Origin of the sequence: Piscibacillus halophilus (assembly GCF_900110685.1) — a bacterium.
Taxonomy (GTDB): domain Bacteria; phylum Bacillota; class Bacilli; order Bacillales; family Alkalibacillaceae; genus Piscibacillus; species Piscibacillus halophilus.
The window spans coordinates 1-57,671 of record NZ_FOES01000009.1; the positions used below are offsets into that span (position 1 = coordinate 1).

At 37.9% G+C, this 57,671-nt stretch carries 53 protein-coding genes and 1 tRNA gene (1 of these 54 running past the window's edge); 9 read left to right on the top strand and 45 right to left on the bottom strand.

Features of this window, described 5'->3' with window-relative positions:
• A partial coding sequence (locus tag BMY57_RS06105; protein ID WP_143063791.1) for a transposase occupies positions 1-298 on the top strand: 298 nt, incomplete at its 5' end.
• 255 nt (positions 299-553) lie between these two features.
• On the opposite strand, the gene eno is transcribed toward BMY57_RS06105, so the two are convergent.
• From eno to BMY57_RS06140, 7 genes are all read right to left on the bottom strand, one after another.
• Positions 554-1,837, bottom strand: coding sequence for a phosphopyruvate hydratase (eno, locus tag BMY57_RS06110; protein WP_091773147.1), 1,284 nt, complete (start codon positions 1,835-1,837; stop codon positions 554-556).
• 69 nt (positions 1,838-1,906) lie between these two features.
• Complete coding sequence (gene gpmI, locus BMY57_RS06115) at positions 1,907-3,445, bottom strand: 2,3-bisphosphoglycerate-independent phosphoglycerate mutase (protein ID WP_091773148.1); 1,539 nt, start codon at positions 3,443-3,445, stop codon at positions 1,907-1,909.
• The gene (gene tpiA, locus BMY57_RS06120) at positions 3,435-4,199 is read right to left on the bottom strand and encodes a triose-phosphate isomerase (RefSeq protein WP_091773149.1); all 765 of its coding nucleotides are present in this window, start codon (positions 4,197-4,199) and stop codon (positions 3,435-3,437) included. Before tpiA ends, gpmI begins: the two co-directional genes overlap by 11 nt.
• A gap of 24 nt (positions 4,200-4,223) precedes the next feature.
• On the bottom strand, positions 4,224-5,405 hold the full coding sequence (locus tag BMY57_RS06125; RefSeq protein WP_091773150.1) for a phosphoglycerate kinase: 1,182 nt from the start codon (positions 5,403-5,405) through the stop codon (positions 4,224-4,226).
• Positions 5,406-5,558: 153 nt separating this feature from the next.
• Positions 5,559-6,566 (bottom strand): type I glyceraldehyde-3-phosphate dehydrogenase, encoded by a 1,008-nt coding sequence (gene gap, locus BMY57_RS06130; protein WP_091773151.1) that lies wholly within the window; start codon positions 6,564-6,566, stop codon positions 5,559-5,561.
• A 20-nt stretch (positions 6,567-6,586) separates the two neighbouring features.
• Complete coding sequence (locus BMY57_RS06135) at positions 6,587-7,612, bottom strand: sugar-binding transcriptional regulator (protein WP_369678850.1); 1,026 nt, start codon at positions 7,610-7,612, stop codon at positions 6,587-6,589.
• Positions 7,613-7,733: 121 nt separating this feature from the next.
• The gene (locus tag BMY57_RS06140; RefSeq protein WP_175615595.1) at positions 7,734-7,982 is read right to left on the bottom strand and encodes a glutaredoxin family protein; all 249 of its coding nucleotides are present in this window, start codon (positions 7,980-7,982) and stop codon (positions 7,734-7,736) included.
• 188 nt (positions 7,983-8,170) lie between these two features.
• On the opposite strand from BMY57_RS06140, the gene BMY57_RS06145 reads away from it, so the two are divergent.
• Entirely contained in the window at positions 8,171-9,397 is a 1,227-nt protein-coding gene (locus BMY57_RS06145; RefSeq protein ID WP_091773154.1) for a mechanosensitive ion channel, read from the top strand.
• Between the two features lie 203 nt (positions 9,398-9,600).
• Positions 9,601-10,350: a hypothetical protein gene (locus BMY57_RS06150; RefSeq protein WP_091773155.1), complete on the top strand. Its 750-nt coding sequence runs from the start codon at positions 9,601-9,603 to the stop codon at positions 10,348-10,350.
• 316 nt (positions 10,351-10,666) lie between these two features.
• On the opposite strand, the gene BMY57_RS06155 is transcribed toward BMY57_RS06150, so the two are convergent.
• From BMY57_RS06155 to BMY57_RS06180, 6 genes are all read right to left on the bottom strand, one after another.
• A complete protein-coding gene (locus BMY57_RS06155; protein WP_091773156.1) occupies positions 10,667-11,209 on the bottom strand; it encodes a cysteine hydrolase family protein in 543 nt (180 codons plus the stop codon).
• A 1-nt stretch (position 11,210) separates the two neighbouring features.
• Positions 11,211-11,957: an NAD(+) synthase gene (gene nadE / locus BMY57_RS06160; protein ID WP_091773157.1), complete on the bottom strand. Its 747-nt coding sequence runs from the start codon at positions 11,955-11,957 to the stop codon at positions 11,211-11,213.
• A 104-nt stretch (positions 11,958-12,061) separates the two neighbouring features.
• Complete coding sequence (locus tag BMY57_RS06165) at positions 12,062-12,973, bottom strand: VOC family protein (RefSeq protein WP_091773158.1); 912 nt, start codon at positions 12,971-12,973, stop codon at positions 12,062-12,064.
• A gap of 21 nt (positions 12,974-12,994) precedes the next feature.
• Positions 12,995-13,510: an SRPBCC domain-containing protein gene (locus tag BMY57_RS06170; RefSeq protein ID WP_091773159.1), complete on the bottom strand. Its 516-nt coding sequence runs from the start codon at positions 13,508-13,510 to the stop codon at positions 12,995-12,997.
• Positions 13,511-13,531: 21 nt separating this feature from the next.
• The gene (locus tag BMY57_RS06175) at positions 13,532-13,858 is read right to left on the bottom strand and encodes an ArsR/SmtB family transcription factor (protein ID WP_091773160.1); all 327 of its coding nucleotides are present in this window, start codon (positions 13,856-13,858) and stop codon (positions 13,532-13,534) included.
• A gap of 405 nt (positions 13,859-14,263) precedes the next feature.
• Positions 14,264-14,335, bottom strand: a tRNA-Arg gene (locus BMY57_RS06180).
• 210 nt (positions 14,336-14,545) lie between these two features.
• Here BMY57_RS06180 and clpP point away from each other — a divergent pair.
• The gene (clpP, locus tag BMY57_RS06185) at positions 14,546-15,130 is read left to right on the top strand and encodes an ATP-dependent Clp endopeptidase proteolytic subunit ClpP (protein ID WP_256205257.1); all 585 of its coding nucleotides are present in this window, start codon (positions 14,546-14,548) and stop codon (positions 15,128-15,130) included.
• 160 nt (positions 15,131-15,290) lie between these two features.
• On the opposite strand, the gene panF is transcribed toward clpP, so the two are convergent.
• Together panF and BMY57_RS06195 are read right to left on the bottom strand one after the other, a co-directional pair.
• Complete coding sequence (gene panF, locus BMY57_RS06190; protein WP_091773162.1) at positions 15,291-16,736, bottom strand: sodium/pantothenate symporter; 1,446 nt, start codon at positions 16,734-16,736, stop codon at positions 15,291-15,293.
• A complete protein-coding gene (locus BMY57_RS06195) occupies positions 16,733-17,005 on the bottom strand; it encodes a YhdT family protein (protein ID WP_091773163.1) in 273 nt (90 codons plus the stop codon). The genes panF and BMY57_RS06195 overlap by 4 nt, the downstream gene beginning before the upstream one ends.
• A 159-nt stretch (positions 17,006-17,164) precedes the next feature.
• On the opposite strand from BMY57_RS06195, the gene BMY57_RS06200 reads away from it, so the two are divergent.
• Positions 17,165-18,043, top strand: a complete 879-nt coding sequence (locus BMY57_RS06200) for an ATP-binding protein (protein ID WP_091773164.1) — start codon at positions 17,165-17,167, stop codon at positions 18,041-18,043.
• 10 nt (positions 18,044-18,053) lie between these two features.
• Entirely contained in the window at positions 18,054-19,961 is a 1,908-nt protein-coding gene (locus tag BMY57_RS06205; RefSeq protein ID WP_091773165.1) for a nitric oxide reductase activation protein NorD, read from the top strand.
• A gap of 170 nt (positions 19,962-20,131) precedes the next feature.
• Here BMY57_RS06205 and BMY57_RS06210 read toward each other — a convergent pair whose 3' ends face one another.
• The 3 genes from BMY57_RS06210 to BMY57_RS06220 are packed head-to-tail and all read right to left on the bottom strand — an operon-like array spanning position 20,132 to position 23,756.
• Positions 20,132-21,586, bottom strand: coding sequence for a sodium/proline symporter (locus BMY57_RS06210; protein WP_091773166.1), 1,455 nt, complete (start codon positions 21,584-21,586; stop codon positions 20,132-20,134).
• 24 nt (positions 21,587-21,610) lie between these two features.
• Positions 21,611-22,576, bottom strand: a complete 966-nt coding sequence (locus BMY57_RS06215; protein WP_091773167.1) for an ornithine cyclodeaminase family protein — start codon at positions 22,574-22,576, stop codon at positions 21,611-21,613.
• Positions 22,577-22,589: 13 nt separating this feature from the next.
• Positions 22,590-23,756: an NAD(P)/FAD-dependent oxidoreductase gene (locus tag BMY57_RS06220; RefSeq protein ID WP_091773168.1), complete on the bottom strand. Its 1,167-nt coding sequence runs from the start codon at positions 23,754-23,756 to the stop codon at positions 22,590-22,592.
• A gap of 166 nt (positions 23,757-23,922) precedes the next feature.
• Here BMY57_RS06220 and BMY57_RS06225 point away from each other — a divergent pair, with 166 nt between their 5' ends.
• The 3 genes from BMY57_RS06225 to BMY57_RS06235 all read left to right on the top strand — a co-directional run bounded on the left by BMY57_RS06225 (position 23,923) and on the right by BMY57_RS06235 (position 28,033).
• Positions 23,923-25,122 carry a sugar diacid recognition domain-containing protein gene (locus BMY57_RS06225; protein ID WP_091773169.1) on the top strand — a complete coding sequence of 400 codons (1,200 nt, stop codon included), beginning with the start codon at positions 23,923-23,925 and terminating at the stop codon, positions 25,120-25,122.
• Positions 25,123-25,358: 236 nt separating this feature from the next.
• Complete coding sequence (locus tag BMY57_RS06230) at positions 25,359-26,573, top strand: acyl-CoA dehydrogenase family protein (protein ID WP_091773170.1); 1,215 nt, start codon at positions 25,359-25,361, stop codon at positions 26,571-26,573.
• A gap of 5 nt (positions 26,574-26,578) precedes the next feature.
• Positions 26,579-28,033 (top strand): NAD-dependent succinate-semialdehyde dehydrogenase, encoded by a 1,455-nt coding sequence (locus BMY57_RS06235; RefSeq protein ID WP_091773171.1) that lies wholly within the window; start codon positions 26,579-26,581, stop codon positions 28,031-28,033.
• 200 nt (positions 28,034-28,233) lie between these two features.
• Here the strand turns inward: BMY57_RS06235 and BMY57_RS06240 are convergent, their stop codons facing one another.
• From BMY57_RS06240 to BMY57_RS06370, 27 genes are all read right to left on the bottom strand, one after another.
• Positions 28,234-28,995 carry an IclR family transcriptional regulator gene (locus BMY57_RS06240; RefSeq protein ID WP_091773172.1) on the bottom strand — a complete coding sequence of 254 codons (762 nt, stop codon included), beginning with the start codon at positions 28,993-28,995 and terminating at the stop codon, positions 28,234-28,236.
• A 59-nt stretch (positions 28,996-29,054) separates the two neighbouring features.
• Entirely contained in the window at positions 29,055-30,227 is a 1,173-nt protein-coding gene (locus BMY57_RS06245) for a saccharopine dehydrogenase family protein (protein ID WP_091773173.1), read from the bottom strand.
• Between the two features lie 27 nt (positions 30,228-30,254).
• Positions 30,255-31,757: an aldehyde dehydrogenase family protein gene (locus BMY57_RS06250; RefSeq protein ID WP_091773174.1), complete on the bottom strand. Its 1,503-nt coding sequence runs from the start codon at positions 31,755-31,757 to the stop codon at positions 30,255-30,257.
• Positions 31,758-31,841: 84 nt separating this feature from the next.
• A complete protein-coding gene (locus tag BMY57_RS06255) occupies positions 31,842-33,011 on the bottom strand; it encodes an LL-diaminopimelate aminotransferase (RefSeq protein WP_091773175.1) in 1,170 nt (389 codons plus the stop codon).
• Between the two features lie 175 nt (positions 33,012-33,186).
• Positions 33,187-33,441, bottom strand: a complete 255-nt coding sequence (locus BMY57_RS06260; protein ID WP_091773176.1) for an HPr family phosphocarrier protein — start codon at positions 33,439-33,441, stop codon at positions 33,187-33,189.
• A 101-nt stretch (positions 33,442-33,542) separates the two neighbouring features.
• Positions 33,543-34,490 (bottom strand): DNA-binding protein WhiA, encoded by a 948-nt coding sequence (gene whiA, locus BMY57_RS06265; RefSeq protein ID WP_091773177.1) that lies wholly within the window; start codon positions 34,488-34,490, stop codon positions 33,543-33,545.
• 47 nt (positions 34,491-34,537) lie between these two features.
• Positions 34,538-35,494 (bottom strand): gluconeogenesis morphogenetic factor MgfK, encoded by a 957-nt coding sequence (gene mgfK / locus BMY57_RS06270; protein ID WP_091773178.1) that lies wholly within the window; start codon positions 35,492-35,494, stop codon positions 34,538-34,540.
• Position 35,495: 1 nt separating this feature from the next.
• Positions 35,496-36,380 (bottom strand): RNase adapter RapZ, encoded by an 885-nt coding sequence (rapZ, locus tag BMY57_RS06275; RefSeq protein WP_091773179.1) that lies wholly within the window; start codon positions 36,378-36,380, stop codon positions 35,496-35,498.
• Between the two features lie 42 nt (positions 36,381-36,422).
• Entirely contained in the window at positions 36,423-36,887 is a 465-nt protein-coding gene (locus BMY57_RS06280) for an 8-oxo-dGTP diphosphatase (RefSeq protein ID WP_091773180.1), read from the bottom strand.
• 274 nt (positions 36,888-37,161) lie between these two features.
• Complete coding sequence (gene trxB, locus BMY57_RS06285; RefSeq protein ID WP_091773181.1) at positions 37,162-38,112, bottom strand: thioredoxin-disulfide reductase; 951 nt, start codon at positions 38,110-38,112, stop codon at positions 37,162-37,164.
• A gap of 87 nt (positions 38,113-38,199) precedes the next feature.
• Positions 38,200-39,177: a tetratricopeptide repeat protein gene (locus tag BMY57_RS06290; RefSeq protein ID WP_091773182.1), complete on the bottom strand. Its 978-nt coding sequence runs from the start codon at positions 39,175-39,177 to the stop codon at positions 38,200-38,202.
• 126 nt (positions 39,178-39,303) lie between these two features.
• Positions 39,304-40,947, bottom strand: coding sequence for a glycerol-3-phosphate dehydrogenase/oxidase (locus BMY57_RS06295; RefSeq protein ID WP_091773217.1), 1,644 nt, complete (start codon positions 40,945-40,947; stop codon positions 39,304-39,306).
• A gap of 24 nt (positions 40,948-40,971) precedes the next feature.
• On the bottom strand, positions 40,972-42,465 hold the full coding sequence (gene glpK / locus BMY57_RS06300) for a glycerol kinase GlpK (RefSeq protein WP_256205258.1): 1,494 nt from the start codon (positions 42,463-42,465) through the stop codon (positions 40,972-40,974).
• A gap of 145 nt (positions 42,466-42,610) precedes the next feature.
• Entirely contained in the window at positions 42,611-43,126 is a 516-nt protein-coding gene (locus BMY57_RS06305) for an acyltransferase (RefSeq protein WP_091773184.1), read from the bottom strand.
• Between the two features lie 6 nt (positions 43,127-43,132).
• Complete coding sequence (gene ppaX, locus BMY57_RS06310) at positions 43,133-43,771, bottom strand: pyrophosphatase PpaX (protein ID WP_091773185.1); 639 nt, start codon at positions 43,769-43,771, stop codon at positions 43,133-43,135.
• Positions 43,746-44,720 (bottom strand): nucleoside recognition domain-containing protein, encoded by a 975-nt coding sequence (locus BMY57_RS06315; RefSeq protein ID WP_091773186.1) that lies wholly within the window; start codon positions 44,718-44,720, stop codon positions 43,746-43,748. The genes ppaX and BMY57_RS06315 overlap by 26 nt, the downstream gene beginning before the upstream one ends.
• A 21-nt stretch (positions 44,721-44,741) precedes the next feature.
• On the bottom strand, positions 44,742-45,617 hold the full coding sequence (gene lgt, locus BMY57_RS06320) for a prolipoprotein diacylglyceryl transferase (protein WP_091773187.1): 876 nt from the start codon (positions 45,615-45,617) through the stop codon (positions 44,742-44,744).
• Between the two features lie 15 nt (positions 45,618-45,632).
• Positions 45,633-46,571: an HPr(Ser) kinase/phosphatase gene (hprK, locus tag BMY57_RS06325; protein ID WP_091773188.1), complete on the bottom strand. Its 939-nt coding sequence runs from the start codon at positions 46,569-46,571 to the stop codon at positions 45,633-45,635.
• Positions 46,572-47,007: 436 nt separating this feature from the next.
• Positions 47,008-47,364 carry a phage holin family protein gene (locus BMY57_RS06330; RefSeq protein ID WP_091773189.1) on the bottom strand — a complete coding sequence of 119 codons (357 nt, stop codon included), beginning with the start codon at positions 47,362-47,364 and terminating at the stop codon, positions 47,008-47,010.
• A 14-nt stretch (positions 47,365-47,378) separates the two neighbouring features.
• Entirely contained in the window at positions 47,379-48,455 is a 1,077-nt protein-coding gene (locus BMY57_RS06335; protein ID WP_091773190.1) for a DUF4097 family beta strand repeat-containing protein, read from the bottom strand.
• Between the two features lie 112 nt (positions 48,456-48,567).
• Positions 48,568-49,257 carry a bacillithiol biosynthesis deacetylase BshB2 gene (gene bshB2, locus BMY57_RS06340; RefSeq protein WP_091773191.1) on the bottom strand — a complete coding sequence of 230 codons (690 nt, stop codon included), beginning with the start codon at positions 49,255-49,257 and terminating at the stop codon, positions 48,568-48,570.
• Positions 49,258-49,268: 11 nt separating this feature from the next.
• Entirely contained in the window at positions 49,269-49,622 is a 354-nt protein-coding gene (locus tag BMY57_RS06345; protein ID WP_091773192.1) for a YojF family protein, read from the bottom strand.
• A 13-nt stretch (positions 49,623-49,635) separates the two neighbouring features.
• Positions 49,636-52,506 (bottom strand): excinuclease ABC subunit UvrA, encoded by a 2,871-nt coding sequence (gene uvrA, locus BMY57_RS06350; protein WP_091773193.1) that lies wholly within the window; start codon positions 52,504-52,506, stop codon positions 49,636-49,638.
• A gap of 4 nt (positions 52,507-52,510) precedes the next feature.
• Positions 52,511-54,481 carry an excinuclease ABC subunit UvrB gene (gene uvrB / locus BMY57_RS06355; protein ID WP_423809570.1) on the bottom strand — a complete coding sequence of 657 codons (1,971 nt, stop codon included), beginning with the start codon at positions 54,479-54,481 and terminating at the stop codon, positions 52,511-52,513.
• Between the two features lie 160 nt (positions 54,482-54,641).
• The gene (locus tag BMY57_RS06360; protein ID WP_091773195.1) at positions 54,642-55,835 is read right to left on the bottom strand and encodes a PDZ domain-containing protein; all 1,194 of its coding nucleotides are present in this window, start codon (positions 55,833-55,835) and stop codon (positions 54,642-54,644) included.
• A 122-nt stretch (positions 55,836-55,957) separates the two neighbouring features.
• Entirely contained in the window at positions 55,958-57,433 is a 1,476-nt protein-coding gene (locus BMY57_RS06365) for a S41 family peptidase (RefSeq protein WP_091773196.1), read from the bottom strand.
• A 205-nt stretch (positions 57,434-57,638) separates the two neighbouring features.
• A protein-coding gene (locus tag BMY57_RS06370; protein ID WP_177176341.1) for a murein hydrolase activator EnvC family protein crosses the window boundary here: on the bottom strand, positions 57,639-57,671 show its end. 1,338 nt of this gene lie beyond the right edge of the window; the window shows 33 of its 1,371 coding nt (coding positions 1,339-1,371); its start codon lies beyond the right edge, outside the window; its stop codon occupies positions 57,639-57,641.

Consider the following 57,671-nt stretch of genomic DNA (forward strand, 5'->3'; position numbering starts at 1 on the left):
GAGGGAGGACTTCAACGTCCTTACCACGTTCCTGAACTACCCTTCCTCTATTCGTCCGATGATTTACACGACAAACATCATCGAGCGCACCATGAAGGAGTTCAAGAAACGTCTGAAAACGATGAACAGCCTTCCCTCCGAAGAAGCCGTGGAGAAGGTGATTTATATGGTTTCAGATGAATGCAACACCAAATGGTCTACGCGCAAACTCCGTGGGTTCAAAGAAGCAAGCCCTGAACTGCACGCCATGTTTGAGGAACGTTATGGATCTCAGACCGAAAGCGAGGAGGGGAAATAACCCTCCACCGGATCACCCTACTTTTTTACACAAACTTATTGACGGTACCCCTCCCTTTTCTATATAGTAATACTAAATAAATATGAAGCTTTTGTCCAATTTATCACCGAATATATGAGACAAAAGCATGAGAGAAATTTGTTAAAACAAGGTAATGATAGGAAATTATTATTGGTCATTGAGTTTTATTAACATATAGAACTTATGTAAAAAAGACTTCCCTTACTTTAGTGAAGGGAAGTCCTTTCACTTACATTATCTTAAATTATAAAAAGCTGTTTTCCCTGCATAAGTTGCAGCTGTTCCTAAGAAATCTTCAATTCTTAATAGCTGATTGTACTTAGCAACACGATCTGTTCTAGATGGTGCACCCGTCTTAATTTGGCCAGCATTTGTTGCAACAGCAATATCGGCAATCGTAGCATCTTCCGTTTCACCTGAGCGGTGGGAAATAACGGCTGTGTAACCAGCTTTTTTAGCCATTTCAATTGCTTGGAATGTTTCAGTTAGTGTACCGATTTGGTTCACTTTGACTAAAATGGAGTTACCGATTCCTTTTTCAATACCTTCAGATAGCTTCTTCGTATTGGTTACGAATAAGTCATCACCCACTAACTGAACACGATCACCAATACGATCTGTTAATAACTTGAAACCGTCCCAATCGTTTTCATCTAAACCATCTTCAATTGAAACAATTGGATATTTATCAACTAATGACTCGTACCAATCAACCATTTCTTCAGCAGTACGTGTGACGCCCTCACCTTTTAGGTTATATTTACCATCATCGTAAATTTCTGATGCAGCGACATCCATTGCTAATTTAACTTCTGTTCCTGATTGGTAACCAGCTTTTTCAATGGCTTCAACAATTGTTTCAAGCGCTTCTTCGTTTGATTTTAGGTTAGGTGCAAATCCACCTTCGTCCCCAACCGCTGTGTTATAGCCTTTTTCTTTAAGAACCTTTTTCAAAGCGTGGAATATTTCTGCTCCTTGACGTAGCGCTTCCTTAAATGTTGGAGCCCCTACAGGCATAATCATAAATTCTTGAATATCTACGTTATTATCCGCATGTTCTCCACCGTTTAAAATGTTCATCATTGGTGTTGGTAATGTTGTCGCGTTAAAACCACCTAAGTACTGATAAAGTGGAAGTTCTAAGTAGTCTGCTGCTGCATGAGCAGCTGCCATTGAGACACCTAAGATTGCATTAGCTCCTAATTTAGCTTTATTCTCAGTACCATCTAATTCAATTAATAGTTGATCAATTAAAACTTGATCTGTCACACTGTAGCCTACTAACTCTGGAGCAATAATGTCGTTAACGTTTTTAACCGCTTCTTCGACACCTTTACCTAAGTAACGTTTTTGATCACCATCGCGTAATTCAACAGCTTCGTACTCACCAGTTGATGCCCCACTTGGTACTAGGGCAGAACCAAAAGCGCCTGATTCTGTTTGAACTTCAACTTCAACTGTCGGATTACCTCTTGAATCTAATACTTCTCTAGCATAAACATCAACAATGAATGGCATGTTTAAAACTCTCCTTTATTCATTTTTAACCCTAAAAGGGTCATGAAATCCTATAAGATTTTCTGATTACTATTTTTTGATTAATGATTGGCCTGTCATCTCATCAGGTTGTGTAATGTTCAACAAATCCAATACAGTTGGTGATAAATCACCTAGTATTCCACCATCTCTTAGTTCTACCCCATTTTTCGTTACAATAACAGGGACTGGATTTGTCGTATGAGCGGTCATCGGACTTCCATCATCATTTAAAACTTGATCGGCATTACCGTGATCCGCAGTAATGACGGTGTGTCCACCTAATTCAGTTATCTTATCAACCACTTTACCTAGACAATCATCGACTGCTTCTACTGCTTTTATAGTCGGTTCAACCTTACCAGAATGACCAACCATATCTGGATTCGCAAAGTTAAGTATGATTAAGTTTGGTGGATTTTGTTCTAACGTTTCTAAAAGAGCATCGGTGACTTCATAAGCACTCATCTCCGGTTTCAAGTCATACGTTGCCACTTTAGGCGAATCAATTAAAATTCGCTTTTCACCATTAAACTCTTGATCAAGTCCCCCACTCATAAAGTAAGTAACATGTGGATATTTTTCCGTCTCAGCAATACGTAATTGTGTCAGACCTTGGTTTGCGACTACCTCTCCGATTGTGTTTTTCGGCATGTTAGGCGGATATGCTACATGCACGTTAAGCTCTTCACTATATTGGGTCATCGTTACCATTTCTAAGTTATTCAGTGGTGTATAGGAATCTTCAAACACATCTAAACGATTGTTTGAAAAAACATCCGTCAATTGTAAGGCACGATCAGGTCTAAAGTTAGCAAAAATAATGGCATCACCATCTTCGACTTTACCAACTGGTTCTCCTGAATCACTTACCATAACAAATGGATCTACGAATTCATCTACGACCTCTTGTTCATATGATTGCTCTACAGTTTGAATCGCATCTTGAGATGTTGGACCTTCTCCTAAGCGAATTGCACGAAAAGCTTTTTCAACACGTTCCCAGCGATTATCACGATCCATTGCATAGTAACGTCCTGAAACGGTTGCAAGTTGACCAACGCCTAACTCATTCATTTTATCTTGAAGTTCTTTTAAATACGTAATGGCTGTTTTAGGACCAACATCACGCCCATCTAAGAATGCATGGACATAAACACGATCAACTTTTTGCTCCTTAGCCATTTCAAGTAACGCAAAAACGTGGTCAATATGACTGTGAACTCCACCATCGGATAATAAACCAAAAATGTGGAGCGCTCCATCATTTGTCTTAGTATGACTTGCGGCGTTTACAAAAGCATCATTATGATGGAACTCACGCTCTTTAATTGATAAATTTATTCTCGTTAAATTTTGATAAACGATTCGGCCAGCACCTATGTTTAAGTGCCCCACCTCAGAGTTACCCATTTGACCTTCTGGTAATCCAACTGCCTCACCAAACGCTTTTAAAGTAGAATGAGGGTATTGATTCCAATATCGGTCAAAATTAGGTGTGTTTGCCTGTCTGACAGCATTTCCATATTCTTCATCGCGAAGGGCAAACCCGTCTAAGATGATTAATACAGCTAGTTGGTTATCGGGCATTCTGACCAGCCTCCACTAACTTTAAGAATGAATCTTCTTTTAAGCTTGCTCCTCCGACTAAAGCACCGTCGATATCAGACTGACTTAAAAGCTCTTCGATGTTATCAGGTTTTACACTTCCACCGTATTGAACTCTAACTTCTTGCGCGACCTCTTCACTGAATTGGTCTTGAACGACTTGACGAATATGTGCACACACTTCATTTGCTTGTTCACTCGTAGCCGTTTTACCCGTTCCAATAGCCCAAATAGGTTCATAGGCAATGACGGCTTGCTTAGCTTGTTCATCCGTTAATCCATCAAGTGCTTGTCTCACTTGACCTTCAACAAAACTCATCGTCTCATTGTTTTCACGTTGATCTAACGATTCACCGACACATACAATCGGTAATAGATTATTTTCAAAAGCTGCTAACGTTTTTTTGTTAACCGTTTCGTCCGTTTCATTAAAATATTGACGACGTTCTGAGTGGCCAATAATAACATAATCAACCAACAAGTCTTCTAACATTTTCGGGCTCACTTCGCCTGTAAATGCGCCACTTTCTTCATAGTGCATATTTTGAGCACCAATTTTAACATGAAACTCTCTTGCTGCTTCTGATAGAAATGGAATATGAACGAATGGTGCACAGACAACTGTATCGACTTCATCGCTAGAAGGTACTTTTTCTCGAATGTCAACGACAAAACGAGCACCATCTGCTACTAGCTTGTTCATTTTCCAGTTACCTGCAATAATTGGTTTCCTCATGATTTCACCTCAAATAGTATAAAATTACTTATCATTTAATGCTGCAACACCAGGAAGAACTTTTCCTTCCATAAATTCAAGTGAGGCTCCTCCGCCTGTTGAGATGTGATCCATCTTTTCTCCGTAACCAAACTTCTCAACAGCTGATGCAGAGTCTCCACCACCGATAACCGTATATCCTTCAGTTTGGGCTAAGGCTTCTGCAACACCTTTTGTCCCATTAGAGAAAGCTTCATATTCAAAGACACCCATTGGTCCGTTCCAAATAATGAGCTTAGAATCTTTAATGATGTCACTATATTTTTTAACTGTGTCTGGACCTGCATCTAACGCTTCCCAATCAGCTGGAATCTGATCAATGGGCACGACTTTTGTATTCGCATCCTTAGAAAAATCATCTGCTACCACAGCATCTACTGGTAAATGGAGTGATACACCTTTTTCTTTCGCTTTTTCCATGAACTCTTTAGCTAAGTCAATTTTATCTTCTTCTAGTAATGACTGACCAACCTCATGTCCTAATGCTTTAATAAAGGTATAAGATAAACCGCCACCAATTAATAGATGGTCGACTTTATCTAATAAATGGTCAATCACACCTATTTTATCTTTAACCTTGGCACCACCAATAATCGCTGTAAATGGACGCTCTGGATTTTCAAGCGCTTGACCGAGTACTTCGAGTTCTTTTTCTAATAGAAAACCTGAAACGGCCTGTAAATGATGCGCCACACCTTCAGTCGATGCGTGAGCACGGTGAGCAGCACCAAATGCGTCATTGACATACACGTCTGCTAAAGATGCTAATTGCTTAGCTAATTCAGCATCATTTTTCTTTTCACCTGGGTGGAAACGAACGTTTTCTAATAAAATGACTTGTCCATTGTCCAAGCTATTGACCTCATTCACAACTTCTTGACTGTAAACATCATCCGCTTTAAGTACAGGTTGACCAAGTAAATTACTTAAGTGCTGTGCAACAGGATCCAATCTTAATTCATCAACGGCTTCACCACCTGGACGCCCTAAATGGCTCGTTAATATAACTCTTGCTCCTTGATCAATTAAGTATTGGATCGTTGGTAAAGCTGCTCGAATACGTGTATCGTCAGAGATTTCCCCATCAGAAATCGGGACATTAAAATCTACACGACATAATACTCGCTTACCTTTCAATTCCACATCTTTTACTGTCATTTTGCGCATGTCAAAACCTCCAAAAAGTTCTTTATGTAACTAATATAGCAAATCGCATCTCTTGTTCCTACTCGATTTCGACAAATCTCTAGAAAATAGGGAGGAACAAGTAAATGTTCCTCCCTATATTTTACCATTGTTTAATAAATCATTCGAATAACCTTAGAGGCCTTGTTTTGCCATGTACGCAGCTAAATCTACACAACGAGTTGAGTAACCTGATTCGTTATCGTACCAAGAAACGACTTTCACCATGTTGTCTTCCATTACTAATGTTGATAGACCATCAACAATTGAAGAAAGCGGATTTCCATTATAATCACTTGATACTAAAGGTAAATCACTATAACCTAAAATACCTTTAAGCTCGTTTTCTGATGCTTCTTTTAATACCTGATTAACTTCTTCGACTGTAACGTTTTGATCAAGCTCAGCAACTAAATCAACAATTGATACATTCGTGGTTGGAACACGCATCGCCATACCAGTTAGTTTTCCTTTTACTTCTGGTAAAACTTTTGCAACGGCTTCAGCTGCACCTGTTGTAGTAGGAATAATGTTTTCAGAAGCTGCACGAGCACGACGGTAATCTTTATGTGGTAAGTCTAAGATTTGTTGGTCATTTGTAATTGAGTGAACCGTCGTCATAATTCCACGTTTCAGACCAAATTTGTCACTTAATACTTTCGCAACTGGTGCTAAGCAGTTTGTTGTACAAGATGCATTTGAGACAATGTGATGAGAATCTTTATCGTATTTGTCATCGTTAACACCTAATACAAGCGTTAAGTCTTCATCAGAGCCAGGCGCTGAGATAATGACTTTTTTCGCACCTGCATCAATATGTTTCTGTGCGTCATCACGCTTACGGAATAAACCAGTTGACTCAACAACGATTTCTACTCCTAGGTCACCCCAAGGTAAGTTCGCTGGGTCACGTTCTGATAAAACTTTTACTTCTTTACCGTTGATCACAATTGAATCGTCTTTTGCTTCAACATCGACATCTAATTCGCCATGAATTGTATCGTATTTTAATAAGTGGGCTAGCATTTTCGCATCTGTTAAATCATTTACTGCGACCACATCTACCTCATCATTTGTTAATGCCGCACGGAATACACGGCGTCCAATACGTCCAAAACCATTAATACCTACTTTTACTGCCATTATGAAAACCTCCTAAAAATTTATAATGATGAATGTGTTAATAAATCTCGCGCAATGGCTTCATCAATGATTAACACATCGGTTGAGCCCCATTTAAAAAAGGCTGATATAGCTTGACTTTTACTTGAACCACCAGCAACCGTCATGATGGTTTTATCTTCTGTCAAAAACTCTTTCGTCATACCGATTGAATTCAACTGGTGTATAGTTTTCCCGTTTTGGTCAAAGTAATAACCAAAAGCTTCGCCAACAGCTGATTGATCTTTTAACAGTTTAATTTGTTCATCATCAGCTTGGCGGCGACGAGCCATTTTTAACGCGTCACCAATCCCATGGATGACGATATCAGCTTGCTGAATTAACGATATAACATCTTTAACAGCTGGTTCTTCCATCATTTTTGAATAAATATCTTTCCCAACTGTATCGGGCACATAAAGCAAGCGATAACTCCCATTCATTTGTTTAGCCATCTGAACACAGATCGAACTAGCTTGATATTCATGCATATCACCAAGTCCACCACGAGCTGGCACAAACAATGGTCGGACCTGGTCGATCGGATTCATATGATGTGCGACAGCTGCCATCGTTGACCCACCAGTGACTGTGACTATTGAATTATCCTGAACACGTTGGCTCAATTCTTGTGCAGCTGCCTGACCTAGTAAAGCTTTTACCTCGTCATCTTCATCTGAATTACCCGGAACGATTTTGACCTTATGAACGGGTAAAACGTTTAGCAATTGAGTTTCTAAATTATCTAAGTCTGAGATTTCGCGCATAATATCTGGATAAGTTTCAACAATCGATCGACCATCTTCACTCACCCACATCCCTTTATTCGTAACCTCAACTAACCCTTGTTCATCTAAGAACTCAATTTCACTTCGCATCTGCCGCTCTGTTTTATTTAACTGTTCGGCTAGTGCCCTCCGACCAATCGGTTCAGACAGGTGAATGGCCTTTAAAATCTCATATCGCTTTTCAATGACTTCTAATAAATCAGGGATTAGTTTTCTTTGAAATTGATGAAGTTTATTCAGATACCATCACCTGCCTTCTTGGTCAAAATATGTCCTTTAGGTAGTCATTTTTTGTCCCGCATAGACCAAAAAAATATCCTAACATCAGAATAGCAAAACTCTATAAGGTTGGCAAACATTTTTAACGGGGTAAGTTTTCCGATAAAAAATCGTCTAATGTTGCCATGTTTAATTCTGCTGCATCAAGCTCCTTATGATTGATTTTAATAACTGGAATCGTTAGAAAATATTTTTCTAACAATTGCTCGTCCTCTTCAATATTATGTTCGATGATTTCAAAATCATACATCAATTGATAAGTATCAAGCATGGCCTTAGCATCATCACATAATTTACAGCTGGTTTTTGTATAAAAATGAACTTGATTCATCATTTTACCGTCCTATCATTTTTTATAATTTATTATAAAATACTTTAATCCAGAAAAACAAAATAAAGTTTAACCTATCTAATTTTACTGGTCCAATAATCTAATTTTTTCGACAAAATGTTTAACGATATGACTTTAGGTTATATAAAACTATGTAAACATAAAAAACTAAAAAAGGAGAGGATAACATGAACGATTTAAGTTCATCATTTCAAAGCATGTTAAGTAATTTAATTCAAGCCATTCCAAATGTCATTGTTGCACTCTTACTCTTATTGTTGGCTTGGGTGGTCGCAGTTATTTCAAAAAATATTGTACAAAAGCTTTTTGTGAAAATAGGGCTTCACAAAGCCTTAAATAAAACTTCATTCGTTAAAGATGAAAGTCACGGAAAAAGTATTCTAGATAGCGCTGGAAAAGTGGTCTACTTTCTAGTCTTCATACTATTTTTACCTGCTATTTTGGATGCTTTAAATATGCATTCTGTCTCCGATCCTATCACAAATATGATGGACAAACTTCTTGGATTTATCCCTAACCTCATTGCCGCTGCGATCATATTGATTATAGGACTCTTTATTGCTAGACTCATCAAAGAGCTTTTCGAAAAATTCTTCCAGAGTTTAAATCTAGATCAATGGTTTAATAAAATCAACCCTAATAACACAGGTGGAACTGAAGCTCAAACCACACTTTCAAATGTGCTAGCTAATATTGTTTACATCATCGTATTAATCCCAATTGTGACCATCGCTTTAGAAGCACTAGCCATTCGAACAATTTCCGAACCAATTCAAGCTGTATTAAGCGATGTCTTAACGATGATTCCTAATATCTTTGTAGCGATTATTTTATTAATTGTAGGCTACTACTTAGGAAGACTATTAGGAAATCTATTAACAAATTTACTACAAGGAACTGGAATCAATAACATTTACCAAACATTAGGTTTAAACGATGATTCCAAACCTTCTATTGACTTAGCCAAGTTACTAGGTACTGTTGCCAAAACACTTATTATCCTATTCTTCACAGTTGAAGCATTAAACGTGTTACAACTTGAAGTATTAAATGCCATTGGAGATGCACTAATCGTCTATCTACCATTCTTATTAAGTGCTCTATTAATTTTAGGTGGTGGATTATTCCTAGCTAATCTACTAAGCAACTGGATTAACCAATACACAAACAGTCCAATCTCAGCACAAATTGTGAAGTACGTCATTATCGTATTTGCTGTCTTCATGACCCTTGATCAACTACAATTTGCAAAAACAATCGTCAATATTGCATTCTTACTTATTCTCGGTGGATTAATGGTCGCATTCGCCATTTCATTTGGAATCGGCGGTAGAGAATTTGCGAAAACACAACTAACTAAGTTAGAAAGTAAATTAAATAGAAAAGATCAGTAAATTAATGAAAAGCTACCTCAAGTGATTGGGGTAGCTTTTTTAGTTTAATATCTATTTTCAAAGGTTTGTTGCATGATTGTAAAAACAACCTTCAGATGAACCTACATAACCCATAGTATGCATATGTTTTAAATAAAGGTTTGTGTGCTGAATAACTAGAAATGAAGTTTCATGTTTTTATTTTTAGAAAAGGAGTTTTTAAAATGACCAAACATACAGATGGTGAAATAAAGAATCATGATTTTTGGTTCCCTGGTCGTTGTGTTGGAGGATTCTCACTCATATTGGGGCCAGTCTTTCTCTTTATTGGACAGCTTCTGCGTATAGATTATGATTTTTTCTTTACGAGTCAGCTTGCTGCTTTTCAGGAAGAACCCACCCGAATGGCCATATTGTATGGCTTTGTTAACGCTGGTCTTATTTGTTTATGGCCAGGCATTCTCACTCTAGTTAGGCTGATTGGAGTAAAGTGTCCTAGGTTGGCTTTATGGGGAGGTATTCTTACCATGTTGGGACTCTTTAGCCGTATGTACCATGCCGGGGTGGATAACCTTTCTTATTGGTTGGTCCAATTCCAGGGCTTGGACATTGCAACCAAAGCAGTAGGTGATTCTTATGCGTATAACTATCAAGGGTTTTATGTCATTTCCACAGTGCTCTTTTCAGTTATGGTAGGATGGTTTGTGCTTGCAGTGGGTGCTTATCGATCAGGCACACTAAATCTATTTTATTCGATTTTATTAGGATTGATGGGGATACATTATTCAGGAGTTCTCAAAGGAACTACGTGGAGTTCAATGGCCATTATAACTGGCCTTTGTATTGCCCTAATACCACTTGGCTTTAAAGTATTGAAAGACGGACCGATGCCTAGTTTACAGACAGTCATAAAGTGGGTTGTCATATTAGCCTTACTTGGCGGGATTTTCTTCTTTATTGGCCAGAATGCGTAATTTATATGCCTCACAAGCTTGGATTAGTCTCTTACATTAATAGAATTTCAGGTCCCCTAGACATAGCATCGGTATTTCAAAACCTAGAAATCTTCCCAGGTATTTGATTTATTATCTATTTTTTAGGTTTTATTCTCTATATCTTGAGGTTTATTATCTATTTTTCAAAGTTTATTATCTAAACTTCAAATTTTATTATCTAATTTCAAAAACTTATTCTCTATTTTCTAAGATTTATTATCTATTTCATATGATTTATTATCTAAAACATAAATAGAAGCTTTTGCGTTTAAATCGCAAAAGCTTCATTCTTATCTTAAGGCAACTGACCCTTAAATTCTGTAATATCACATTGGGTTAATCGATGTATGATATGCAAGGCCGCATTATTATAAAACTGTTCTTCAGATGCCATACAATTTTGAGGAACCCACAATGAATAGCCTTCTAAATAGGCATCCTTAGCTGTAAATAATACACACATATCCCCAGCAATTCCGGTTAAAATTAAATGATCCACATTTAAATCTTCTAATAATAATTTTAGCTGGGTTCCGTAAAACCCTGAATGTTTTGGCTTAAAAATAAAATATTCATCTTTCTCAGGTCTTAACGTCTCAATCCACTCTTTCCCCATTCCTTCGAGACAATAATCAATCAACTGATTGTGGTTTTCTTTCCACATCCCGAAATTATCATTAACATAAATCACAGGAATGTCCTTTTGTTTAGCGGCTCGTATAAGATTTTTAATCGGTTCAATAATTTCAATTGTGTTTTCATATAAATCTTTTGCACCTTCGAAATCCATGCGATTGATCATGTCTATAATTAATAATGCGGTGTTTTTCCTATTCATATTAATCTTCCTTTTTAAAAGGGGCAGGTCCAGGAGCCATTTGGCGTTTATGGCCAGTTTGTTGATGTAAGGCTTGAATCGTGTTTAAAGATTCTTGTGGAATATCTTCACCACGCAAATGGGCATCAATGTGTGCATAAGTTACCCCCATCTCGCCTTCATCAGTTTGACCTTCCCATAAATCAGGGCTAGGCTTCTTAGTTAATATGGCATTGGGAACGCCCAAGTATTCAGCCATTCTATATACTTCTGTTTTAGTTAAATTTCTTAACGGTTCAATATCCGAAGCGCCATCACCGTGTTTTGTAAAATACCCAGTATAAATTTCCGCTTTATTCCCTGTTCCAACGACTAAATAACCAAAGTTCTGCGCAATCGCGTATAATGTACTCATTCGAATCCTAGCCATTAAATTAGCTCGTACGATTTGGTCAGTCTCCTTATTCCACCGATCTCCTAGACTTTGTTCAATCACATTCATTTGTTCATTAAATGTATTCGTTAATTCTATCCCATAATAAGGAAGTTCTAATTTCTTAACTAAATTCAAGGCATCTGGTTGGTCTTCTAGACTTTTCTGAATCGGCATGATCACACCCAGTGAATTGTCTGGAAAAGCTTTTTTCATTAAGCTAGCGGCTAACGCCGAATCTATTCCACCGCTGACACCTACGATCACTCCGTTAGCTTCAGCCTCATTTACGTAATCTCTCATCCAATCCACGAGATAATTGACACGTTCTTCCACAGACAGTCCCTCCTTTTTGGTCTTTATATTCATATACCTTTGAGAGGGAATTTAAAACATAGTAAAAAAAGCACCACCAAAATTGGTGGTGCTTTACCTTGCTCTTATGACTCTTGATACACTTCTTTCAATTTGTCTATATCAAATTTTTTCATCTGAAGAAAAGTTTTTGTTAAGCGTTCCTTTTGTTCACCTTCTGCCTTGGACAACATTTCGCCCATCACCGTTGGCCATACTTGCCAAGAGACCCCATATGGATCTTTAAGCCATCCACATTGTTCAGCTGATGGATCTGAGCTAAGTTTATCCCAATAGTAATCAATCTCTTCCTGAGTTTCACATTTTACTAAAAGCGAAATGGCTTCATTAAACTTAAAATCATGTTCTTGTGCGCTGTCCATTCCCACAAACCATTGATTTTCTAGCATATAATCGGTAAACATAATCGTTCCCTCTTCATCAGGCTCCATACCTTTAGGATAGCGATAAAGCATTCCCCTCTTTGAGCCATTAAACACTGAAAGATAATAGTCGCTAGCTTCTTCTGCTTTTCCAGCCAAATCTTGAACAAACATCATGGATGGTATGATAATAGGCCGTTCTTCTCCTTCAGGATTAGTCAAAATTAATTGCCACGATAGTCCGTATTTATCCTGAATCCATCCATAAAGTTTACTAAAAGGATATTCTTGTAGTTCCATAAGTGGAGTTCCACCTTCAGCGAGCTGTTCCCAAAGCGTCTTTAAGTTTTCCCTCGCATTTGCATCTTTAGATGGGTCAAAATTAACCATAAACGAAATTAAAGGGTTAAATTTAAAATTTGGTCCACCGTTGATCGCCATAAAAGAAAACCCTGCTAGGCTAAATGACACAATGTCACTATCTCCAGATGGTGTATCGTTTACAGTTGAGAGATTAGTAATCTCCGAATCAGGAAAAATACTCGTATAGAACTCAGCTGCTTCCTTTGCTTGATAATCAAACCATAAATGTGGAACAATTTTTTGATTGGACATTAGCCACGCCCTCCTAAAACATTATTTAACTTTCGTAAGATGTTCTTCAAGGCGATCCCAAGTTTGGGCGATACCTTCAAGCATACCCATATCTATGACCGTATTAAGCGCTTCTGCAGATGCATACTCAACGCGATTAACAAGTTGCGTTTCGTCACCTAAATCAATAAATTCAACTACAATTTCTGATGCTGGCATTTCCTCATTAATATTTCCATCCGCATCCGCAAAATAATCTGTATATGCAATCATTTCTGGCTCTATGATGTCCTTGTAAATGGCTTTACCGCAAGATTCCATGCCGTAGTATTCACCTTGGTTTTGATCAACACACTTCATACAATAACTCCACGTCCCACCTGGTCGAAAATCAATCTCGCAAAACGGTAATTCCCAGCCCACAGGTCCCCACCAATGCTTAAGGTGTTCAGGCTCTTTAAACATTTTAAATACAAGATTACGAGGTGCATTAAAAGTACGCTCGAGAATTAATACTCGATCACCGTCTACTCTTGAACTTACATCTTGAATTGACATTATAACGCCTCCATAAATAATTTAATTCAAGGGTTTTTTCCCTTGTAATACATCTAGATAATCATCCAATCGATCCATACGTGCTTCCCACATCTTGCGGTAAGAGTCAAGCCAGCGATCTATTTCCTGAAACGATTCTGCTTTTAATTTATAAATTCGACGATTAGCCTCAGGCTGAACCTCAACAAGCCCCGCTTCATTTAATACTTTAAGATGCTTTGAAGTTTGAGGTTGATTGAGCTCAAGTTTTTCTGCGATTTCTCCTACTGATTGAGGTTGTGTTAACAGTAAATCAATAATGTCTAATCGATTAGAATCTGCTAGTGCACTAAATGTTTGTTCATTCATGTTGATCAGCTCCTACCCAATGTTTTAACATCCGACTTTTCAACGTTCACTCACCACTATATTGGCCACCTCCAAATCATTGGATACTAAAGTGAGTTCTAGTTGTTAATTTAATTATTCCATAATAGGAATATTCTTGTCAAGGAATATTTATATTTTTTACACAATCTTCAGATGATTTTCTTCTAATATCCGATCAAACACTTAATTATTAAGGTACGAGGGCACCTAAAATAAAAATCTAAACTAGTTAGTAAAAGCCGTACACTCTTCTACTTACACAGTTTAGATTACACTTAAATACATTATGTCTTTATGAATTGCATAGTACAAAAAATAACCTCAATTCCTTTACTTATAAGGGATTGAGGTTATTAAATCACTGATCAAGCAAATTTTTTAAAACGCCCTCGGAGGGAATCGAACCCCCATCGTGAGAACCGGAATCTCATGTGTTATCCGTTACACCACGAGGGCATAATCATAGTTAAAATGCATTTGTAATTATACTTCTAGTTCCGATATAATTCAAGCATACTTTTTCGTAAAATAAAATATGGTACGTTTATTTCCTATTTTATATGGGAAGATTGTTGGTGTATGTCTTCGGATTTATTTTGTTTGACCTTTATTGACCAAAAGGGTAAGATAAAAGTGTAGAAATTATTGAGCTTGAAAAAGGAGGAAATGAGAATGAATTTGATTCCTACAGTTATTGAACAAACTAACCGCGGTGAACGTGCTTATGATATTTACTCTCGCTTACTGAAGGACCGCATTATCATGCTTGGAGGTCCAGTCGATGACAACATTGCGAACTCAATCGTTGCTCAAATGTTATTCTTAGCAGCTGAAGATCCAGACAAGGATATTTCGTTATACATTAACTCTCCTGGTGGTTCCATCACAGCTGGTATGGCCATCTATGATACGATGCAATTTATTAAGCCTCACGTATCTACAATCTGTGTCGGTATGGCTGCTTCAATGGGTGCCTTCTTACTAGCAGCAGGTGAACCTGGAAAGCGTTATGGTCTACCAAACAGTGAAGTCATGATTCACCAACCATTAGGTGGTACACAAGGTCAGGCTTCTGACATCCAAATTCATGCAAAGCGTATTGTTGAAATGCGTGAAAAGATTAACCAAATTCTTTCTGAACGTACAGGTCAGCCATATGAAGTGATTGAACGCGATACAGATCGTGACAACTTCATGTCTGCAGAAAAAGCAAAAGAATATGGTTTAATTGATGAAGTAATGAAAAAATAAGGATAAGACCCGCGAGCGATCGCGGGTCTTTTTTACATACAATGTCTCATAAATTTATTTCAAAGTCCCATAAATTTTAATTTTTAATCGTTTTCGACAAAATTTTGTCCCATAATTTCAGAGAAACGTCCCATAAAGTAGGAATCGTGTCTCATAAAATTCACGTACCCAACTCAACTTTTCTTTTAAAGAGCAAACTCATTACGACAAACACGATTAAGGAGAAAAAGACGGGTAATGTGACGGTATGAACGCCTAATAGATTCCCAAAGGCTTCATTGTAAAAATGAATGCCAATATAGGAGACAATCCCCGTTACCATAGAAGCAATCGCTCCGTATTTGTTCCCATCCTGCCAATAAAGACCCAAAACGACTGGCCAGATAAATGCCGCTTCAAGTCCACCAAATGCAAATAAGTTTAAGAAAATAATAAAGTCGGGTGGCTGAATGGCTAATAGAAAAACAATGATACCAATGACAGCTGTTACGCTAAAACTGACTTTTTCTACGTGACGTCTTGTGGCAGTTGGCTTGATGTAGTTAATGTAAACATCTTTGACGACTGATGAACTGACTAATAATAGTAATGAATCCACTGTCGACATGATCGCTGCGAGTGGTGCGGCTAAAACGATCCCTGCTAGCCAGCCTGGCAAGACTTCTAAAGCAATCAGTGGAATGACTTGATCAGGGACATCAATTCCTGGTAATACAGGTCGAGCGAACACTCCAATTAAATGCATGTTTAACATGATAAACCCAACAACAATGGTTCCAATGATAAGGGCTCTATGCATGGAACGTGAATCTTTATACGACATCGCACGGACGGCGACTTGTGGTAAACCAATGACTCCTACGCCAACCAAAATCCAAAATGAGGATACATAAAGCGCTGATAAGTTTCCATCTGGGCCATATGGTGTCACTAAATTAGGGTTTTCAGTGGTAAGGTCATTCATGATTTGTTCAATTCCCCCGCCAGCAACGATGACCCCGATGAGTAGAAGCAAGGTTCCAAAAAACATAACCACACCTTGAAGCGTATCGGTAATCGAAACCGCTCTAAACCCACCGATGACGACGTAAATCAAAACCGCTACAGCAAATATAAACAAAGCGCCAATATAACTTAACCCTGTAATGGATTGGATTAAGTAAGCGCCTCCAATCCATTGAGCAGCCATAGCTGAAAATAAAAAGAGGATGATACTAATAGCCGCTAAAATCACAACCGTTTTACTTTCGTATCGGCCTTTTAAAAAGTCCGTTAATGTCACGGCATTATATCGTCTCGTCATGATGGCGAATTTTTTACCTAATATGAGTAACACAAAGTAACCTGTTGCAACCTGAGTCATGGCTAATAACACCCAACCAAGACCAATATCATATGCCGCACCAGGACCTCCTAAGAAGCTAGATGCACTTCCGTAAGTTGCGACCATCGTCATCGCCAGCACAAGGCCACCTAACTCACGACTTCCGACAAAATAATCACTTAAGAATGATTTCGACTGCTTTAATTTTTTATTAGACCAAATTCCAATAAGAAAAATGGTGACTAGAAATAATAATAAAGGTACTAATACATCCCAATTCATTCAGAGTGCTCCTCCTCTCGATCATCAAGAGGAAGATCTGTCAGTAGAAATTTCACGGTTAGAATCACTAAAGAAACCATGACAAGGAAGCCGATGATACAGCTCCAGAAAAACCAAGCTGGAAAACCAAAAATATATGTATAATCTTCAGGTGCTTTTTGACCTAAACCATACGCAAAGCCATACCACCACAAAAAATTGATTAAAGCGAGTACGACACCCATGAGCGCTTCACGATGCGATATGCGAAAGCGCCAATCCTTGTTCATAAAAATCCCTCCTGTGTACTGGTTCCATTATATCACGGATTCGAAGCTTTGAAGTATAAGGTTTCGCTCGAGTGATGAATGTGTAGTACAATGCGAATAGACCGTTCAACTGTAAATAAAGGAATTATAAATACACTCTCAAATCGAAAGGAGTACACCATGGACATTACAAAAGATTTACCACAAAATATAACGAATTTAATTGAACAACATAAATATACCGGCGAAACGGATTTTGACTACCTCGTTGGTGAGGGTGGATATATACCGCAGAGTGAGGATTTATTAACGGATTTAATCGTTGCAATTGCTCAAGGGAAAAACATCCTTCTTAAAGGGCCAACTGGATCTGGAAAAACAAAGTTAGCCGAAACCCTCTCCTCCCTTTTCAATCAACCTCTGTTTAGTGTGAACTGTTCGGTTGATTTAGACGTGGAGAGTTTTGTTGGATTTAAAACGATTGACTATCAAGATGGAAAACAAATCATTGACTATGTTCCTGGTCCACTCGTTCAAGCGATGAAGAACGGGCACTTTTTATATATCGATGAAATTAATATGGCTAAGCCTGAGACACTTCCAGTGATCAATGGCGTTCTCGATTATCGTCGTCAAATCACGAATCCTCTGACTAATGAAGTGATTAAAGCGAAAGAAGGCTTTAACGTGATTGCCGCGATTAATGAAGGATATATCGGAACGACTCGACTAAATGAAGCACTTAAAAACCGCTTCATCGTGATTGATGTATCTTATCTGCAAGGAGAGCAACTGAAAAACTTAATTAAAAATAACACGAACCTAAATGATGAAAAACTAATTAACCAATATGTCCAACTCTCGCATGATCTGATTGCAGCTACTCAGCAAGGAAAAGTGTCCGAAGATGCCGCAAGTATCCGTGCGTTACTCGATGCTTGTGATTTAAGTGAAATGATTCCGCCTAAGCGTGCCATTCGCCGTGCGATTGTAAATAAATTAGAGGATGACCGCGAACAAGATGTCGTTCAAAACTTAGCTGATATGCTGTTTGAGTAAGGAGGTCAATATGAAGTTTGATAAGACGATTGTCGACGCGAAATTGTTTACAGAGCTACAAGATTTGGCCTCAGTTTTATCAAAAGTTCCGGATTTAGAGTTTGACTATCAATTCGGTCATTACATCAACCTCAAAGATCGAAAAATTTCAGCGAGCCATTTTTGGGATTATTACGAGGAAAATGAACGACTATCAGGCTATAAAACGGATGTTTGGCTTCGTGCATTAGGGACGATGACTCAAACGAATCTTAAAGATTTTAAAGATATGCAAATTTTTATAGACGAAACGCCTATTCCTAATTTTGCGTCCGAACTTTTTACTCTATTAGAAGATTTGAGACTTGAGGAATATATTCGAAATAAGCGTCGCGGAACGATTCAAACGTTCCGGACAAGATCGCGAGCTTATCGACGTTATTTTAACACTCAACTCCAAACGAACGTCACACGAAATTACCCAACTGATGAGCTATTTTGTATGATTTATTTAACCCTAACGTCAGATCAACCTTTTGAATCTTTTCCAAATGCGAATGAAAGGCAACATGAAACGCTAGAAAAGATACGTCCACTATTATTCGAATCATTTGAAGCGACATCAACTCGAGATATTGCAACGATAACCATGAAGATTGTTTCGATGATTCAAGAAAACTATGAGGATGCCGTTAATAAGTATTTCGTTCTCCCCATCAAGCATGAGGCGAGCTATCAAAACGATTTGTTGTTTGATGAATTAATGAGAACGGATGAACTATCTAATGACGACGCAGAGGAACTTGAAGATCAAGACGAGACAATCGACGAGAAGTTCTCAACATGGCACCGTGAAAACGAAAATAGTGACAGACAACAGAGCTTCTTACGATATGAACTCGAACAAGGTACAAAAACTAACATCTTAGGTGATGGCACTCGCGAGACTGAAGATGGCGATCAAGCGATGGCCAGTGTTCAAGGGTTTTCAGCTGAAAGTCAAGAATACGATTACTCAGACTTAGAAAACTTAGATGAGAAAAAACAGCAAAAAGCTGGGGAAACTGGTCGTTATGGTAAAGACAACTTAAAAGCAACCAAGCATGACGTGGATCCTTCTTCCCCATCGCTTCAAGATCAACAGCTATATAAAGACATCGTTAGAGATGTTCAATTTGAAAAATTAAAGCTGAAACGGACGATCGATCAAGCCCTTGAACATAAACAAAATGCTGCTCGTGACCATTTAATCTCAGGTCGTTTATCTAAAAAACAATTATTGCCACTGATTTTGGATGAGGAACCACGGGTCTTTTATAAAAAAGATCATGAATCAAAAGACATTGATGCTGTTTTCACTTTACTCATTGATTGCTCTGCTTCTATGATGAATAAAATGAATGAAACGAAAAAAGCTGCCGTCTTGTTTCATGAAGTTTTAAAGGATTTAAACATTCCACATGCCGTCATCGGCTTTTGGGAAGATGGGTTTGAATCAGACGAACAAGAACAGCCAAATTATTTTCATCGAGTCATTCAAACTGAACACTCACTAGACCCGAAGACAGGTCCAGAAATCTTACAGCTAGAACCTCAAGAAGATAATCGTGATGGGTATAGTATCCGTATTGCGGCTGAGGAATTGATGCAACACCAAGCTGAACACCAAATTTTATTAGTGTTTTCAGATGGTGAGCCATCAGCTTACAACTATAGTGAAAATGGCATTATCGATACTCACGATGCCGTACTAAATGCTCGAAAACGTGGCTTGGATGTTATAGGCGTATTTTTGTCAGATGAATCCATTTCCGAACAAGAAGCGTTATTAATGAAAAATATTTATGGCAGAGAACACTTACTTGTCCAAGGACTTGAAGAACTACCTGATGCCCTCGCATTTTTACTCAGAAAAATTTTGATTTCTGCTATTCATTAATCATCCAAAAAAAGCTTTTGCGAACCAGTCGCAAAAGCTTTTTTATTGCATTTATGAGACATTTTTTCTAACTTATGAGACCTTTTCACCCATTTATGAGCCATAAAATATGTCGATTGTAACAAAAACACGATTTTATGAGCTCTTTAAAAAGGTTTATGAGCTCTTAATCAGACAGCCTTCTCCCCTACTCCTGTCTCTTCATGTTGATCAGGAATTAATAAACTAAATACAATACCGAAGATTGCTGCAATAAAGAACGTGGTAAACCGTGATGTCATCATCTCTTCTAGCGGTGTGCTAATCCATATAATAGTGGAAATGATTCCAGCTAGAATGGTCGCAATCACACCTGCACTAGAATACTTTTTCCAGAAAAATGTCATTAAAATCGCAGGTGATAATGTACAGCCCACTCCGGCCCAGGCCCAGCTGACAACTAGATATAATAACGATTCAGAAACGAGCGCAATGACCATACCGATAATACCGAATACTAAAACGGAAAAACGCGATAACCAGAGTAGCTGCTTTTCAGTTAAATTAACTCCTAATGCTTTATGAATAATGTCTTCACTGACAGACCCAGTAACAACGATTAATTTTGAATTTGCGGTTGTGATAATCGCTGCTAAGATTCCCGCTAATAATAGACCCGCAATCCAATTCGGGGTTAATTGAAGTATCATCGTTGGTAAAATCGTCTCGACATCCGCAAAAGATCCTTGCTCATACATGGCAATGGCTGTTATACCAATCATGAAGGCACCGCCATAGGCTAAAACCGTCCAAATAATTGCAACAACTGTACCTTGGCGAACTTCTTTTTCATTCTTTAATGCCATAAATCTTGCACTTAATTGTGGCTGACCTCCGAGGAATCCAAAGAACCAGGCAAAGTTACTAAAAAATAAAACGCCTAATGAGAAACCGGTTAATCCGCCAAACCATGAATCAAATGAGCTCCCTGCTGTTGTAAGTGACTGAGAAATCGATAAATCGTTCGCGTTAATATAAAATAACGCTAATATAGGAAGCACGACTAATGTGATCACCATCATGACACTTTGGATCATGTCGGTCCAAACCACTGAGATAAACCCGCCACCAAATGCGATTAATATAATGATCACAGTGGCGATCACAATTCCAACAGTTGGTGGCAAATCAAACGTGATTAAAAACATTTTCCCGGCACCAGCCATTTGTGCCCCTACATAGAACATTAAAAATCCTGCAATCAATGTACCTGCCAACCATCGAATCAGTTTAGCTTTTTGTCCAAATCGCTTAGCTAAATAATCCGGAAGAGTTAGCGCGTTATATTTGTCCGTTTCCTCCATAAACTTCTTGGCTAGGAATAACCATGAGAATATTATACCTAGGGCAATACCGACTGCCACCCAGACCCCAGAAAGACCAGATGCAAAAACGAACCCCGTAAAACCTAGTAGCAACCAAGCTGACTCCCCTGTCGCTCGTTCAGAAAAAGCAAGCGCCCAGCCGGGTAATTTCTTACCTCCAAGTAAGAAATCACTTTGTGTTTTACTTAATTTACTGTAGTAATAACCAATCCCCAAAATTATGAGACAATATAATATAAACTCCACTAAAATAACATTCATCCTATCCCTCCAATTAACTCGTCATCATATGTGTGAACCTACTTTCATCTTTTCCGATCGTTCAAAAATATTTGAAGCAACTACTACGTCAAATAAGGCCATGCCTGTTGACTTAAAAACCACGCTCCCTTCGTCATAGTTTAATTGGCTAGAATGAGTTTCATTTTTAATAACTGTAGAGAAATAGTGGATGTGTGAATCATCGTACAACCCCTTTTTAATTGGATTGATGACATCACCTGATTCTTTTTTGGCATCGTGAGAATCTATATAAAAATGTTTGGCTGTTTTAAAAAGAACATCTGGAAATTCCTGCATGGTTGGTTGGAAGGAACCTATACCGATTATTAATTTCCCATGGTATAGTGTTTCATCTTCTGGTAGGACAGGTGTTTCAGAGGTAGTGGCTGTTATGATAATTTCAGCATCCTTAACTGCTTGATTCACTGATTGACATATATGAATGCGAATCGATTCATTTAGGTGAACGTTTAATTCATCAATAAAATCAGGAATTTTATGAAGCGATCGATTGTAAAAATAAATCTCTTTAATCTCTCGTTCAGCACAGGCAGCTAGGGTTTGATAAAAGCCTTGTACCCCCGTTCCAATCACTGCTAAAGATTGGACATCAGGTTTAGCAAGGTGTCTTACTGCAGAACCTCCAAGAGCACCCGTTCGTAACCCTGTTAAAAATGCACCATCCATGATCGCTTGTATCGAACCATTCTCATGATCATTGAGAATGACTAGACTATGCAAAGTTGGTAGGTCCTGATTGTTTGGAAACGACGTCACTAATTTGGTCCCAATACTTGTTTTTGAAATACATGGCATTAATATTAATGTGTTATCCCCATCCTTTAATTGAGTTCGTGTAGGCATTGTAAAGGTTCCCTCTTCATAGACACGATAAGATTCATCAATAGCGTCAATCACATCGGACATCGACACACATTTCCAAATGTCGTTTTCATTTAAAAATTTCACGTTATATCCTCCTTTACACGACAGCTCCTTCAATGACTAGTTCATTGGTTGAAAATCTCTCAAACTTTAATGGCGATAAATCAATTGATTCATATCTGCCCTTAATGATTAATTCGGCAAGTCCTTGCCCTACAGCCGGTGCTTGTTGCATTCCGTGACCACTAAACCCACATGCTAAATAATAGCCTTTTAACTCTGGGTGTTCCCCAATAACCGCATTCTGATCTTTTGTATTATGACTATACATCCCAGCCCAACCGCTAATGATTTTAGCTCGTTCAAAATTAGGAATACGTTCGGCTAAAACAGGCCATAACGTCTCCATAAAAAATGATCGTTTCCAAGTAAAATCAATCCCCGGTTTAACTTTTTCCGAAAAACCAGCAATAAAGCTAGCCCCTTCATGTCTGAAATACACACCTGTTGGATCAACGGTTAAAGGTAACGGCTTCTCTAAAGGCTCTGCTGCATTAAATTGAATGACTTGCCTTTTTAGCGGAACTATTGGCAGTGGATAGCCACTATCTTCACTTATCTTAGGTGCCCATGGTCCAGCACTATTAATCACAATCGGAGCTTTATACAGCATTCCGTCTTTTGTAACAACACCGGTTACTCGACCGCTATCTTCTTTAATCGAATAGATTTCATCATATACATAACGGCCCCCTAGCTCTTTCACTTTTTTCACATAACCTTGCATCACAGAATAAGGATCTAAATAGCCATCTTCCCCGCAATATAATCCTCCAGTTAAGTCACTAGTGTTTAATTCAGGAATGATTTGTGTAAGTTCACTGGCCGTCAAAATTTCAGAGGGTACACCATATTTTTGTTGTAAGGCAGCCTGTTTTTTCAAGTCATCTAATGTTTCATTTTTGGCAAGAAATAAATAGCCTCTCTGTTTAAAATCAATCTCTGCTCTTTCCCCATCAACTTGCATATCTTCCGGGAATGTTTTATATTTCTTTAAGCTATATCGACTGATTTGAATATTGATATCCGTTGTAAATAACTGTCTAATTCCACCAGCACTCCGAGGGGTCGAGGCAAATTCATATAAACGATCTTTCTCAAATATCGTAATCTCTCCTGAAAATCCTTCTTTCAATAAATGGTAGGCAATACTTGATCCGATAACACCCCCACCAATAATAATTAGGTCCGTATATTGTTCCATTGTGAACCCCCTTATATAAATCTAACTTTCTGATTACCATCAACTTACACTGTCTCCTCCTTCATATCTATAGGTAAATTGAACAGAAAATGAACTCGAATTTATTCGAAAACGAAAAATATAATTATGGTAGAATGTGAGAAAACAGTCCTTAAAAGGGGTGGTTATGATTGAAGGATTAGTGCAATCTGCACAAAAGGTAGTGAAAGCGGTTTCAGAAATTTCGCCTTTTCCTATAAGCCTGACAGATGAACAGGGTATCATTATTGGAGATACAAATTCGAATAGGATTGGCTCGATTCACCCACCTTCTGAATACGTATTAGAGGTCAAACGACCTGTGTTATTTGATCAACATATGATTCAACAATATGAAAACGTCTTACCTGGTATTGCCGTCCCACTTAATTTTGGCTATAAAACGGTGGGTGTTTTAGGAATTATTGGGGATCCCAAAAACGTAGAGCCATACGCTCTTTTACTAAAAAACTATGTGGAAATGCTTTGGAAAGAAATCTACCAATCCCAGCAAGATTCTTTGTATTCCCATACTCTTGAACGGTTCACACAATATGTTCTATTAAATAATGAACTGGATGAAGGGCAAACAGAGCAATATTCTAATGATTTGAATGTTGCTATTAATAAGAAACGTATTTGCATGATCGTCACTTTGAACCACCCCATTATTTATTACGCCGAACAGACCTTAATTCCAATCGATCAAATGAAGCAAAAAATCACTCACCTAGTCAAAGAAGTTTTTCATTCCAAAAATGACCTGTGTACTTTTATTAATTATGAGAAAATAGTATTATGGAAGTCCTTTCTCTCTAAAAAACACTATGAGCAATTTATTGATAGATTTGACTCTAATGCTATTAAGCTTCAACACTGCTTGAAAGATCTTCATATTCATCATAGTCACATTGCTGCTGGAACAATCAGTGAATCACTTTACACTTTACACCAGTCCTACCAAGATGCAGAACGCTTAATCCGACTAGCTCATAAATACCAACTTACTCAATCTTATTATCATTACCATAGTTGGGAGATCTTATCGAAGCTAATATTAGATGATATTTCAGATACTACTTGGAATTATTTTGAAGACTATTTTTATGATTTTGTTAAACTAGACGATTTTAAAGATTTAGCTGAATGCTTTTTAAGTTACTGTGACCATCAAATGAATGTTAGCCGCGCTGCTCAAGATTTGTACATCCATCGAAATACACTCAGCTATCGTCTTAATAAGATTGAAAAGATGACCTCTATCCATGTCAATAACTTTTACGATTGCTCCACATTATATATTTTTCTAAAATACTATTTAAATAAAACATGTTTACAAAATTTTTAGAATATTTTATAATAAAGGCAACAGAGTTAAGCTGACAAATTCTTTTGTCAGTCCCTGCCTCTGACACTTATTATTCCTATAGCATAACGGTTCCATCTGGTCCCAATTAAATACCCGATTCGGAACAACTAATGAAAGCCAGTTTTTATTCATACAGATGGTGTATGGGTAAAAACTGGCTTTTTTAATACAACCTAGTTTTCTAAAAATCAAATTTAATAGGAGGATTTCTAACTATGAATTTTGAATTTAATGATGAACAGAAAATGTTGAGGCAAACGACTAGGCAATTCGTTGATCGAGAGATTATGCCTTATATCCGGCAGTGGGATGAACAAGGTGCTTTTGATCCGAACATATGGAAGCGCTTAGCTGAGTTAGGATTAATGGGTGTTTGTATCCCTGAAAAATACGGCGGAAGTGGGATGGACTATAATTCATTAGCCATCGTTTGCGAAGAACTAGAAAGAGGCGATACAGCCTTTCGGACTGCTGTATCCGTTCATACAGGCTTAAATAGTCTGACGCTTCTCCAATGGGGATCGGAAGAACAAAAACAGAAATATTTAGTCCCACAGGCAAAAGGTGAAAAGATCGGAGCTTATGGCTTAACCGAACCTGGTGCTGGGTCAGATGTCGCCTCCATGCAAACAACGGCCGTTAAAGATGGGGACTATTATGTATTAAATGGTCAAAAAACATGGATATCTTTGTGTGACCAAGCTGATCATTTTTTAGTTTTTGCCTATACAGATAAGTCTAAAAAACATAAAGGCATTTCCGCTTTTATCGTTGAGCGTACAATGCCGGGCTTTTCATCAAAAGCAATCAAAGGTAAACACGGAATCCGTTCAGGCAATACGGGTGAAATTTTCTTCGATGATTTACACGTACCAGAAGAAAACTTACTCGGTGAGGAAGGTGAAGGATTTAAAATCGCCATGTCTGCATTAGATAATGGTCGCTTCACCGTTGCAGCTGGTGCATGCGGGTTAATCGAAGCGTGTTTAGAAGCAAGTATTCATTACTGTCATGAGCGTCAAACGTTTGGTAAAGAGATTGGTCAGCATCAATTAGTTCAGCAAATGATTGCAAAAATGGAAGCTGGCCTTCAAATGAGCCGTCTATTAGTCTATCGAGCAGGTGAATTAAAAAACCAGGGTAAACGTAATACACGGGAAACGTCATTGGCTAAATGGCAGGCATGCGACTTTGCCAACAAAGCTGCCGATGATGCGGTTCAAATACATGGAGCTTATGGCTATTCGAGTGAATACCCCGTTGAACGATATTTAAGAAACTCGAAAGCACCTGTGATTTATGAAGGCACCCGCGAAATTCATACGGTCATGCAAGCTGAGTATGTATTAGGCTATCGCCAGGATCAACCATTAAACAAAATGTTACCGGCATGGCCTTTTGAAAATGATGAAATATTGCAAAGGAGATGATGTAATTGGCAGAAGTCGAAACGAAGGTATCTAGTCTTTTTATTAACGGTGAGTGGCAAGATTCTGATTCAGGCAAAACTGAAGCCGTAGTGAATCCAGCCAATCTAGAAACGATTATTGAAGTCGCTTACGGTGGAAAGCAAGAAACAGAGCGAGCCATAGAAGCAGCCAAAGCAGCTTTTGTTGAATGGTCAGAAATGAGTCCTAGAAAACGTTCTCGCATATTATACAAAGCTCATCAGCTCATCTATGATCACCTTGATCGTTTAGCTGAAATTTTGACGATGGAACAAGGAAAACCTTTTAAAGAAGCGCGTGGAGAAGTTAAATCAGCTGCTAATTTCTTATTATGGTATGCAGAAGAGGCTAATCGAATCTATGGAGAATGGATGCCATCCTCCCAAACACAAAAACGTATTTTAGTTGTCCCACAACCAGTTGGTGTTGTTGGTGCGATTACTCCATGGAATTTTCCGTCATCTATGATTACAAGAAAAATTGGTCCAGCATTAGCCGCAGGTTGTACAGTCGTCTTAAAACCTGCGCCTGAAACGCCTCTATCGGCTATTGAACTTGTTAAGCTTTTTGAACAAGCCGGACTACCAAAAGGTGTTTTAAATCTAGTTACTGGTGATGCAGAAGAAATCGGTCAAGCACTCTTACAAAATAAAGATGTTAGATTAATCACCTTTACCGGATCAACTGAAGTTGGAAAATACTTAATGAGAGAAAGCGCACAACATGTTAAGAAACTATCATTAGAACTAGGTGGGCATGCCCCTGTCATTGTGTTTGAAGACGCTGATTTAGATGTGGCTGCGAAATTAACACTCGCAAGTAAATATCGAAATGCAGGTCAGACCTGTATTTGTGCTAACCGTGTTTATGTTCATGAATCTGTCCAAGAAAAGTTCTCTCAAAAGTTATTAGAACATATTCAATCCTTAAAGGTCGGTGAAGGGCTTGATCCTAATACTGACATTGGTCCTCTCATCAATGAACAAGCGGTGAGCAAAGTGGAAAGTCATTTAAACGATGCGGTGAAACAAGGAGCAGAAGTCGTTTATGGAGGTGCGAAATGGGAAGGAGAATTAAATGGATATTTCTTTTCTCCTACCATTGTAAAAAATGTAACAAAAGCCATGGCTGTGATGAATGAAGAGACATTTGGTCCTCTACTTCCTCTTCAAACGTTTCAAGACGAAGCCGAAGTGATTGCAGAGGCTAACGATACGGATTATGGCTTAGCTGCTTATATTTTTAGTGAAAACCTCGACCGTTCTTTACGTGTGATGGAAAAACTTGAATATGGCATTGTTGGTGTAAACGATGTCTTCCCTGCTACGGCAGAAGCTCCTTTCGGTGGAGTGAAACAGTCTGGAGTCGGTAAAGAAGGCGGACATCATGGTATTCATGAATTCGTTGAACAAAAATATGTATCAATTGGCATGCATTCTTAATCAAAACAGCTGTCCCAAATATTTGGGACAGCCGTTTTTTCGATTAAAATCATTCATATACAGAAAAGAGAACCTCAAACTCCGAAAAAAGAGACTCACCTGCAGAATAAGGACCTCCAAACACCGAAAAGAGATTCCCTTCTGCAGAATAAAGAGTCCCCTTTACAGGAAAACTCGAGTCATCTTATTCCCGCCATAATTCATACCTCATACACTTCTTTTTCTTGTGGAGAATAGCCCAAACATCTTGAGATCTCCTCGGCGACACATTGGGTTTCTGATTTTATAAAAACAAGGTCCTCCCCTTCAAAGTGAGTGGATAAACCGCTAACGGTTAATGCCGCGATTACCTCCCCACGGTGATTGTAAATAGGGTATGAGATTCCTGTTGTATCCACATCCTGTTCACTTTCACTCGTTGAATAACCTAGTTTATGTATATTGGTCAGTTCATTTAATAGATTTTCGAGTGTTCCTTCCTCTTGAATGTATTGACTTAGGATCTTTATTTGATCTTCTTTTGTCATATAAGCCAACAACAATTTGGGACCTGAACCAATATATAATGGAGAACTTTTACCGACCTTTGTATAAAGGCGTAATGCTCGTTGACTGTCCACTTTTTCGATATAGGTGGCTTGGTGACCATGAACGACTACAAGGTGAACCGCTTCATTGATTTCTTTCGCAAGTTTTTGCATCAATGGTTTTGCGATTTGTCTTAAATCGAGCTGATGAGAAACTAAGTGACCGAGTTCTAACAATTTTAACCCAAGCTGATATCGTTGCTCATATTGTTCTGTTCTCATGATGTAACCCATTGATTCTAATGACTGAAGCATGCGATAGGCAGTTGGTTTAGGTAAACCTGTTTTAACCGATATATCTTTAAGTGATAACTCAGACGTTGTCTCATTAAACAAATCTAGTATTTTTAAGGCCTTAACCACACTTTGGTTCATTTTAATTACTCCTCAACCTTATTTATGTATAGGAAATCCCTCTAAGAAGAGGGATTTCCTTATGCCTTTGTTACTAACGGAGATTCTTGTCGGCTTTCTTTAATGTTGACTCCTCGTTTAGCCATTTCATCGATATACTCACGGCCTGGAACGATTCGCTCTGGAGGGTAAACACCTCGTTTTGTAATGGTTCCATTAGCGATCATTTGAGCCACGACAGAAATCGTATTAGCCGTAGCTTGAGCCATCGCAGTTACATTTTTCACCCGATCTTTAAATGTTGACATTTCATATTTGTACTCTACCGGAACATCATCTTCTAAACCGCCAACTATGACTCTTAGTAACACCGCATCATCGCGATCTTTTAACTCGACAATGGGTTCAATGACTTTCAAAAAGACCTCCCGCGGTTTTACCTTAGCTCCATGAACGTCCACTTCATAGTCTTGACGTGTTAAGTTTAAATCAACGAGCAATTTGAATTTTTCGGCATGCCCTCGATAACGAATCGTTTTATATTCTAACGTCTGAACATTTGGGAAGGAATGTGGCAATGTCGATGTTCCACCTGATGTATGGAAAGCTTCTAACGGACCAAATCGTTCAAAGTGGAGGGTTTCAACTTCAGATAACGCTGGGACCTCCACTTTTTCTCCATTACGAATAATGAGAGCTGGGTCTGTATAATGATCCATTAACCCTTCCATTGAAAATACGTGATTGTATTCTAATGGCGGCTCAGGTTGAACAGGAATTCCACCAACGAATAAACGAATCGATTCTAGCTGATCAACCTTACTTGCCCCAAAACCAGATAAAATATTAATCATACCTGGTGCCACACCTAAATCCGGAATAACTGTAACTCCTGCTGCTTGAGCTTCCTCATTTAATGCTAAAACTTTATCTGTTATATGACCAATATGCCCACCTAAATCGACCACATGTGTTCCAACTTCAATACCTGTTTTAGCCACGATTTCATTAAAACTATAAAACAACGCATTGACGACGACATCATACTGCTTGATAAAATTGCCTAATTCAGCAGGGTTGCTAGCATCGACTTGGAAGGCTTCCAGTTTTTCAGAATTCAATGTGTCACAAACTTGATTCGCACGTGCTAAATCAATATCAGCTAACCCTACTTCATAAACACCATCACTTAGAACAAGATCGCGTGCCGCTTCTTTTCCCATTAACCCAGAACCTAATACCGCTACTTTCATGAACAAACTCCCCCTTTGGTTTTATTTCTATTCCACATCGATTTGTGCTCTCTGCAACTTACCACTAAAGTCCACATAGACTGCTTTCCACTCTGTAAAGACATCTAATGCAGCTTGACCTGAATCACGGTGACCATTTCCTGTTCCTTTTGTACCTCCGAATGGTAGGTGAATTTCAGCACCTGTCGTACCGGCATTAACATAAACAATCCCTGTATCTAAATCACGTTGAGCTTTGAATACTTTATTTATATCTTGAGTAAAAATAGAGCTTGATAATCCAAAAGCAACATCATTATTCACTTCAATCGCCTCATCTAAATCTTTAACAGGTATAATGGATAAAACAGGGCCAAAAATCTCTTCCTTTGCAATGCGCATGTCTGGTTTAACATCAGTGAATAATGTCGGTGCAAAATAATATCCTTTATTTAAATCCCCTTCATTTAATGCGTTACCACCCGCTAATAAACGAGCACCTTCCTCTTGACCAATTTGCACATATTTTTCAATTTTTCTAAGCCCCGCTTCATTAATGATCGGACCGACTTTATTCTGTTCATCTAAACCATCTCCAATAGTGAGATGATCGATTTCAGCCAATAAACGCTCCTCTAACTGTTCTTTAACACTTTCATGAACGATGACACGACTACAGGCCGTACAACGTTGACCACTCGTACCGTAAGCACTCCAAATAATACCTTGTACAGCTAAGTCTAAATTGGCGTCATCCATGACGATTACAGCGTTTTTACCACCCATTTCAAGCGAGACTTTTTTCAATAACTGACCACATTTTCCTGCAATGGTTCGACCTGTTTCATTGGATCCTGTAAACGAGATCACCCGAATGTCTGAGTGCTCAACCATGGCATCTCCTACTTCAGATCCTGAACCAAACACAACATTAACCACACCGTTTGGAAGCCCAGCTTCAACGAAAATTTTCGCCATTTCATAGGCCATCATTGGGGTTTCCGTAGCAGGTTTCCAAATCACGGCATTACCTGCGACAATAGCCGGGAACGATTTCCACGTCGCAATCGCAATTGGAAAGTTCCATGGTGTAATAATACCGACAACGCCAACAGGTGCTCGTTGACTCATCGCGAATTTATCTTTTAATTCGGCAGGTGTTGTATGCCCAAATAAACGGCGGCCTTCTCCTGCCATATAAAAAGCCATATCAATTCCTTCTTGAACTTCCCCACGTGCTTCCTCAATGACCTTCCCGTTTTCCATTGTTAAAATTTGAGATAAATGTTCCTTTCGTTCCTTCATGATATAACCGACACGGTATAAAACTTCAGCACGTTGAGGAGCTGGTACTAGTGCCCATTCTTTTTGCGCTTTCTTTGCTGCTTTAACTGCTTGATTTACATCTTCCTGACTTGATAGAGGTACATCAATTAACTTTTCTCCATTTGCTGGGTTCACAACTGGTGCGAAATGGTCTTGTTGAGCGGATACCCATTCACCATTAATAAAGTTAGACAATTTCTTTTCTGTAACGAGTGCGTTAGACATGCTATTCCCTCCATTTATATAAATTATTTAAGGCAAAGCCTCATGAATTAATCTGACTGTTAACGATGTATATTCAACTAATCATCAATCATTCGTCAATAAATACTTCATACGGCTCATAGCTTCATTAAGTCGTTCATTCGGCACTGATAAAGAAATTCTAAAATAACCTTCTCCAGATTTTCCAAACGCATTTCCAGGTGTGACAATAACACCTGCTTTTTCTAGTAACTCACTCGAGAACTCCATCGAGGTCCATCCTTCAGGCACTTTTGCCCAAACAAAAAATGTACCCCGTGGTCGTTTAACGTGAATGCCCATTTCTTCTAGTACTGACATGACAAAATCTAATCGACCTTCATACACTTGATTATTTTCACTAACAGTTGATAAATCGCTTAAAAGTGCTTTTGCTCCAGCCTTTTGAATCGGTAAAAATTGACTCGTATCCGTATTACTTTTGACAATGGATAAAGCTTGAATAAGATCTCGATTTCCTACGACATAACCAATTCTCCAACCAGTCATGTTAAAACTTTTTGATAGTGATCCGAATTCCACTCCAATCTCTTTTGCTCCTGATACTTCCAGCAAACTCGGTGCCCGATAGTCTCCAAATGTCACTAAATCGTAAGCGGCATCATGCGCAATCGCAAATTGATATTTTCTCGCTAATGAAACCGCTTTCTCAAATACGTCTACTTCGACAGTTCCCGCTGTTGGATTATTAGGGTAGTTTAAAATCAATAATTTGCTCTTTTCGTAATCTGTTTTAGGTGTCTGTTGGAAATTGGGTTGAAAGTCTTTTTCAGCTTCTAAAGGTAGGTAAGTTGTTTGACCACCAGCTAAATGAATAGCCGATTCATAGACGGGATAACCTGGATCTGGAACCATAACAGTTTCGGTAGGGTTAATGACTGCTGAGATGAGATTTGCGATTCCTTCTTTCGATCCAATTAAGGTTAATACTTCTTCATCAGGGTTAAGTGTCACCCCGTAATGCTTTTCGTAAAAATGTGCAACGGCTTCTCGAAACTCTTGACTCCCTGAATAAGGAGAATAACGATGATTACTAGATTTATAAGCTTCTTTTACAAGTTCATCAATCACAAAGGTTGGTGTTGGTAAATCAGGAGCTCCTATTCCTAAATCAATAATATCCATTCCACTTTCTTCAAGTTCCTTTTTTCTCTTATATACACGAGAAAAAATGTACGGTGGCAGCGTTTGAACACGCTCCGAATGAAAGTCCAAATATCGAACCCCCTATCGTTTCAAATATTGAAATAATGTTTCAATAACATCTATATTGAGTATATGTGATAAACCTATTTTTTACAATACTTAGAATAGTCAAAAATATCGACAAATTTTTAGAGCATAATAAAAACCACGCTAGGAACTATACCTAAACGTGGCTACCACATAATTATTCGCTTTCAATAAGTGTTACTAATGAGTCCATGGCTTGTTCTTCATCAGGACCTTCTGCTTGAAGTTTAACGACTTCATTAGAACCAATCGCTAAACTCATCACACCCATTATACTTTTTGCGTTTACACGCTTACCATCTTTCTCTAAAAACACGTCTGATGAAAAGCGATTAGCTTCTTGAACAAATTTAGCTGCTGGCCTTGCTTGTAGACCTGTTTCTAATTGAACCGTTAATTCCTTTTCAACCAAATTCAGCTACTCCTCTCTTTATATATTCTGCATTAAAGCGCTTCACTGAAATTTCATTTATTATAGCATGAAAAATTGGAAATAAAAAGCATACAACTACTTTAATTCTCTAATAAATCCCCTTGTCTAAGTTTTTCAGCATACTCATCGATCTTTCTTAAACGGTGATTAATGCCTGATTTACTAATCTTTCCGTACTTGGACAACTCACCTAACTCTTTTAGTGTCACATCTTGGTGTTGGACACGTAATTCTGCGACTTCCCGCAATTTTTCTGGTAGAGCGTCTAATCCTACCGTTTTTTCAATATAGCGGATATTTTCAACTTGTCTAAATGCAGCTCCAATCGTTTTATTTAAATTGGCTGTTTCGCAATTAACTAATCGATTGACCGAGTTACGCATATCACGCATAATACGAACGTCTTCGAATTTTAATAACGCTTGATGAGCCCCAATTAGGATTAAAAATTCCGTAATTTTCTCGGCTTCTTTAATGTAACAAATGAAACCTTTTTTCCGTTCAAGTGTTTTAGCATTTAAGTCAAAGTGATTTAATAGGCGACAAAGGGTATCATTGTGCTCTTCATAAAATGAATAGATTTCTAAGTGGTATGAAGACGTTTCAGGATTATTGACAGATCCCCCAGCTAAAAAAGCACCTCTTAAATAAGATTTCTTACAACAATCTTTTTCGATAAATGAATCAGACACGATCCGTTTAATCGCAAATGATTCCTCTAAAATTTCAAGATCAGTCAATAAGTTTTTAACTTGGTCATACATTCTAACAATATAAATATTGTTTTTCTTTAGGCGCATTTTCTTTCGAACTAAAAGCTCGAGTGGGACTTCATACATGCTTTTAATTAATGAATAAATCCTTCTTGCGATCGCCGCATTTTCTGTTTGTACGTCTAAGATGTATTGACGATTAGAAAATGATAACGAGCCGTTCATACGAATTAATGCTGCTAATTCAGCCCGTTTACAACAGTCATCGCTCTCTATATTGGTTAGTTCTTTTTTTGTTTCAGATGCGAATGACATGGTATTCCCCTCATTTCTACCTACTAACTGTACTAGCCTAACTTTAATTATAACAAGTTATAAAGAAGTTTTGCTATCTTTTGCTCATCATGTTTCAGCGTTCCATCTTCATGTAAACTTGCAATATCGTCTTTTAAAATTTGGACGCCCATGTCCATGAGAGATTCTTCATCACAAGTAACTGGTTCAGCTTTTTCTTTCGCGTATCCCTCTTTAATATTCGGGGCAATCGCTTCACCATGAACGACAATCTCATCAATAAATTGATCTCCAACATGATCATGGAGGGCCTTAATATGATCCGATGCTTTATATCCCTCGGTCTCACCATACTGAGTCATGATATTACATATATAATATTTTTTAGCTTTAGCTTTTAGAATCGCTTGTTTGATTTCCGGTGCAATTAAATTCGGAATGATACTCGTATAAAGACTTCCTGGTGCGACAACAATCATCTCGGCACGTTTGATTGCTCGAACCGCTTCTGGTAAAGGTTCGATTTTAGGTGGATCATAAAACACACGTTTAATCGGCTTTCCGACTTTCGGAATATTCGATTCACCTCGGACAACCGTACCGTCTTCAAATTCTGCTTTAAGGTACATGTTTTCATTTGCTATCGGGTAAATACGGCCTTTTACATTAAACACTCGGGAAATTTCTTTAATTCCACTATAAAAATCACCTGTAATCGATGTCATCCCTGCTAAAATTAGGTTACCCAAAGAATGACCAGAAATGCCATTCCCATTTTCAAAACGATGTTGAAAAAGTTTTAACAGTGTTGGTTCGACATCCGACATCGAAGCAATCACCTTACGTATATCGCCCGGTGCAGGAATGGATAAATCCTCTCGTAGCCTTCCCGTACTCCCACCGTCATCGGATACAGTGACAATGGCCGATAAATTAATCGGGTATCGTCTCAAGCCCCTTAATAATACAGGTAGTCCTGTTCCCCCTCCGATGACGACTACCTTAGGTCCATTTACATTCGTCATTTTACCGCTTAGTCCCCTTTTTATCTATATCTCTATGATAAACATGTGCTGTATATTGAGCGTTAATAATCTCACCTAGTTTTTCTGCGATCGCAACTGAGCGATGTTGCCCACCGGTACAGCCAATTGCAACCACTAATTGACTCTTGCCTTCTCGCAGATAATGAGGAAGCATAAATTCGAGTAAATCTTGAAGTTTTCGAACAAACTGCCTCGTTTCTTTCCACTTAAATACATAAGCATTAACCTCTTGGTTTAATCCTGTTAAGGCCCTCATAGATTCAACATAGTGAGGGTTCGGTAAAAACCTGACATCAAACATTAAATCCGCATCAATCGGTACACCATGCTTAAATCCAAACGATACAACTTGGACCGAAAAGATTTGTTGTTTCTTCTCTGAATAAGTTGTTAAGATTTTTTCTCTTAATTCTCTAGCAGATAATCCTGTCGTATCAATAATCTTCTGAGCACGACCTTTTAATTCATCTAAAATGCTGCGTTCTTGCTGAATACCTGAGAGAGGAAGACCATCAGGTGCAAGCGGATGTGATCGACGTGATTCTTTATACCTTTGGACTAAAGATTCATTAACCGCATCTAAGAATAATACATGTTCTTGAATCCAAGTTTGCGCCCCTAGTTGATCTAACGTTTCATATAAACTGTCAAAGAACTCACGACCACGTAGGTCCATAACAACAGCAAGCTTTCTGTTATCTTCTGGGTTTTCTTTCATAAGCTCGAGAAACTTAGGTAGTAACGTCGGAGGTAAATTATCAACGCAAAAATATCCCATATCCTCAAAGCTTTGAACAGCTACAGTTTTTCCTGCGCCTGACATGCCTGTTATGATGACAAGTTCAACCACTTTCTGATCTTGCATGACGACAATCCCCTCTCAACTAAATGATGTAAGTAATTTTTCCTAAATGAATGAACTTTCACGATCATCTACAATCTTCTTTTGTAGTTGAAAATCATATGTATAATAAAAAGTTCCTGTTAAAACAAATTCAGATGGATGAAGTGCATGTTCTATAATCGTTCGATCTCCTTCAGCCATTGGTAGATCTAAAACCTGATTGACAGAGACCCATTCGAGTATTCCTTCCGGTGTGTTACTCAATACTTCACCTTCAGCTTGATGACAATAATAGGTGAACATCATCCATTCACTTTCATCTTCCATTACAAATGTAAAGACACTTGATAGTTTAGGCTTTAATAAACTTAATCCTGTCTCTTCCTTATACTCACGTATGACAGCCTGGTATATACTTTCACCAGGTTCCATTTTTCCTCCTGGAGCAGCATACCAATTCCGTCTAGGTTTTTTCAACATTAGTACCTTACCATTTTGAATGTAAACTGCATTAGTAATTCTTTGCATATCTGTTCACTCCCAAAAGATGAACTCAATACCTTATACACATTATACAACTTTAAAGCATTCTAGAACAGAGAATCAAACTGGAATTTATCACATTACTAAAGGAGTTTATGATGAACCACCAACAGTTCCATTAAACAAAAAAAACACACAGGCCAAAATAGTACCTGTGTGTAACTAAATCTATAGTTAATAAAGGGGGTCAATTAATTACTCCCATTGTAACGTATCATTGTTTCATGCGTGTTACACATGAATTAAAATGCCGTTACGATTACTGTTCGACCCTTAATTCTTCCATTAAGTTTTCGATATAATGCTGAGCAGATTGCGCTGCAATGCTTCCATCACCTGTTGCTGTCACGATTTGGCGAAGTTCTTTGTCACGAATATCTCCAGCAGCAAAAATACCTGGAATTGCCGTTTCCATATTTTCATTTGTTTTAATATAACCATCTTCAGTAGTAATACCTAGGTTTGTGAAGGCTTGATTTAATGGAATCATACCGATATAAATAAACACACCATCGATTGGTTCTTCATACGTTTCGCCTGTTTCATTATTATATAGAACAGCACTTCCTACTTTACCATCTTTTTCTTTGATTTCTTTCATTTCTGTATTCCATATAAAATCAATTTTTTCATTATCAAATGCACGTTGCTGTAAGATCTTTTGTGCACGTAGTTCATCACGACGGTGAACAATCGTGACCTTATCTGCAAATCGAGTTAAGTAGACACCTTCTTCAACTGCAGAGTCACCACCGCCAACGACAAATAAATTTTTCTCACGGAAGAAGGCACCGTCACATACCGCACAATAAGATACACCTCGACCACTGTACTCTTCTTCGCCAGGGATTCCTAACTTTTTATATTGGGCACCCGTAGCAATAATGACAGCTCTTGCTTTATATTCCTTATTACCGGCGATAACAGTTTTAAATTCTTTACCGTCAATAATTTCTTTTATATCACCATAAGCATATTCCGCACCAAATTTTTTAGCATGCTCGAACATTTTATTTGATAAATCTGGGCCTAAAATATGATCATACCCAGGATAGTTTTCGACATCTTCTGTGTTAACCATTTGTCCACCTGGTACACCACGTTCTAACATTAGGGTATCAAGATTTGCACGCGATGTGTATACAGCTGCTGTTAAACCAGCAGGACCTGCACCAGCAATGATTACATCATAAATTCGTTCCTCCGTCATGAGCTCAACTCCTTTTCTACTTCTTTATATATCATATTAAAACTGTATGTTGGCGACAAATTATTTGCTTATACCATAGTACGGGTTTTAGTCGAATGATTGTAGAGAAGGGTGTTTTTTAATCCCTTGCTTCCAAATTTGATCACTTTTTTCATACATCTCATTTTTAGCTAAAACTTTTGAGAACCAATAGTAATAACTTAAATAATTCGAGACTTGTCGGTTGTTTATTTGTTGAAAGCGTGGCAATGCTAATCCGTATTCCTCAACACGTGCCAAAGTAATCGCTAGCTTTAACTTTTGCGGTTCATACGTCGGGTATACATTTAACAATGTTGGTAACAATTCCTGAAACTCGCTATTTTTACCAGATGAATAATAAAAGTAAACTAAATTAAGTCGGCTGTGAAGACTTGTTGGATCTTGTTCAAACCAAGCTTCTTCCAGTGTGATCGCTTCTTCTTCATCTCCACTTCTAAACAATGCATAAGCATATTCATGTTTAGCTGAAATATATTCTGGATAAAACGTCATCATCTCTTCTAAAACCTCAATCGCTTCATCCCACTCTTCATGCTCTAAATGATAAAATGCAGTTTCTTGATGCATGATGATTTCATCTAAATCATCAAATTCTAAATCATCTTCATCATGCTCATCAGTTGAGAGTTGTTCCAGCATGTCTAAGAGCTGAACCACTTCATCCCTGAAATCTCCATCTTCCTGGTGTTCTAAATATTTGTCACCAAATTTTTTGGCTTCATAAAACAGACCTAAATGCGCATAGTTATTGGCCAATAAATAGAAACAATCTGGATAAGCATGTCCATGATGATCTATGACTTTTTGCAATAAATCATTGGCACGATGGTATTGTCCAATCTCCGTGTACAGCACCGAAAGTTGTGACAAATAAAGCGGATTAGTTGGCTGTAACTCAAGAGATTTTTGGAACCACTTTTCAGCCCGTTCAAATCGTTTAGTTTGAAACGCTTTAACACCATATGAAAAATAAAAGTCGCCTTCATGACGATATTGAATGACATTTGATTCTGTTATTTGCATAAAGGCCTCCCGTTCAAAGTTTACAGAACAAGTATAGCACAGTTGTTGAGCCTTGACATTTTTTGCGGAATTTTCTGTCATATAACAGTAAAATAACCCTATTCTAAAAAAGAAAGCCCCGCAGGATTAAACCTGCGGGGCTGGTTCTTTCGCTTGTTGGATCGCTGTTTTTAATTCTTCCAGATACTCATCGTACTGCTCGTTATTCCAATTAAAATATTCTTTCATAAAGTTCACCACTGATTGTTGATGTTTCTCAACCCAGCTAATATTGAAGAAAAGGGCTCCTGTTCTTCTTATGAAAAAGTCAACAGGTTTATAGACTTGTTCGTATTCTAAAGAATACATAAGTTCTGCATAAACGATTGGATTAAGCTCTAAATGTTTAGGGGCCTGCTCAAAATAATAAAAGACCTTTTGTACATTCGAACCATAACGATGAACTAACGAATAAGCTTCGTTTTCTGAAATTCCTAATCTTTGACCTTCATGAATCGATGCCAAGGCAAAGGATTCAAATCCTGTCGCTCCATTTACATTTCCACCACTAATGGGTAGATGTTTTGTTTGAGATTCAGGGTAAGAATGGCCAGTTTCTTGTTTTAGTTGTTTAGTCACCATATTGACGACCTGTTCCCCCATTTTTCGATAACCCGTTAACTTACCACCAGCTATGGACATCAATCCTGAATCAGAAATAAAAATCTCATCCTTACGAGAAATTTCCGATGGACTCTTGCCCTCCTCATGTATTAATGGACGAACTCCTGCCCAAGTCGATTCGATATCATCTTCTAAAAGCTTGACATTCGGGAACATCTCATGAATCGTCTCTAAAAGATAAATGCGGTCATCTCTCGTTACAGTCGGATTTTTCAACTCACCTTTAAATGGTGTATCCGTTGTTCCAACGTATGTTTTACCCTCACGAGGAATCGCAAACACCATGCGACCATCAGGCGTATCAAAATAAACGGCTTGCTGTAACGGGAATTTTATGTGATCAAATACTAAGTGAACACCTTTCGTATGAAATAAGTATTTATCCTTTTTAACGTGATCCATTGCTCTAATTTCGTCTACCCATGGACCCGTGGAATTAACGACCTTTTTACCGTAAACATGATGCACCATACCATCGGTTAAATCATGTGCTTTAACACCGGTAATTTTACCATCATTATATAAAAGCTGTTCTACTTTCATGTAGTTAAAAGCAACAGATCCTTTTTCAACTGCTTTCTTCATGACCTCTAACGTTAATCGGGCATCATCCGTCTTATATTCAACGTAATAACCGCTACCTTTTAGCCCTTCCCTTTTCAATAGTGGTTCTCGTTCTAATGTTTCTTCCACTGACAACATTTTTCTCCGTTCGTCTTTTTTAACACCAGCTAAGAAATCATAAACACGAAGCCCCATATTTGTTGTCCACGGACCAAATGTTCCTTTCTCGTAAAATGGAAGCATCATCCATTCGGGTGTAGTCACATGGGGACCATTTTCATAAACAATCTCTCGTTCCTTACCCACTTCAGCGACCATTCTAACTTCAAAATTTTTTAAATAACGTAATCCACCATGTACTAATTTCGTAGAACGACTAGAGGTGCCAGCAGCATAGTCCTGCATTTCAAGCACGACAACCGATAAGCCACGTGTTACGGCATCTAAGGCAATTCCAGCCCCCGTAATTCCACCACCAATCACAATTAAATCAAAGGTTCGTTCTAAAGCGCGTTTATTCTCTACTCGCTGTTTATTTGACATAGAAGCCAACATCTAACACCCTTTCTATGACGTAAATGCTTGTGTCGCTTTAACTGCTCGCTTCCACCCTTCATACTTTTTCTGACGAAGATCATCACTCATATCAGGTTCAAAAAGGCGATCGGTTTTCCATTGATTGGCGATTTCATCTTTACTCTTCCAATATCCAACGGCTAACCCTGCTAAATAAGCGGCACCTAATGCAGTGGTTTCATTCACAATTGGGCGTTCCACTTCTGCATTTAAAATATCACTTTGAAATTGCATAAGGAAATCATTTTGAACCGCTCCACCATCAACCCGTAACTTTTTCAACTGTAAGTCAGCATCTTCAATCATAGCATTGACGACATCTTTTGTTTGATAAGCTAATGATTCAAGTGTCGCACGAATAAAATGTTCTTTTTCAGTTCCACGTGTTAAACCAAACACGGCACCTCGAGCATGACTATCCCAATAAGGTGTTCCTAAACCGACGAATGCCGGAACGACATACACTCCGTCGGTTGATTCAACTCGTTTAGCATATATTTCACTATCTGATGCAGATTTAAACATTCTAAGTCCATCACGTAACCATTGAATCGCAGATCCTGCTACAAAAATACTACCTTCTAAAGCATAATGAACTTCCCCATCAACGCCCCACGCTAAAGTCGTGAGTAACCCATGATCGGATTTAACCGCTTCACGTCCCGTGTTCATTAACATGAAACAACCCGTTCCATAAGTATTTTTTGCCATACCTTCCTCGAAACATGCCTGACCGAATAACGCTGCTTGTTGGTCTCCACATGCTCCAGCGATAGGCACTTTATGACCTTGAAACTGATATTCCGACGTATGCCCATATATTTCAGATGATGGTCGAACGTCAGGAAGCATACTTTTCGGAACACCTAAAATATCTAACAGTTCTTCATCCCATTTCAGTTCATGAATGTTATACATTAAGGTTCGCGAAGCATTGGAGTAATCCGTCACATGGACTTGCCCGCCAGTCAATTTATAAATAAGCCACGTGTCGATCGTCCCAAATAATAAATCCCCATTTTCAGCCTGCTCCTTTGCACCATCAACATGATCTAGAATCCATTTAACTTTAGTACCTGAAAAATATGGATCCAACAGTAATCCCGTTTTATCTCTAAATAATGGTTCATATCCTTCATCTTTTAATATCTCACAAATATCTTCAGTTTGCCTTGATTGCCAAACGACAGCTTTATGTACTGGCCTTCCCGTATGACGATCCCAAACCACCGTCGTCTCACGTTGATTCGTAATTCCGATTCCTGCAATTTGATGAGGCTCTACTTCAGCTTTTCTTAACACTTCAGACATGCAAAATTGTGTTGATGTCCAAATTTCATTTGCATCATGTTCGACCCAGCCTGGTTGACGGAAATATTGTTTAAATTCTTGTTGAGCAACTTCAATCATACGCCCCTCTTGGTTAAATAAAATAGCTCTTGAGCTTGTTGTGCCTTGATCAAGCGACAAAATATACTGTTCCAACCCCATTCCTCCTCTATTATATGTATGTTTTCGTTAAATTAACTTCACCATTCTGTTCCCTTCATTTTCTTGTCTTTAAACATATAAAAAACGTATACTACCCTTAGAGCTTCTTTCTAGGAAGGATACGTATCGATGAATGATTTTATTTCTGTTGTATCTGTCGTTGCTCCATTTCTTCTTTTGTATAAATTACCTTCATTGGATTTCCTCCGACAAAAACTCCAGCTGGAACATCCTCATGAACTAATGTACAAGCTGAAACAATTGCACCGTCCCCTATGGTCACTCCAGGAAGGATGGTACAATTAGCCCCAACCATGACTTCATCACCAATCATCACATCACCTAATCGATATTCATTAATTAAATATTCATGAGCTAAAATGGTCGTATTATAACCAATGATCGAATTTCGACCTATTGAGATTTTTTCAGGAAACATAATATCAGGCATAACCATTAAAGCAAGTGCTGTTTCTTGACCAATATTCATGCGCAAGAACGTCCGATAGAGCCAGTTCTTCACTTTTAGCGATGGCGTGTATCGCCCTAATTGGATAAATATAAAATTTTTACAGACTTTTAAAAAGGGGACTGTTTTATAGATTTGCCAAAGTGAATTGTGTTCTTTCACACCATAACGTTCTGTCTTGCGCATTTACCCTCACTCCTCAACAATTGTCAGTAAGTCTGAGATGTGGTCTAAAATATAATCAGGATTTAATGCTTCCATAAACTCTTTCCCTTTAGCTGACCAAGCTACACCCGCCGTCTTCATCTCCGCATTTTGACCAGCGTGAATATCGTGTGAATTGTCTCCAATCATGATCGTCGTTTCTGGTTCTCCACCTAACGCTTTCATCCCCTTTAAGACAGGTTCAGGGTCAGGCTTAGCATTTTGAACATCATCAAGACCGATGACGACATCAAAAAATTGATCTAAATGAGTTAATTCTAATCCTTTAAGTGCTGTCTCACGGATTTTAGTTGTCACAATGGCCATTTGATACCCTTTTTCATGAAGCGCCTGAATCGTTTCAAATACGCCATCATAACTTTTTACATATAGATCATGATTCGCCAAGTTATGCTTACGGTAAGTTGCCACCATGTCTTCTACTCCATTTGGATTAACTTTTTCAAACGAATCTCGTAACGGTGGTCCCATAAACTGTAAAATATCTTCTCGAGAATAATCTTCATTTAAATGTTCTTTAAATGTATGCTTAAAAGATTCTATAATTAATTCATTCGTATCAATCAAAGTTCCATCTAAATCAAATAGAATCGTACGTATGCTCATGAGTGACTGCATCCTTTCTGAGGCCTTTTACTTTATTCTTGTCAACTCGGTTCCAAATATAAGCGATCGTCGCTGTTAGAATTATAGCTGTTGTTAATCTAATGAGTAATAATGGCCACACTGGAATCCCTAAAGGAATGAATACAAGCGTATCTTCAACGACTGCGTGACAGGTCACTAAAAATATGAGCACTAACGTCATATCTTTTCTAGATACATGATCTTCCTTTACAGCTTGAATCATTAAACCAGCACCATAGGCTAAACCAATCGTTAAACCAGCGACTAGCGTCATTGAAGCATTTTCCTTTACTCCAATCATTCTTGTAAATGGTGCTAACTTTTGCGACATCCAATCCATCCACTTATGTTCTTTTAACCATTGCATCACAATCATTAACGGAATCACTATCGCCGCTAATTGTACAATGGATAAGGAGGCGGTTTCTAATCCTGTTAGAGCGATTTCTCCCCAACCGTTTGGTTCTGGTCCATCATTTGAGATCAGACCGTATTTAGCCATCTGTTCTCCGCCTTGCCATAGTAAATTGACGAGTACGGCCGAAACAACCGCTAAACCAATTCTGACCGCTATAATAATCCAAAACTTAACTCCAACCTTTGAAGCTACAGCGGATTCGATAAATAGATTATGTGAAAATGAAAGCATCATCGCTAATATAAATACTTCCTTAACGGTAAAATCAAAACTAACGATCGCACCAATTCCAGCATATAAATTAAGTGCATTTCCCAATACAAGTGGCACTGCCGCTTCACCAGGTAAACCTAAAAGGGTCATGAGCGGTGCAATCCAATCAATCACCCAGGATAAAACCGGTGTGAATTGAAGAATCGTAACAATTAATGTAATGGGAAAAATAATCTTACCTAATGTCCAGGTTAACTCTAAACCACTACGGAATCCCCTCTTTAAAGTTCCCTTCACCTTCCTAACTCCCTCATCTAATTATTTCTTTTTCTTCTTTTTCTTTGAACCATTTTTCTTTGATTGATTATTCTTTAGAGATGTACCATCATATAAGACATCATCATGACCTTTTTTATGACGATAATAAAGAACTAATAAACTACCTAATATTAATAAAATCGATATAACTTGTGCGGTACGTAATCCTGGTGCGATATATAAACTATCCGTTCTCATTCCTTCGATAAAGAAGCGTCCAAATGAGTACCATATTACATAGCCTAAGAAAATCATACCTCGGCGTGGGTTAACTTTATATCTTAAGAATAATAGGAGCACAATCCCTAACATACTCCAAAGCGATTCATACAGGAACGTTGGGTGGTGGTATACACCATCCACACACATTTGATTCATAATCCAATCTGGGATGTATTGTAAAACGTTGTTGTAAGCCGACTCTGACACACGTCCCCCATAGGCCTCTTGGTTCATAAAGTTCCCCCAACGACCTAGCATTTGACCAATTAAAATACTTGGTGCTGCAATGTCAGCTACTTTCCAAAATGAAACGTTTTTCTTTTTTGTATAAAAATAAGTGACTATTAAAGAGGCAATTAGCGCACCATGAATTGCTAAACCACCTTCACGAATATCAATCATCTCTAAAAACGAATCATAATGTTCCCATTGGAAAATGACGTAGTACATTCGCGCCCCTATAATAGCCGCAGGGATTGCAAATACTAATAAATCAATAAAGAAATCTTTATGTAATCCTAATCGCTTTGCCTCTCGTTGGGCAACAATCAAACCAATTAAGGCACCCAACATAATTAAAAAACCATACCAATACACTGGAAACGGACCGAGATTGATAAACACTCGATCATAAGGTTCTGCGGTACAATACATCGAATACTCCCCTTTTTATTCAATTTCCTTATTGTCTACATCTTTAATAACTGAGTTTAAACGATTCGAAAACTCTTCTGCTGTATTAATTCCCATTCGTTTCAAACGGAAATTCATAGCTGCCACTTCTATAATAACGGAGACATTTCGTCCAGGTCTAACTGGAATCGTTGCTTTGGGCAAATGCACATCCATTATTTTCATTTTAGTCTCATCTAACCCAAGTCGATCGTATTGTTTATCAGATTCCCAAGTCTCTAGATGAACGACCATCGAGATCCGTTTATAGTTACGAACCGCCCCTGCACCAAATAGCGTCATAACATTGATAATGCCCAGACCTCGTATTTCAAGTAAATGCTCAATTAAATTCGGTGGATTCCCAATCAATGTATCATAATCTTCTTGACGAATCTCAACATTATCGTCTGCCACAAGACGATGCCCTCGCTTGACTAACTCTAGTGCTGTTTCACTTTTACCAATGCCGCTTTTACCAGTTATTAAAACTCCGACACCATAAACATCCACCAACACACCATGTAGAGCTGTTGAAGGTGCAAATTTAGTCTCTAGAAAATTGGTAAGACGACTAATAACCCTTGTTGTTTTATAAGGAGATCGCATCACGGGTACCCCTGCATGATCAGCTGCTTCCACTAATGCATGCGGCACATCCAGCCCACGTGTAATCACAATTCCAGGTGTCACATCCGTACACAACTTTTTCATACGATCTTGTATTTCTTTCTGCTTTAAATCATATAAGAAAAGGAGTTCAGTACGACCCATTAACTGTAATCGTTCTTTGGGATAGTGGGTAAAATAACCCGCCATTTCCATACCAGGGCGAGAGATATCACTCGTCACAATCTCTCGGTGAACACCGTCTTTTCCTGCTACTAATTCTAAATCAAATCGTTCGATTAAATCCTTCGTACGGACCTTAATCATCCGTCTCTCTCCTTCTATGTAACATTATTAATAACTATATCATATATGAAATTCCCTTATCATCAAAATAGATTTAAATAAATAAGTTGTGATGACGTAAGCTAGCTTTCATTTATTGTGGTCACATATCACTCCAAATGTGTATAACCAAACAGCTATTTATAAAAATTGATAACTTTAGTTTAAAACAATATATATGATAAAACCAAACAAATTTCATTTTGTTATTTGTTTAAACAAAGTGTAACAAATTAGGAGCTTGTGTGTTTTTATTTTAAGTCCTTCTCCTTAGGTTAAATTTGAAATAAACATTAAATTATCAGAAAATAACCTTGACCACAACAAATATTTTAAAGTCTGAAAACTTCTATTTCAAAGACATAATAAACCCCAGCTAGAGACTTTAAGTCCACTAGCTGGGGGAAGGATTAATTTATTAATCCAACACTTCTTTTAAAATCTTTTGAAGAATGGTATTTAAGATCGTGATAATAATAGCTGCTAATATAGCCGTTCCAAAACCATTGATGATAAACGAATCTCCAAGTACTGATTGCGTAATCATAAGGGTAATCGCATTGATTACGAATAAGAAAAGCCCTAACGATAGAATCGTAATCGGTAGCGTTAAAACCACCAATATCGGCTTTACAATCGCATTTAAAATTCCTAAAATGATACTCGCTATAACGGCTGTTGATAATCCATCAATATCGATGCTTTGAAATAGCTCATTTACTGCTAATAACGCAATTGTATTAACTACTATTGAAATCAGCCAATTCTTTAACATAACAAAGCTCCTTTTTAATTCACCGTATTTACTTTTATACTACCCGTCTTTGTTTCAATATCTACATCTAAATAAGGATCATCTTCTGTTGCATTATAGAATTGGACTGTTTTCTTAACCATACGCTCATCCATTTTTTCTACTACTACGTCAGGTAGATTTACATCAATACTGCCAACACTCGTGTTAGCATGCCCTTTTACTTTAATATTTTTTGGTAAGTACAATTGAGTTGACCCAGTTGTTGTATTTAAATCTACGCGCTTTATGTCAAGATTGCGTAAGTAAGTACGTAAACTGCCTGTTGTCACATCGATATCTAAATGTTCAATATGGCCATCATAATAAACCGAACCTGTAGTTGTTTCTAGTTTAGCCTGAGAGAGTTCCGCATTGTCTAATCTTATTGAGCCATGTTTAGTTTCGACGTATACAGAGTCACCTTCGTATTGATCGAGACGAATACTTCCATTAATACTTGTAATACGAGCAATATTTATATTTAATTGCCTTGACTTTACTCCACCATTAATCGTTTTAATATAAGCTTGTTCGTATTTCTTTTCAGGTAAATATATGATAATTTCAGCTGAAACATTCTTCTGTTTTTGGTCAATGTGAAGGGTGTCATTCGTAACTCCTATTGAAAACGTATCATCAAACGTTTCTTCTGCCCTACTCTGGTCATCTTCTTTATAAACTTTCCCATTCATTTCAACCTTAACTTCATTTGAAGTAGATATAATAAACTCAACACTACTATTTGTTAGATCAAAATTAAATTGATTAATTCCATCTGCTGAATAATCATATTGCCTTTTTACATTGACATGATTAAACGTAAATTCAAACGGACCTTCTTTGACACGTTGGATCGTATCATCAATGAAATTTATAATTCCATCTGTGAAACTTTTTAAATCTTTTTTAATTCCTTTAAAAGAGTCTTTATTTTCTTCATAGTCAGTTTCCGATTGTTTTTTATGTTGATCCTGATCTTGATCTAATGCATCTAATAGTTTTTCCGCCTCTTCGGACGTAATATGTCCTTCTTCTAGTAATTTTAATACTTTATTTCTTTGCTCGTTCATCTAATGAAATCCTCCTTATAACATCTTACATTAATTGTATGAAATCATAAGATGTTAGCCATCAACCAAGAGACCGAAATACCTATAAAATAAAATCGGTCTAGAGACGGAGTTAATATTGCACATCATCGACATTCACTTCATAAAATCCTTCGTAACGGAAACGCTCCATCGCCGCTTCATATTCATCGTCTGCCTCACTATTGGCTAATAATTGACTTAACATTCCTTCTGCTTGTGAGCGATGAGCCTTAATCGCATCAAGCTTTTTATCAAAGGAGTCTATTAAATCAATGACAACATTAGGTTTTCCCAATTTTTCGTCACGATCATTTGAAAAAGCTGTCGCCCATAACGCTGGACGTTTTTCAGAATCTATTCGTCTGACCGCTTCAAAAGCAGCAGCTCCCATCGCATTATGGTCTGGGTGTACGGCGTATCCTGGATAGAAGGTAATCACAAGAGTTGCTTCTAGTTCTTCAATATATTTTTTAAATCGTTCAGCCATCTCATTTCTTGGTTCAAACTCGATTGTTTTGTCACGATAACCAAGCATTTCTAGATTCATATCAAGTACTTTACAAGCATCTTGTAATTCTTGCTTCCTGATTTCTGGTAATGTTTCTCGATTTGCAAAAAATGGGCTCCCCATATTCCTTCCCATTTCGCCTAACGTTCCACATAAATATGTAACGGGAACACCGGCTTCTCGAAACTTAGATATGGTACCTGCCGCTCCAAACGACTCATCATCTGGATGAGGGTATATGACAACGACATGGTTATGGTCTTCAAAATTCATTTTGGTCCCTCCTAGTATGAAAATGGTTCTGGGCTTATTTCTAGTGCAACCATTAATCTTCCTTCACGATCATGGCCTGCTAAAAGTAATTGCTGCGAATCTGTAAACTCAAAATCCGTTAATCCTTCTGCATAAATCCATCCAATGTCATGTTTAAGTCCAACTCGGTAAGAACCTTCATGCTCAACGATTTTACCTTGTTTATACGTTAATTGGGCATTACGAATGTACGCACCTACATTATAGGCATTTTCGTTAAAATGGCTCGCATAGGCTCCATTGGTCGTCTCTAAATGTACATAAACAGGTTGATTCGTAAACTGATTAATATATTTTTGAACTTCTTCTAATTTAATGGCCTCCATGGCTATTCCCCTTTCATTTAGCCGTACTTTCTAATATTTTGTCTTTCATTCGTTGCCGATCACGTTCAAGAACTGGTCCAAGATATTGACCTGTAAATGATTCATTAACTTCTGCGATATCCTCAGGTGTGCCAGTCGCTAAAATTTGACCGCCACCTTCTCCGCCTTCTGGTCCTAAGTCGATGATATAATCTGCTGTTTTGATGACGTCTAAGTTGTGCTCAATAATTAATACTGAATCCCCATTATCAACGAGGCGTTGTAAAACATTTAACAATCTGGATATGTCATGAACGTGAAGTCCTGTTGTTGGTTCATCTAATATATAAAATGAACGACCGTTGGAACGGCGGTGCAATTCACTCGCTAATTTGACGCGTTGAGCCTCACCACCGGACAGCGTTGTAGCAGGTTGCCCTAATCGAATATAACCTAATCCAACATCATCAATCGTTTGAAGTTTACGTTTTATTTTAGGGATATTCTCAAAAAACTCCAACGCTTCTTCAATCCGCATATTCAACACATCAGCTATACTCTTACCTTTATACTTCACCTCTAACGTCTCACGATTGTATCGCTTACCATGACATACTTCACAAGGTACGTACACATCAGGCAAGAAATGCATTTCGATTTTAATAATTCCATCACCTTTACAAGCTTCACAACGTCCGCCTTTTACATTAAAACTAAAACGGCCTTTGTTATAACCACGAATTTTGGCTTCGCTCGTTTGGGCAAACACATCACGAATATCATCAAATACCCCAGTATAAGTGGCAGGGTTTGAGCGAGGCGTACGCCCGATAGGTGATTGATCAATATCGATTACTTTCTCTAGGTGATCAATACCTCTAATTTCTTTATGCTTACCTGGCTTCGTTTTTCCTCTGTGTAGTTTTTGGGAAAGAGATTTATATAAAATTTCGTTAATTAATGTACTCTTTCCAGAACCTGAAACACCGGTGACGACTGTCATCACCCCTAATGGGATAGACACATCTACCTTTTTAAGGTTATTTTCTTCTGCTTTTTTAATTTCAAGCATTCGTTTTTTATCCACTTTACGGCGCTCACTTGGTAATGGGATAAATTTTTTACCGCTTAAGTATTGACCCGTTAACGATTGCTCGTTTTCCATCACTTCTTGCGGTGTTCCGTTAGCCACGATTTCCCCACCTTGGGCCCCAGCACCTGGACCAATATCAACGAGCCAATCCGCCGCTAACATCGTATCTTCATCGTGTTCAACGACGATGAGTGTGTTATCTAAATCTCGCATTCTTTTTAAGGTATTAATTAACCGGTCGTTGTCTCGTTGGTGAAGTCCAATTGATGGTTCGTCTAAAACGTATAATACACCTGTTAAGGCTGACCCTATTTGTGTTGCTAAACGAATTCGTTGAGCTTCCCCACCCGATAAAGTACCAGCAGAACGGGAAAGTGTTAAATAACTTAGCCCCACATTAACTAAAAAGGTTAGCCGATCGTTAATTTCTTTTACAATCATTTTCGCAATTTGTTCTTCTTTTTCACTTAACTCAATCGACTGGATCCACTCAAGTGAATGAGCAACCGACTTTTCCGTTACTTGACCAATGTGAATTCCATTAACTTTTACTGATAAAGCTTCTTCTGATAATCGGTAACCGTCACACGTTGGACATGTCTTCTGAGCCATGTACTTTTCCATCTGTTCACGAACATAACTAGAAACAGTTTCATGGTATCGACGTGAGACATTCGAAATAACACCTTCAAAATAGATTTCATTCTCTCTAACATTACCTCGATCATTCTCATACCTAAATAAAATGCGCTCTTTTCCACTGCCATATAAAATGATATTTAACTGTTTTTTCGGTAAATCCTTAATTGGAGTATCCATATCAATGCCATAATGATCACAGACAGATTTTAATAGTGATGGATAGTATTGGGACGATATGGGCTTCCACGGTGCAATCGCATGTTGATTTAACGATAAATCCCAGTCTGGAATGACTAAATCTAGATCAACTTCTAATTTTGCACCTAAACCATCACAGGTCGGGCATGCACCAAAAGGACTGTTAAACGAAAACAATCTTGGCTCTAATTCACCGATTGTAAAACCACATTTCGGACAAGCATGATTCTCATTAAAAAACAACTCGTCTCCGTCGATTACATCAACAATTACTTGGCCACCGCTTAATTTCAAGGCCGTTTCAAGTGAATCAGATAATCTTGATTCAATCCCTTCTTTTACAATTAAACGGTCAACGACCACATCGATATTATGCTTTTTGTTTTTTTCTAATTGAATGTCTTCACTAACCTCTCGCATCTCTCCATCAATGCGTAAGCGGATATAACCCTCTTTCTTAAGGTCCTCAATAACTTTAGCATGTTCACCTTTACGTCCAGATACAACTGGAGCTAAAATTTGTAACTTCGTACGTTCTTCTAATTCCAATGTACGATCAACCATTTGTTCAACCGTTTGAGCCGTAATTTCTTCTCCATGAATCGGACATATCGGATGTCCTACTCTTGCATATAATAAACGAAGGTAATCATATACTTCAGTTACTGTTCCCACTGTTGAACGTGGATTACGACTTGTGGTTTTCTGGTCAATTGAAATCGCCGGTGATAATCCCTCAATGGCATCAACATCTGGCTTATCCATCTGCCCTAAAAATTGACGAGCATATGCAGATAAGGACTCGACATATCGTCGCTGTCCTTCAGCATAAATCGTGTCAAAAGCTAATGATGACTTACCCGATCCTGATAGACCTGTCATCACAACTAATTTATTTTTAGGGATTTTTATATCGATATCTTTTAAATTATGGGCACGTGCCCCTTGAACCGTAATAGACTTCATCGCCAAAAGATCATCCTTCCGCTTTTAACTCTAATAAGGCATCACGTAATTCCATTGCTTTTTCAAAATCTAATTCTTTAGCAGCTTGTTTCATTTCTGCTTCCATACGTTCGATCAATTCTGCTTTTTCTTCTTTAGTTAAGTTGTTATATTGCGCAACCTTGTCTTCTTTCTCATCCGATTCATAAGTCGCACGTATGACATCTCGTATTTCTTTCTTGATTGTCTTAGGTGTAATTCCATGTTCCTCATTGTAAGCTATTTGTCTCTCACGGCGTCGATACGTTTCATCAATCGCAAACTGCATTGACTTCGTAATCTTATCGGCATACATAATCACTTCACCGTTCTCATTACGAGCTGCACGACCAATTGTCTGAACGAGTGACCGATCCGAACGTAAAAATCCTTCCTTATCCGCATCCAATATAGCCACTAATGAAACTTCAGGTAAATCGAGTCCTTCACGTAATAAGTTAATTCCAACGAGTACATCATAAACGCCTAAACGTAAATCCCTTATAATCTCAATTCTTTCAAGTGTCTTAATTTCTGAGTGAAGATAGGCGACTTTAATGCCCATCTCTTGTAAGTAGTTTGTTAAGTCCTCTGCCATCTTAATCGTTAAAGTCGTGACTAAGACCCGTTCTTCACGTTCTTTACGTTTATTAATTTCCCCGATTAAATTATCAATTTGTCCTTTAATCGGACGAACATCAATTTTCGGATCCAACAAACCAGTCGGACGAATAATCTGCTCAATCACACCCGGAGAATGTTCTAATTCATAGTCACCTGGTGTCGCGGATACGTATAAGATATTTTCAATATGTTTTTCAAACTCTTCAAACTTCAATGGTCGGTTATCTAAAGCTGAAGGTAATCGGAAACCATGATCTACTAATGTCATTTTACGAGCTCGGTCCCCATTGTACATACCACGTATTTGAGGTAAGGTCACGTGAGATTCATCAATCACAATTAACGAATCATCTGGAAAATAATCTAATAAGGTATATGGCATTGAGCCTGGTTCACGAAAAGCTAAATGCCTAGAATAATTCTCAATCCCTGAGCAAAAGCCCATTTCATTCATCATTTCTAAATCATACTTTGTACGCTGTTCTAGACGTTGGGCTTCTAACAGCTTCCCTTCTTCATGAAACTTTTCAAGCTGTTCTTCTAATTCTTTTTCGATATTCTTTATCGCACGTTTCATTTTCTCTTCTCTAGTTACGAAGTGAGAAGCAGGGAAAATGGCAACATGTTCACGATCTCCAACGATTTCCCCCGTTAAGGCATCTACTTCACGAATACGATCGATTTCATCTCCAAAAAACTCGATTCGTATACAGTGCTCTTCTCGAGAGGCAGGAATAATTTCAACAGAATCGCCTCGAACTCGGAAGGTACCACGCTGAAAATCAATATCGTTACGAGCATATTGGATATCAACTAAATCGCGAAGAACTTGATCACGTTCTTTTTCCATACCAACACGTAACGATAAAACTAAGTCTCTATATTCTTCAGGAGAACCTAAACCGTAAATACATGACACACTCGCCACAATCAAGACATCATTTCGTTCAAATAACGATGATGTCGCTGAGTGACGTAATTTATCAATCTCGTCATTAATACTCGCATCTTTTTCAATATAAGTGTCAGTCTGAGGGACATAAGCCTCCGGTTGATAATAATCGTAATAACTCACAAAATATTCAACTGCATTATTTGGGAAAAACTCTTTAAACTCACTATAGAGTTGTCCTGCTAATGTTTTATTGTGAGCAATGACTAAAGTCGGACGGTTAATCTCCTTAACAACGTTCGAAACCGTAAACGTCTTACCAGTACCCGTTGCCCCTAATAAGGTTTGGTGTCTTTCATTTTTATGAATACCATTGACTATTTTCTCAATAGCTTTAGGTTGATCTCCTTGAGGTTCAAACTGCGAATGAAGTTCAAACTGATTCACAACATCATCTCCAATGTCATTAAACTACATTTATTGTAACATAAAACGCGAACAAAAGTTCTGTTTTTATTATTTTTTTCTATTTTAAGGATAAGTTTGTCAAGCAAATTTTGCAAAGAATGTGGACTAAGAAAAAAAGCTCGAATACAATGTACTCGAGCTAGCTGATTTCTTCATTTTTCAAAGTGAATCGCGGGGTTTCTTTTACAAAGATTAATCCTAGTTCATGATATTCTCCTTCATACAAGGCTCTTTGAACAAATCGCACCTCACCTGTTAAATCTCTTACAGCCATTTTACAAAATGTACGATGATCGCTCATGACTTCATAAAATTCTTGCTCATTCGTCACACTTTGATCATGGATTTTCTCTATTACTTCCCCTACTACGAGTCCCATTTCATCTGCTGGGGAACCGGGAATGACTCCAACAATAATGATGCCATTCTGTTTAGGGGTGAATATAGTTGATTTTTCTCGATCTATAAAACGTAACAAGTAATGAACGGTTGCCCTACCAATCATAGCTAGGCCAATCAGATAAATACTCATTTCTTCATAAAGGTACACGACATATGCAGAAGCTAATAGGACGATGAACAGACCCGTTAAAGCTATAGCTGTCTTACGTGTGCCCACGTCCGTAAACTGACCTTGAAAACGTTGAGAATAACCTATTAGAAAAGGGAATAATACAAGTCCAAATTGATCACCTAACCCGAATGCAGGCCACCAGTCAAAAACACTTAATTCTAAAGCACCTGATGGAACAGGAATAAAAGCAGGTACCAATAAAAGTCTTTTGACTAAATGACGACCAATGTATTTGCCTCTGTTCCCTTTTTGTAACTCAGGAAACGACTGATCTCTTTTGCTAGTTGAAATTAATAAAATTTCAACTAAAAATAATGCGATTAATAAATAACTCACTAACACTATGTCAACTTGAAAAGCAGGTTCAATCAACGAGGGTAGTTGGACATTAAATTGTTCAATTAACCACATTATAATCGCAACGACACCAACAGTATAAACGGGAGATAATAACCAAACTTGATGAACAAGTAAACTGATGGTTACAACAGCTGTCCAGAACCATAACCATTCGATCGTAAACATGGAACCAGATACGATCATAGATGTTGATAAAATGATTCCAAATGAAATACCTAATAGCCAAGTGCGATTCCACTCAGAACCAATTGGGAAAACTCGATGACGAAACATTTTTCGATCCTTCTTAATTCTTTGATACCCCGTCCAAAACGTAAATAAAATAGCCAAATAAAATATTGGTTGAGCAAACAACCATAATAGTCCAAATCCTAGCTCTTTAATCCATTCCATTGGCATTGCTGTCAAAGCCCCCGTTCAGGATGTATTTCTTAACTATATAAATTCTTCAAGTATAAAAATAAATCCTTCATATTATAGAAATAGATGACTCAACAAAATGTGTTGAGCCACCTATATTTTTAGTCAAATAGTACTTCCATTGCCTTTTGAAGTTGAAGATCATTTTCCACATTATCTACTGCATCTAAAATTTGTTGTTCAAGGGTTTCTTCGGTCGATTCATCTACAGCACCAGACACATTTAAATCATTTTGTTGCTGGAAGTTTTCGACTGCTCTTTGAGTTTGTTCATCAAAGTATCCGTCAGTCCTACCAGGTTCATATCCTAATCCTTCAAGCATCACTTGTAATTTTACAACTTCTTGACCATTCATATCATATTCTAAAGGTTCTTCAGATTGAATGAGTGAGATATAAAAATATTCCGGTTGCTCAACTTCTATCGTTGGCTCTACTCCTACTTCATTAATCTTTTCACCTTCTGGGTCTAACCAATTCATAACGGTTAGTTTTAACAGTCCTTCACCAACCTCCATCGTTTGTTGAACAGTACCTTTTCCGAATGTTGTTTGACCAACTACTTCGTACTGACCGACCTTCTTCATAGCGGCTGCTAAAATTTCAGATGCGGATGCGCTACCTTCATTTGTCAGTACTGAAATAGGGTAGTCTTTTCCACCAGATTGGTTTAAGTGATAAGGTTGCGGATCACCATCTCTAACAGAAACTTGCATAAATGGTTCATCTTGTGGCAAGAAGTTCTCTAATATTTCTTGTACGGAATTAAGTAAACCACCCGGGTTACCTCTAACATCAATAACTAAACCATCAATATTTTCTTCTTCTTCCAATTTGGTAAGCTCTTCTTCAAACTCTTGGGAAGTTTTTTCAGAGAATGAACGTATTTCAAGGATCCCAACAGATTGCCCGTCAACTTCTTCAACTTCAGAATAAACCGTTGTGACTGGGATAGTATCTCTCGTAATCACTACATCAAAAGGTTCTTCTTCGCCAGGTCGGTCAATCGTTAATGTAACGTCAGTTCCTTTTTCTCCTCGAATCAGTGATACAGCCTCATACACGCTCATACCTTCTAAACTTTCACCATCGACTTCAATCACTCGATCATTTGGTCTTAAACCTTCCCGTTCTGCTGGAGTATCTTTGATTGGTGATATAATTGTTATGTAATTATCTCTTTTAGTGACTTCTGCACCAATACCTTCAAATGTTGATTCAATCTGACTTTGAAATTCCTCCATTGTCTCAGCATCCATATATTCACTATAAGGGTCGCCTAATTTATTAACAATGCCTTCTAGCGCTCCTTCAATTAATTCATCACGACTAATTTCTTGCACATATTCATCTTCAATCACATTCATCGTATAACTTAAAACATCTAGATCTGAAAAATCTTCATTTTCTCCACCCTGTTCAGAATCTGTAGAAGATTCTTGTTCATCTTGATCATTAGCACGATCTGCTTGTTCACTCGGCTGATCTATAAGTTCTAAAGTAGCAGCTGTTACGCCCCCTCCTACAAGTAACGAAACAACAACGATCATAACTAGCCATTTCTTAGTTAATTCCAATGGATTCACCCCAATAAATTGCAATGTTTATATCTTTTTATTATACCACTTCTGTACATTTATGTAATGCCAACATCATTAAGAGTCATTTACATTTATCTATATAGTCTTAACGTATTATTATGACTAAACTTTGTTGATGATCAAACATATTAAAAAACTGTCCTCATTGGATTTCCAATGAGGACAGTTAGTTTAATAGATTTTATTGAATACCGTAACTAACTGGGTCTACAGC

Excerpts from the sequence above, each read along its gene's own strand:
- BMY57_RS06145 (WP_091773154.1), top strand. The coding sequence starts at position 8,171 with ATGAACGATTTAAGTTCATCATTTCAAAGCATGTTAAGTAATTTAATT.
- hprK (WP_091773188.1), bottom strand. The coding sequence starts at position 46,571 with ATGATTAAGGTCCGTACGAAGGATTTAATCGAACGATTTGATTTAGAA.
- rapZ (WP_091773179.1), bottom strand. The coding sequence starts at position 36,380 with ATGCAAGATCAGAAAGTGGTTGAACTTGTCATCATAACAGGCATGTCA.
- BMY57_RS06170 (WP_091773159.1), bottom strand. The coding sequence starts at position 13,510 with ATGTCAATTCAAGATGTAAGTTCAAGAGTAGACGGTGATCGAGTATTA.
- BMY57_RS06280 (WP_091773180.1), bottom strand. The coding sequence starts at position 36,887 with ATGCAAAGAATTACTAATGCAGTTTACATTCAAAATGGTAAGGTACTA.
- BMY57_RS06220 (WP_091773168.1), bottom strand. The coding sequence starts at position 23,756 with ATGGAACAATATACGGACCTAATTATTATTGGTGGGGGTGTTATCGGA.
- eno (WP_091773147.1), bottom strand. The coding sequence starts at position 1,837 with ATGCCATTCATTGTTGATGTTTATGCTAGAGAAGTATTAGATTCAAGA.
- BMY57_RS06175 (WP_091773160.1), bottom strand. The coding sequence starts at position 13,858 with ATGAATGAACAAACATTTAGTGCACTAGCAGATTCTAATCGATTAGAC.
- BMY57_RS06230 (WP_091773170.1), top strand. The coding sequence starts at position 25,359 with ATGAATTTTGAATTTAATGATGAACAGAAAATGTTGAGGCAAACGACT.
- BMY57_RS06330 (WP_091773189.1), bottom strand. The coding sequence starts at position 47,364 with ATGTTAAAGAATTGGCTGATTTCAATAGTAGTTAATACAATTGCGTTA.
- ppaX (WP_091773185.1), bottom strand. The coding sequence starts at position 43,771 with ATGAGCATACGTACGATTCTATTTGATTTAGATGGAACTTTGATTGAT.
- BMY57_RS06245 (WP_091773173.1), bottom strand. The coding sequence starts at position 30,227 with ATGAAAGTAGCGGTATTAGGTTCTGGGTTAATGGGAAAAGAAGCGGCA.
- trxB (WP_091773181.1), bottom strand. The coding sequence starts at position 38,112 with ATGACGGAGGAACGAATTTATGATGTAATCATTGCTGGTGCAGGTCCT.
- BMY57_RS06305 (WP_091773184.1), bottom strand. The coding sequence starts at position 43,126 with ATGCGCAAGACAGAACGTTATGGTGTGAAAGAACACAATTCACTTTGG.
- lgt (WP_091773187.1), bottom strand. The coding sequence starts at position 45,617 with ATGTATTGTACCGCAGAACCTTATGATCGAGTGTTTATCAATCTCGGT.
- gap (WP_091773151.1), bottom strand. The coding sequence starts at position 6,566 with ATGGCAGTAAAAGTAGGTATTAATGGTTTTGGACGTATTGGACGCCGT.
- BMY57_RS06240 (WP_091773172.1), bottom strand. The coding sequence starts at position 28,995 with ATGAACCAAAGTGTGGTTAAGGCCTTAAAAATACTAGATTTGTTTAAT.
- BMY57_RS06360 (WP_091773195.1), bottom strand. The coding sequence starts at position 55,835 with ATGCCAATGGAATGGATTAAAGAGCTAGGATTTGGACTATTATGGTTG.
- BMY57_RS06295 (WP_091773217.1), bottom strand. The coding sequence starts at position 40,947 with ATGTCAAATAAACAGCGAGTAGAGAATAAACGCGCTTTAGAACGAACC.
- BMY57_RS06125 (WP_091773150.1), bottom strand. The coding sequence starts at position 5,405 with ATGCGCAAAATGACAGTAAAAGATGTGGAATTGAAAGGTAAGCGAGTA.
- BMY57_RS06140 (WP_175615595.1), bottom strand. The coding sequence starts at position 7,982 with ATGAATCAAGTTCATTTTTATACAAAAACCAGCTGTAAATTATGTGAT.
- clpP (WP_256205257.1), top strand. The coding sequence starts at position 14,546 with ATGAGAATGAATTTGATTCCTACAGTTATTGAACAAACTAACCGCGGT.
- BMY57_RS06195 (WP_091773163.1), bottom strand. The coding sequence starts at position 17,005 with ATGAACAAGGATTGGCGCTTTCGCATATCGCATCGTGAAGCGCTCATG.
- BMY57_RS06205 (WP_091773165.1), top strand. The coding sequence starts at position 18,054 with ATGAAGTTTGATAAGACGATTGTCGACGCGAAATTGTTTACAGAGCTA.
- BMY57_RS06150 (WP_091773155.1), top strand. The coding sequence starts at position 9,601 with ATGACCAAACATACAGATGGTGAAATAAAGAATCATGATTTTTGGTTC.
- BMY57_RS06345 (WP_091773192.1), bottom strand. The coding sequence starts at position 49,622 with ATGGAGGCCATTAAATTAGAAGAAGTTCAAAAATATATTAATCAGTTT.
- BMY57_RS06225 (WP_091773169.1), top strand. The coding sequence starts at position 23,923 with ATGATTGAAGGATTAGTGCAATCTGCACAAAAGGTAGTGAAAGCGGTT.
- BMY57_RS06165 (WP_091773158.1), bottom strand. The coding sequence starts at position 12,973 with ATGTCCAATCAAAAAATTGTTCCACATTTATGGTTTGATTATCAAGCA.
- gpmI (WP_091773148.1), bottom strand. The coding sequence starts at position 3,445 with ATGCCCGATAACCAACTAGCTGTATTAATCATCTTAGACGGGTTTGCC.
- BMY57_RS06250 (WP_091773174.1), bottom strand. The coding sequence starts at position 31,757 with ATGTCTAACGCACTCGTTACAGAAAAGAAATTGTCTAACTTTATTAAT.
- BMY57_RS06290 (WP_091773182.1), bottom strand. The coding sequence starts at position 39,177 with ATGCAAATAACAGAATCAAATGTCATTCAATATCGTCATGAAGGCGAC.
- bshB2 (WP_091773191.1), bottom strand. The coding sequence starts at position 49,257 with ATGAATTTTGAAGACCATAACCATGTCGTTGTCATATACCCTCATCCA.
- mgfK (WP_091773178.1), bottom strand. The coding sequence starts at position 35,494 with ATGACGAATGTAAATGGACCTAAGGTAGTCGTCATCGGAGGGGGAACA.
- BMY57_RS06200 (WP_091773164.1), top strand. The coding sequence starts at position 17,165 with ATGGACATTACAAAAGATTTACCACAAAATATAACGAATTTAATTGAA.
- BMY57_RS06210 (WP_091773166.1), bottom strand. The coding sequence starts at position 21,586 with ATGAATGTTATTTTAGTGGAGTTTATATTATATTGTCTCATAATTTTG.
- tpiA (WP_091773149.1), bottom strand. The coding sequence starts at position 4,199 with ATGAGGAAACCAATTATTGCAGGTAACTGGAAAATGAACAAGCTAGTA.
- BMY57_RS06155 (WP_091773156.1), bottom strand. The coding sequence starts at position 11,209 with ATGAATAGGAAAAACACCGCATTATTAATTATAGACATGATCAATCGC.
- whiA (WP_091773177.1), bottom strand. The coding sequence starts at position 34,490 with ATGTCATTCGCATCTGAAACAAAAAAAGAACTAACCAATATAGAGAGC.
- BMY57_RS06335 (WP_091773190.1), bottom strand. The coding sequence starts at position 48,455 with ATGAACGAGCAAAGAAATAAAGTATTAAAATTACTAGAAGAAGGACAT.
- panF (WP_091773162.1), bottom strand. The coding sequence starts at position 16,736 with ATGAATTGGGATGTATTAGTACCTTTATTATTATTTCTAGTCACCATT.